Below are 57265 nucleotides of genomic sequence, written 5' to 3'. Positions count from 1 at the left end.
GGCTTCGCGCTCGCCTTTTTCAATACCGCGCTGTTCACCGAGCTGAAGGCATTCAGCCCTGCCCTTCTCGGTGCCCTGCTGTTCAAGCTGCTGTGCGATGGTCATAAGTGCGTCTCCGTGTTGCGGCACACGCTGTGCCAGTTCGCGTACAAAGGCTTCGGCGTCGGATGTTTCGCCTGCCTGCATTATATAGTGTACCAGCGATACCACATCACTAAGCAGACAGACGATAAAAGGATACCGATCACCACAACATTAAACAGAGCACTTTTCAGTCTGTTGCACTAATGTGAGATTTCTTCTTTCACTTTCCTGTCTGCCTGGTTAATTAACCAGCGTGAATATGCCTCATTGTATTTTCTGTCTGCTATTCGTCTTCCCTGTTTTTGTTCCGGGGTTACCAATTTTCTGCGTCAGCTGCCGGGATGTTCCTGAGTCGCGTGCTTCAGGACGCTGGTCTGAGCATACGGAAGTCGCAGACAACCTACAGTTCTGCTGGCAGATGCAACTGCATAAGATCCCGTACGGCATCCAGGCCGCTCCTGGTAAAACCTTCCCAGCTGATGAATACGCCGCGAGCCCATGAGATTTTCTGATCCAGCTTGCCATGAAATGCATAGAGATCGGCATTTCCTGTTTTCGTGCTATGCCACTTTGCTTCGACAAGATAGGTGTCATTATTCAGCAGAAAACTGCCGTCTAACTGTTCACCCTTCAACCTGAATGCGCCCTTAGCTGACTTATCGGGGGAGAATGCTGACGCTATATTCAGCGTTACGGGCTGATTTTTTTGCTTTGCTTCCCTGGGAGCGGGTAGTCATACGTCGTTATCAATGTGCGTTTGGCTGATAAGTTTCACTGTTTCGCGGTAAATGGAAATTTTATTCTGTTGATTTTTTAAGTAACATGACGCTGAGCGTAACCATTCTCTGAAAAAAACCTTCTCATCATACGGTTAAGTTTTCCATTAACAAAAGCCTGCTTTTTTTTGCGCCATAATTTTTTAGCGGAATGTCCTTTCCTGTCGTTTATCCCTTGTCCTTACTGCTTTTTAGCTCTTCTGGCAGCGTTCACTCGCTTTAAAGATTATTCTTTTATCTTTCTCATTTTTAATAGAAATAATAATGGTTTCGCATCGTGACTAGCGCGAAATATTCAAACCTTGCTCACACTTTTGGAAATATTAATCCAATTTATTCGATTTAGAAAATATATTTCATGTGTGCTTTCTCTGAAGCCGTTAAACCCGATGACAATAACGACTCCTCTTTCTGAACTGGATACGTTCAGGCAGTAGAGATCAGGAGCTTGAAAGATGGATACCAGGCAAAAACGCTACAACATGAAATATGTCATGCTCTGTTGTACGGTCGCTGCATTTGGCGGTCTGCTAATGGGCTATGACTCGTCAATTATCTCTGGCGCGATCGAGCCACTGAGTGAGTATTTTCAGTTAACACCGGCAGAAACCGGCTGGGCCGTATCAAACATTCTGCTCGGCAGTCTGGTCGGCTGCTTTATTGCGCCAAAACTCAGCGATAAGTATGGCCGCAAAAAGTCGCTTGCTATCACCGCGCTGTTGTTTACCGTCTCGGTGGTGGGAACCGCCATCGCACATAATTTCATTACTTTTGTTGCTTTCCGTATTCTTGGCGGATTGGCGATAGGCCTGGCATCGGTTATTTCACCCATTTACCTTGCTGAATTATCACCTTCAAAGTTTCGCGGTCGAACCAGTGCGCTCTATGCGGTGTGCTGCGTCGGTGGGCAATCAGTGGTGCTGCTGACGAACTACTTTATCAATAAGTCGATGTTGCCAGAGGCAATGATTGATATTGGCTGGCGCTATATTCTGGCGACGGCCCTGGTTCCCTGCGCGCTATTTATCTTTTTCATTGCTTTCATTCCCGAATCTCCTCGCTGGAATGTCCTGAAAGGCAGAGATAAAGAAGCGCTGGATACCTTGAGTAAGATCTCCAATTCCACCCATGCGGCAAGCGTTTTTCAGGAGATCAAAAATTCGTTTTCCAGAGAAGTGGCTAAGAAGCACAAAGTGCATTTTCGGCTGAATAAAACCACAGTGCCGTTGTTGATCGTGGGTATAGGTCTGGCGGTAGGTAATCAAATCAGTGGTATTAATATCATTCAGTATTTCGGTCCCACGCTGCTGAAAAACGTCGCGGGCAGTACGGATTCTGCGCTGCTGCAAACTTTCTGGTTATCGGTTTGTCAGTTTACCGGGGTACTGATCGGCATGGCAGTGACGGATAAACTTGGACGCCGCAATCTGCTGCTAATGGGCGCGATTACTTCCGCTATCTTTCTGGCCTACACCTTTGTTGCGTTTTATTATCGTTTTTCGGGGCTGCTGGCGGTGGTGGGCTTATTCGCTTACATGGTGTTCTTCAGTATGACCTGGGGACAGATTGTCTGGACAGTGTTGGGGGAACTTTTTCCCACTGAAGTTCGCTCGATCTGCGTAGGCATCTCGATTTGTGCCATGTCGATGGCAAACTTTGTCATCAGTACGACTTTCCCTGTGCTTAACAGCAACGCTTATTTAGTTGACGTGTTCCATGGCGGCTTCCCGCTGCTGCTGTTCGCTATCTTTTCGCTGGGAATGTATTTCTTCACCTTCCGCTATTTACCGGAAACCGGAGGCGTATCACTGGAGAAGGTGCATGCGCGTGTGCTGGAGAAATTCAATATTGAAACCGGGGAAGAGGTGCTGGTCAGTGAACCGACCAACCCATCGCGTTGATAGGTTAAAAGGGCAGCGAAAGCTGCCCTTATTCTAGCTGATGCGCTGTTCGAATTGCTCAATGACCGCCAACGCCAGACCATTTGCCGGATTAAGCCGGACGGACAGAAAATGCAGCTGGGTATGCTGATAAGTAAAGGTCAGCGTGTCGGACTCAGTCACGCTGCGTACTGCCTCGCAAAATCCTGCATGTGCACTCCACGGGCAATCAATGACGATGCTGGCCGGATTGAGCAATAACATAATTTGGCTGAGCACCTTGCCGAGAAAATTTCCTGCCTGCACCATCACTTCATTTACAATACGTGGCGCACTGTCGCGGTTCTGCCAGCTTAATCCCGGCTGGCGTTGAGCCAGTTGTTGTTTGATTGCCGGCTGGCTAACCAGCGCCTCAAGGCAGCCTTGTCTGCCACAACTACAGCGTGGCCCGTTTGGTTGCACGGTTAAATGCCCCGCTTCTCCCGCCGTCCAGCTGTTGCCGATAAGAACCTCGCCATGCCTGACTAAGGCACCTTCAATGCTCTCGGAAATACGCAGATAAAAGTGGCTGCTTTCAGCTACCAGTCTCAATTGCTGTACGGAAAGTAACGCTGCTGCGTTGATATTATTCATCACCCGGATCGGTAAACGCACATGTTTGCGTAGCGAGGTGAGCAGATCAACCTCCTGCCAGCCAAGACGGCAGGAGAGATGCCTCCAGCCGCGTTGCGGATCGATAATGCCTGGAAATCCCAGCCCGATACCTAATAAATCGGGATATTTATTGTTGATCTCGCGGCAAACCATAGCCAGCTCGGCCAGTAGTGGCGTGGGATGATGGGTATCGGTGTGCAGCGTTTCTTCCGCAATCACCTGCGAGAAATAATCACAAACGCGCCAGTGAATTCTGTTCCGCTCCACCACGACGCCAGCGCTTTTTAACTTTTCCGGACGCAGGGTGATCTCAATTTTAGGTCGGCCTGCCGTCGCTGCGCTAACCGGACCCAGTTCTTCAATAAAATCGTGTTCCAGCAGGTCATCAATAATCAGCGAAACGGTGTTCTTACTCAGCGACAGCCTTTGCGCAATATCCTGACGTGACGTTACCCGCAGCTTGCGGAGTTGCGCCATCACTCGCTTCTGGTTATTTAGCCGCAATAATGCAGGTCCTTTGCCAATGGCTTTCATAACGCTTTACCCCACGAAAAGAGAAGTAATTCAGTGTATTAGCGTCTGTATTTTCGTCATCCCAGACTTTTGCACTCTGTATCACACAACGCTGCAATATCAGGTTGTGTAAGCGTTTTGGAGGGTATTCGCTGTGAAAGGTAATGCAGGCAGCAGGCTGTTGCTTCATATTACGACAGAGGCAAAAACGGCCCGACGATGCGGGCTGAAATTTAGTATTCGTCGCCGCGAACCCGGCTGCGATAGCTTTCCCAGTCAAAGCGCACCCAAAGGCTGTTGCCGAGGCGCATCCGGTCCATCACCCTTTCGCCCAGCAAGGTATTCATGCCCGCGTGATCGAGATTTGACAGCATACCGGTTGGGCGTTTGGATGAGGAGCGACGGTCAACAATCTGATTGATGATCACTTTTTCGTAGCGTGATTCGCTCTGCATTCCGATCTCATCGATTACCAACAAATCTACGCTGCTGAGATCCTGGATCAGGCGCTCTTCAGTGATGTTGCTGGAGTCGCTGAAGGTGCCTTTCATGCTCGACATCAGATCGGCGACCGTCACGATTAACACGCTTCGGCCACGCAAAATCAGGTCATTACCGATTGCTGCCGCCAGGTGATTTTTGCCGGTGCCGGGACGTCCTGAAAACACAAAGCTGGCAATGCTGCCATCGAATTCTGCGCAATACTGTCGTGCCTGTTCGAGCGCTTTGCGCTGTCCTTCGTTTTCGACGCGATAGTTATCAAATGAACAGTTGATATGCAGCTCGCGAATGCCGGAGCGGCCCATGATGCGCTGCATCTTCATCGCACGGTTTTCACGGACGATAGACTCGGAACGTAAACGGCCTTGCTCCTGATTCCACGCCAGCAGATCTTCACCTTTGGTGAATTTAGGCTGGGTGCCGGCGGGCATCATTTTTTTCAGGCGGCTAAAGAGATCGGTCGGCGTTTTCATTACTCACCTCGGAAACCATCGGGAATGGTACGATCAGGATTCGGCAGCTGCGTGATGTCACGCTTCGGCTGCCCGCCGCTGGCGGCACGATTCATCTGGATACTCCGCGCCAGCTTCTGCTGCCACTGAACATGATGAAACAGGCGGCCTTCCGCTTGCCAGTAAGCGACAAATGCGGCCAGCTCGGTTGCGGTGATGGGTTCGCTCAACGCTACACCCCAGATTGCGGCCTGGCGTGTGAAATCAGCATCTGGCTGCCAGCCATCGTACATGGCGAATTTGCCAGCCGGTGTATGAATGGCGGCGGGTTCATTGTCGAATAAGCTGTCATCCAGTGCCACATCGTTAGGTTGCTGTGCGGCGGCTTCCAGCGCTAACAGTTGCGCCAGGCGCGCCGGTGTAATGGCATACATGACCGGTGCGTAGTCCTGTAACACTGCCAGCGTACCGTTATCAGCCTGCTGCAAGGCATTGAGCGGGTCCTGACGAAAGGCATCCAGGCCTATAAGCGTTGAAGTTAAGATTTTGACTGACATGAAGAGACCTGACGTTAGCGAACACTTTGCACCGGACAGGGTAAACATCCGGTGCAGACGTGTCTATTGTACCTTTTTTAGCGCTCAGGATCGCTCAAAAGGTCTGAGATGTTTAGTGTGCGCTACTGGGGTTCGATTTGCGTTGGGAAGCAGCAGGTTCGGTTATTGGCTTGCTATGGGTAAATTTAATCAGCCGGGTGTGCCATAAATAACGTATTGACGCCAGCGTACATAAACTGTATCCGAGCAGTTCCGTCCCCTCTTCTGCCATATTTTTCACTACACGATGGTAGTTATTCAGCATCAGATGCTGCCATAGCGTATGGGTACCAAACAGGCGTGAGAACACCAGCACCACCAGAAAACCGCTTGCCATGACCGGCCAGCTACGGTGCTGCAGCAAATTCGCCAGCCCTTGCACGGTCTGTTTAGGTGAGCGCATCGCGACCGCAAAACAACCGGCGGTCATCGCCAGCGCCAACCATACCCAGCTTCCGTGATGAATCATATCAAACAGAAAGTCCAGTTCACGGATCAGCATACACATATAAAAACCGCCCACTAACGTTAAGGCACCGCGCTGATCGGGACGCTGGCGGGCCGCCATAAAGAACAGTATGGCGACAATCGCCAACAAAGCTTCCTGGGTGGCTTCCGTAAAGGACGTTTCATGCAGCGCATCATTCATCCAGGCGACATCGATATAAACCGGAGCCACCATCAGAACAAGAAAAAGTGCCGCAAACAAAAAAACCGCTATTTCGCGGCCAATAATAGTTAGATTATCACGCATAATATTACCACTGTTATGATTAGCTTGCGTATTATATTGTACTCATTTTTGATGCTTTCTCATTTTATGCCGCGCTTTAAAAGCTCGCGCTTACACCAAGGCTATAGATGAACTGTTCGCCGCTATTAAGCGTACCGGTTTGAGAAAAAGAGGCGAAAGCAGCCAGATTATTATTGAGCGGCACATGTGCACCGATGCTGACATCCAATCCGTTATCCTGACGGCTGTCTGATTCCTCCGCAGCGCGATAGTTAAGATTATCCTCTGTAAGCTGGTGGCTGTAACTTAACTGCGCTCAGGGCGTAATCCAGCCTAACTGTGAATCGACGCGCCAGCCCACACTGGCGACCTGATCGTGACTGGGGGGATCGCTGAAATCACATTGTGGGCAAGCCAGCGGGCACTGCCCGACGGTATATTGCGCCACCGGCCCAGTAGTAATGCAATCACTCAGTGGCAGCGCCCAACCCGCTCTAAAGCGAGTGCCTGACGGCTTCGCACCCACCTTGTCCGGCTCGCTACGCAGCACCAGCGATGTCGGGGTTGAGGCATTGAGCGCCGCATCCCATAATCCCTGACGGGTGTCGGTAAACGCCAGCGGGTTACGGGAAATTTTTTCGGCCAGAATGGTGTTGTAATCGGGAGAATCTATCGTCGGAGCCTGAATTACGGGCAGGGCAACATCGCCGCCCCAGGCAAAGACGGGATGCATCATCGATAAAAGCCATACACCACAAAAAAGCCGCACCAGATAGTGCTGGCCTGCACACTGACTTTTTTGCAACATGCAAACTCCAGACAAGGCTGAAGGGATGATCGGGCGTCTTGATGAGTCGAGAGTAAGTGCGCCTGCTGTTTAACTATTAACCGATTAACTCTAATATCAAGTACCCCTGAGAAGATTTTCCCGCAATAAGGAATAAAGCGATGCAACGATGTGGTTGGGTAACGCAGGATCCTGTCTATCTGGCATACCACGATAAAGAGTGGGGAATAGCCCAAACTCACAAGCAAAAGCTATTTGAAATGCTGTGTCTGGAAGGTCAGCAGGCGGGTCTGTCATGGATTACTGTGCTAAAAAAACGTGAAAATTACCGCGAAGCTTTTAGTCAATTCGATCCGCAAATCGTCGCGCTGATGGACGAGCTGGACATTGAAAAGCTATTGCAAAACAGCGGAATTATTCGCCATCGCGGCAAGATTACGGCGATTATTCACAATGCGCGGGCTTATCTGGCGATGGAAGCAAAAGGTGAGGATTTTGCCCGCTTCGTGTGGGAATTTGTCGATAACGCGCCAATTGTCCATCATCATCCTGATTACAGACTGGCTCCTACCACTTCAGAACACGCCATTGCGCTGTCAAAAGCCCTAAAGGCACGCGGTTTTAAATTTATCGGTCCCACAATTTGTTATTCATTTATGCAGGCTTGCGGCCTGATTAACGACCATCAAACCGATTGTTTCTGCCATCCTGATAATCTTTGACGGCAATTCTTTACAAAATAAGACTTTCTCTCACGTCTTTCTTCATCGTTAAGCGGCATAATCGTGCCGCTTTAGGGGTGAGATTTCCCCTGTCAGAAAAACGTAAGAGAACGAAAATGCAGAAAAAATTATTAGCTATTACCTTGTTACTGAGCGGAAGTCTGGTCCTGTCCGGCTGTACGACTAATCCCTATACCAATGAATCTCAGGCGGGAAAATCCGGTATCGGCGCAGGTCTCGGCGCTTTGGTTGGTGCTGGGGTTGGCGTGCTTTCATCATCGAAAAAAGATCGCGGTAAAGGTGCGCTGATTGGTGCTGCGGGCGGTGCAGCATTGGGAGGTGGCGTCGGTTATTACATGGATGTGCAGGAGGCCAAACTACGCGACAAGATGCGCGGAACCGGCGTGAGCGTGACGCGCCAGGGCGATAATATTGTGCTTAATATGCCTAATAACGTCACCTTTGACTCTAACAGCAGCAGCCTGAAACCTGCAGGTGCGAATACCCTGACCGGCGTGGCGCGGGTGCTGAAAGAGTATCCAAAAACGGCAGTAAATGTGGTGGGCTACACCGACAGCACCGGCACGCGTGCACTAAATATGCGTTTATCGCAGCAGCGCGCTGAAAGTGTGGCCAGTGCGTTGATCGTGCAGGGTGTGGCTAATGAACGTCTGCGCATCCAGGGTGCCGGACCGGATAACCCCGTTGCCAGTAACAATACCGAAGCTGGAAAAGCACAAAACCGTCGCGTCGAAATCACCTTGTCGCCGCTCGGTTAATTAAGCCGCCCTCCCTGGCGAGGGCGCAACGTCAATTTCTGGTTTGTTTTTAGTCAATAATACGTAAAAAATCATGTTAAAAGTTCCAGTTTTGTATCCGCATATAGAGCCACTCCACACTTTATGTTAGCGTGACTAAAAATTGATCAATGGGTGTGTAGCATGTCGCTTAAAGCCATTGCCGCAGCGTTGGGCCTGTCAGTGACTACCGTGAGTCGTGCATTGAATGGTTATGAGGATGTGGCGCAGGAAACGCGTCAACGAGTGGTAGAAGAAGCTCAGCGACGTGGCTATCGTCCGAACGCCTCTGCCCGCCGTCTGAAAACCGGCCGCGCCAACGCGGTGGGGTTAGTTTATCCTGTGAGCGCACTGCCAATGAGTAGTGACCAATTCAGTGATATGTTGCTGGCACTTGATCACTCCCTTAGCCGCCACGAAATAGACTTACTGCTTTTCGCCGATAAACCACAAGAGTATCAGCGCACCTTAACGCATATGCTGCGCAGCCGATCGGTCGATGCCGTTATCGTGACGCATACCACCCCGCAAGATCCGCGCTTATTGCTTCTTCAACAAAAAGGCTTCAGCTTTCTGGCGATGGGCCGCAGCGATTTAGCACAAAATTATGCCTGGTTTGATATTGATAACTACGCCGGTTCCCAGCTGGCGGTAAACTATTGCCTGAAAAATAGCCTCCAGCAAATCGCCTGGCTGGGCGGCAATGAAGCCTGCACCTTTGTGCGCGATCGGCGACAGGGCTATTTAGATGCGCTCGGGCAGATTCCGCCATTTGCTATCGCGGCGGTTAAACCTTCGCGCCGTGCTGGCTATCAGCAAACCTGTGCCTGGCTGGCGGAAGGCCGGTTGCCGCAGGCGATGATTACCGATTGCGGTCCGCTGGCGGAAGGTGCGGCGATGGCATTGCAGCAGGCCGGGCGTTTACAGGGCAAAAATGCTGTAACGCTCATTGCCTGGGACGGTCTGCCGCGGGATGCGATACTCGATCAACCGATTATTACGGTCTGTCAGGCGACACAGCACGCCGTTGGTGAAAAAGTGGCTGAGATGATTTTATCAATGTTAGACGGGGCGCCGCTGGCGCAGTTACAGACGCTCTGGCAGCCATGGCTTTCAACACCCGTTGGCACCTAACGGTTTTTTGCGACCAGTTACAGCTGTGCTAGTCTCTGCCAGATTCTTACTTAGCAGGGTATGACATGAAAATCAGGCCGCCTCGCGCCACTATTAGCGATGTTGCTCACGCGGCACGAACCGGTAAAACCAGCGTTTCTCGCTATCTGAACGGTGAACAACATCTTCTTTCTGCCGGTCTTAAGGCACGTATTGAACAGGCAATTGCCGATCTCAATTACAGTCCGAGCCAGATGGCGCGCGGCCTTAAACGGGGGCGAACGCGGCTTATTGGTCTGATCATCGCTGACATCACTAATCCCTATTCGGTGGATGTGATGTGCGGTATCGAAGCGGCCTGTCGTGAGCGCGGCTTCACTTTGCTGATGTGTAACACTAACAACGAAGTGGACCTGGAGCAGCATTACCTGCAATTGCTCAGCAGTTATCAGGTAGAAGGCGTGGTAGTCAATGCGGTTGGGATGCGCGAAGAGGTGCTCAGTCGCTTACAACAATCCTTACTGCCGATGGTCCTGATCGACCGTAAAATTCCTGATTTTGCCTGTGATGTCGTTGGGCTCAATAACGTTGAAGCGGCCAAAACGGCGACACACCATTTGGTGGATAACGGTTACGATGCGCTGCTATTCCTCAGTGAGCCGTTGGGCAGCGTAAACACCCGCCGCGAACGTTTGCAGGCGTTTCGTCAGGTACTCGCTGCCTATCCGCACATCCAGCATGAAAATATCGAAGTGCCGCTACATCAGCCCGCTGCGCTGGACGAGGCGCTTCTCGCCTTTTATCAACGACACGCCGGAAAGCGCAGCGCGGTGATGGCGGCGAACGGTGCGTTAACGCTGCAAGTGGCGCGTACCCTGCAGCGTATCAACCTACACTGGGGTAAAGAGATTGGTTTGCTCGGTTTCGATGAGCTGGAGTGGGCGGCACTGGCGGGCGTTGGGATTACCACGTTGAAACAGCCAACCTGGCAGATTGGTTATGCCGCGCTGGAGCGCCTGATTACCCGCATTGAAAATAATGATATTCCGGTTGCTGAACAGGTTTTCTCTGGCGAACTTGTTATCCGAGGCTCCAGCCAGCGCCTGGCCTGATTTTCAGATTCTTCTCCGTCATGTTGTGCTTACTTCGTGAGCACGATCATAATTCCGTGTTTTGCCTCTTTGTTTTGGAATCGGTTCCATTTAACGTTTTTGTAACCGTTAAGGGAAATTTCCCGCCAGGAGCAAACCATGAAATCAGAAATTATTGTCGTTACCGTTGCCTATGGGAACCAGCGAATCGCCGCACTCGGCGGCCAGATCGCCGTGTTGCCCATTATCCAGCAGGCCGGTGCCGACGGTGTTGAAATTCGTCGCGAGCTGTTTAATGACGCTACGCTTGCGAACTTGCCTGCTCTGGCGCAAGCCGCTAAAGAACATCAGCTGAGCATCAGCTATTCCGTACCGGATACGCTGTTTTGTGACGACGGCGGGTTAAATCCTCGACTGACCAACTACTTTGAAGAAGCGCAGCAGTTGAATGCTCAGCGTCTGAAAATGGCATTGGGTAATTTCACCGGCGCGTTGCCGACCGGGGAGCTGCGCGCACTTATTGCCAGTCGTGATATACCGCTGCTGGTAGAAAACGATCAATCTGAACACGGCAAGCTGGCGCCTTCGCAGCAATTTTTTGCTGCGATTAGCGACGCGGAATTGCCGATCGGCATGACGTTCGACATGGCGAACTGGTGCTGGACGCAGGAAAACGCCGAACAGGCCGCGGCTGAATTGGGTGCGTATGTCGGTTATATCCATGTCAAAGCTGCGGTGCCGCATGGCGACAGCTTCCGCGCCGTTGCGCTGGATGACGCCAGTGACAGCTGGCGTACGCTGCTGAAACAGCTGCCGGATAATATCCCGCGCGGCATTGAGTTTCCGCTGGAAGGCGATGACCTGCTGGCGGTCACGCGCCATTACGTAACGCTGTTGCGTAATGTCTGAGGAGACAATATGACAACGCATCAAAACGGCACGCTCGACGTCGTTACCATCGGTGAAGCGATGGCCATGTTCGTTGCCCGCGAAGCTGGCGATCTGGCCGCCGCAGAAACTTTTATCAAACGGGCCGCTGGCGCAGAGCTCAATGTGGCGATTGGTCTCGCGCGCCTGGGCTTAAAAGTAGGTTGGGTAAGTCGTGTCGGTGATGACACCTTTGGCCGTTTTATCTGCCATCAGCTGGATAAAGAGGGCATCGATCATCGCCAGGTCAGTATCGATAAACGTTATCCAACTGGTTTTCAGCTTAAGTCCAAAGTCGAAGACGGTTCCGACCCGCTGGTAGAGTATTTTCGTAAAGGCTCGGCGGGCAGCCATCTTTCGGTAGACGATTTTGATCATGACTATTTTGGTTCTGCGCGTCATCTGCATTTGAGCGGCGTGGCAGCGGCCGTTTCTGACAGCTCACTGGAATTGCTGAAACACACCGCCAAAGAGATGCGCGCACGCGGCAAATCTATTTCTTTCGATCCCAACCTGCGTCCGGTTTTATGGCGCAGCGAAGATGACATGCGCAAACAGCTTAACCAGCTGGCGGAATATGCCGACTGGGTGCTGCCCGGTGAAAATGAAGGCGTAATTTTAACGGGTCATCGTCAGCCGGAAGCCATAGCTGATTTCTACCTGGACAAAGGCGTAAAGGCGGTAGTGATAAAAACCGGTTGTGACGGCGCATGGTTTAAAACCGCTGAAGGTGAAAAAGGTCAGGTTGAAGCCATTCTGGTTGACAACGTGGTGGATACGGTCGGCGCGGGCGACGGTTTCGCCGTTGGCGTCATTAGTGCGCTGCTGGAAGGTAAAACGTTGCCACAGGCGATTCGCCGCGGTAACAAAATTGGTTCTTTGGCGATTCAGGTGATTGGCGACAGCGAAGGTCTGCCAACGCGACAGCAACTGGGCGATGACTAGTTCGCACCTCAACCGCAATGAATGACAGAGGTATTCCTATGAAAACGCAGACAATTGCGCCAAAACGCTGGTGGTTCATCATGCCCATCGTGTTTATCACCTACAGTCTGGCGTATCTGGATCGGGCGAACTTTAGTTTCGCCTCAGCAGCAGGCATCAACGACGATCTGGGCATAACGAAAGGCATGTCGTCGCTGCTTGGCGCGTTGTTCTTCCTCGGCTATTTCTTCTTTCAGATCCCCGGCGCGATTTATGCCGAACGCCGCAGCGTGAAAAAACTGATTTTTGGATGCCTGATGTTGTGGGGCGGCTGTGCATCGTTAACTGGTATTGTGAGTAATATCCCCATGCTGGCGGCAATCCGCTTTGTCCTTGGCGTAGTGGAAGCAGCGGTAATGCCAGCGATGCTGATTTACATCAGTAACTGGTTTACCAAATCAGAACGCTCTCGTGCTAACACATTCCTGATTCTGGGTAATCCGGTGACGGTGCTGTGGATGTCAGTGGTTTCCGGCTATCTGATTGAGTCATTCGGCTGGCGCGAAATGTTTATTTTCGAAGGCATTCCAGCGGTGATCTGGGCCATTGCCTGGTGGTTCATGGTACAGGACAAACCGGCACAGGCGCGCTGGATGAGCGAGACGGAGAAAGCCGCATTGCAGGCTGAATTGCAGAAAGAGCAAGAGAACATCAAAGCCGTGCGCAACTATGGCGAATATGGCGAAGCCTTTCGTAACCGCAACGTCATCATTCTGTGCCTGCAATATTTCGCCTGGAGTATCGGCGTATACGGCTTTGTACTGTGGTTGCCCTCTATTTTGCGTAACGGTACACAAATGGGCATGGTAGAAGCGGGCTGGCTGTCGGCGGTGCCTTATCTGGCGGCGACCATTGCGATGGGGGTGGTATCGTGGGCCTCGGATAAGACGCAAAACCGTAAGCTGTTTGTCTGGCCGCTGTTGCTGATTGGTGCGCTGGCATTCCTTGGCTCGTATCTGGTTGGGGCAGGTAATTTCTGGGTGTCTTATGCGCTGTTAGTCATTGCCGGTGCCGCGATGTATGCGCCTTATGGCCCGTTCTTCGCCATTATTCCCGAAATGTTGCCGCGCAACGTCTCGGGGGGAGCGATGGCGCTCATCAACAGTATGGGCGCACTGGGTTCATTCCTCGGCTCATGGGTTGTCGGTTATCTTAATGGCGCGACAGGAAGCCCTGCCGCATCCTATATTTTTATGGGCGGTGCCTTGCTGATTTCGGTCTGGCTGACGTTGATCGTCAAACCAGCCGAAAACAAAACATCGTCGTTACATGGCGCGAAACACGCCTGAAAGCGTAAGCGCTAAGCGTATTTTTCCGGGCAACCAGCGTGTTGCCCGTCACTCGTTTACAGGGAGCAATAATGAAACCCTCGGTGATTCTGTACAAAAGCTTGCCCGACGATCTGCGTGCGCGCCTTAACGCACATTGCACGGTGACAGAAATTAAGGATCTTTCGCCAGACAGTCAGCAGCAACATGCGGACGCCTTGCAACAGGCGGAAGGTTTGCTTGGCTCGGGCGGAAAAGTGGATAGCGACTTGCTGGCAAAGATGCCAAAACTGCGTGCCTGCTCCAGCGTTTCGGTGGGTTACGATAATTTTGACGTCGATGCGCTCAATCAGCGTCACGTGGTACTGATGCATACCCCAACCGTACTGACCGAAACAGTTGCCGATACCATGATGGCGCTGGTGTTGAGCAGCGCGCGTCGGGTGACCGAACTGGATGCATGGGTGAAAGCCGGTAAATGGCAGAAAAATATTGGCCCGGAAATGTTCGGCATCGATGTCCATCATAAGACGCTGGGTATTCTTGGTATGGGCCGTATCGGTATGGCGCTGGCGCAGCGTGCGCACTTTGGTTTCGGTATGAAGGTGTTGTACAACGCCCGCCGCGAGCATGAAGAGGCCCAGTCACGTTTTGATGCGCAGCGTTGCGATCTGGAAACACTGCTCAAACAGAGCGACTTTGTCTGTATCAGCCTGCCATTGACCGATGAAACACATCATATGATCGGCGCTGAACAGCTTAAGCTGATGAAGAAAAGCGCAGTGCTGATTAACGCGGGGCGGGGGCCAGTGGTCGATGAGCAGGCGCTGATTGCCGCTTTGCAGAACGGTACTCTCCACGCCGCAGGCTTGGATGTATTTGAGCAGGAGCCGGTGTCACCTGACTCGCCGCTGCTGGCACTCCCCAACGTTGTAACGCTGCCGCACATTGGCTCGGCAACCACGGAAACGCGTTACGGCATGATGCAGGATGCGGTTGAAAATCTGATCGCTGCCCTGAGCGGCAACGTTGAGAAAAACTGCGTTAATCCTCAGGCGCTGAAATAATCCCTTGCGCCTTCCCATTGCGCCCGCCATCGGCGGGCGTTATGGTGGTTCCCCCATTCGTCATTACACATTTTAACCGCTATGGCTTTTTCTCAATTCGGCGATAAATTTACTCAACACTCCGGTATTTCACGTTTGATGGAAGACATGGGCGCAGGCTTGCGTACGCCCGGTACTATCATGCTTGGCGGCGGTAATCCGGCGCAGATCCCGGCCATGAACGACTATTTCCAGCAGCTGCTTCAGCAGATGCACGACGAAGGCAAGCTGAGCGAAGCGCTGTGTAATTATGATGGCCCGCGCGGCAAAGCAGTCTTGCTTGATGCGCTGGCAGAATTGCTGTGCGAAAACCTTGGCTGGCCGATTAGCCCAGAAAATATTGCGTTGACTAATGGCAGCCAAAGCGCCTTTTTCTATTTGTTTAACCTGTTCGCCGGACGTCGCGCCGATGGCAGCAAAAAGCGCGTGTTGTTCCCACTCGCCCCGGAATACCTTGGTTACGCCGATGCCGGGCTGGATGAAGAGCTGTTTATTTCGGCGAAGCCGAATATCGAACTCCTGCCGGAAGGCCAGTTCAAATATCACGTCGATTTTGAACATCTGCCGATGAATGAGGAGGTGGGGCTGATTTGCGTTTCACGTCCGACCAATCCGACCGGCAATGTGATTACCGACGACGAACTGTTGCAGCTGGATGTGTTGGCGCAACAGCATAATGTACCGCTGTTGATCGACAATGCTTATGGCGTACCGTTTCCCGGTATTATCTTCAGCGATGCGCGCCCGCTGTGGAACCCCAACATCATTCTCTGCATGAGTTTATCGAAGCTCGGTCTGCCAGGCGCGCGCTGCGGTATCATCATCGCCGATGAAAAGATCATCAGCGCCGTGGGCAATATGAACGGCATTATCAGCCTGGCGCCCGGCAGCATTGGTCCAGCCATCGCCTGTGAAATGATTTGTCGCGGTGACCTGCTGCGCTTATCAGAAGATGTGATTAAACCGTTCTATCAGGATAAAGTTTCACAGACGATTACCCTTATCCGCCGCTATTTATCAGAAGAACGCTGCCTGATCCATAAACCGGAAGGCGCGATTTTTCTCTGGTTGTGGTTCCGCGATTTGCCAGTCAGTACTGAAGTGCTCTACCAGCGGCTGAAAGCGCGCGGCGTGTTGATGGTGCCTGGTCACTTCTTCTTCCCCGGCCTGGAGCATGAATGGCCACATACACATCAATGTATGCGCATGAATTATGTACCGGACGCCGACAGCATTGAGCGGGCAGTACAGATTCTGGCGGAAGAAGTGGAAAACGCCTGGCGCGATTAATCCTGCGTTTCGACCAGTGATTGCTGGCATCCCGGTGCCAGGCAAATTGCCCGCTCAGCTTCGGTATTCCAGCCGAAACCGGCGTTCAACCGAAAGCCGCGATCGTAGCGATGATCGATCGCTACGATATGTCCCGGCGCAATGCCCGTTCCGGCATTGCCGCTTTCAGAACGCGCGATCGCACGTTAACCGGCATCTCCTCCCGCAATTCGTAGCCGCCTTCTGGCTCAGACACCCGCGTTCCTTTTGGGGATTCCGGCGCCTGGCGCATCTGACAGCCGCTATGATCGCAATATTTATGGGTTCATTATGTCAGGGATCGGCGTGATTCGCGGCAGCGCATTAAGTCAGGCAGCAAAAGCGATGGCGCTGGACGTCACGCGAGATTGCAACAGCCATTTCAAAAGCGCGGCGCACGCCAGGAGTGGTAAGAGGTTGAGCTTTGCCGCGCCGGGAATGTACGGAGCCTTATCCAATGTGTCATGGGCGCAGTTCCGCCATTGAATTTTGATGACCAGCTGGCGCTGCGGGTTGATAAACAGCGGTATGAAGTGGAAACGCTGCGGTTTAACGCGAGGCACTGGATAAGTCGCTCGTAAGGATGGTAGAAGATTATTTTCGCGTTGTGGGTGAAGGCTGTTGTGCAGGCATCGCCACACCGCGGGTGAGCACCGCCTGACGGCGGCATAAGGAGCAGGTGATGTCGGTAAAAGATATGCTGTTAGCGCTTTGCGTCGTGGTGGCATGGGGCGTGAACTTTGTGGTGATAAAACTTGGCCTGCAGGGAATGCCACCCTTTTTGCTGGCAGGACTGCGTTTCGCTTTAGTCGCGTTTCCGGCGATATTTTTTGTTCGTCGCCCGGCGATCCCGCTGCGCTGGCTAGTGGTTTATGGCATCACCATCAGCTTTGGGCAATTTGCCTTTCTGTTTTTAGCAATCAAACTTGGCATGCCTGCTGGTCTGGCGTCGCTGGTATTACAGGCGCAAGCCTTTTTCACCATTCTGCTCGGCGCGCTGCTGCTGGCCGAGAAGCTGCGCTGGAACCACATCGTCGGAATTATCATCGCCGCGCTGGGTATGTTTATCCTGGCGACAGCGGGCATGGAAGGGCAAACCACCGCGGGTGTTACTTTAACCACCATGATGCTGACGCTGGCCGCTGCGTTGTCATGGGGAATGGGTAATATCACCAATAAAATCATCATGCGTAACCGTAAAGTACCGATCATGTCGCTGGTGGTATGGAGCGCGCTGATACCGGTTGGACCGTTTTTCGCCTGTGCATTTCTGTTTGAAGGCGCTGACGCTATCGCTTTCAGCCTGCTGCATATTACGTTGCAAACTGTGCTGGCGCTGATTTATTTGGCGTTTGTTGCCACCATCGTTGGGTATGCGATTTGGGGGAATTTACTGAGTCGCTATGAAACCTGGCGTGTAGCGCCACTTTCCCTGTTGGTGCCCGTTGACGGCATTTTGAGCGCAGGACTTTTTTTAGGTGAAACGTTGTCTGCACAGCAGTTGCTGGGCGCTGTGGTTGTCATTTTCGGTCTGTTGGTGAATGTTTTTGGCGGGGTCGTAGGTCAGCAGGTTCTGTTACGTAGCCGGTCGTAAGCCATAAAAAACGCCGCATTTCTGCGGCGTTTAGTTCCTGCGTATTATTTTAGTATTTCAATACGACGCGGTTTCGCCTCTTCAGGGACGATGCGCTCAAGATCAATACTTAACAGACCATTTTCGAGACGGGCATCGCGCACGACGATGTGGTCAGCCAGCTGGAATTTACGCTCAAAATTACGTTCAGCGATACCCTGATAGAGATACTTACGCTCAACCTGCTCTTCAGGATGTGCGCCACGCACAATCAGCATGTTGTCATGAGAAGTAATATCCAGTTCGCTTTGCGCAAAGCCAGCGACTGCAATGGTGATGCGATAATGGTTTTCATCCACCAGTTCAACGTTATAGGGAGGATAACCACCGTTGCTCTGATTTTGATTGGATTCGAGCAGGTTAAACAGGCGATCAAAACCAATAGATGTGCGATAAAGCGGAGAGAGATCAAAATTACGCATTATAAGACTCCTGAAATTCAGCAAGTTTTGGCAACCTTCCACAACTGGACAGGTTGTTCGGTCCGGGGTGACCCTTTCGGCGACAGCCAGCGCGACCGTGATACAAAAATGGGTGCTGCGGCCCAGGTTTCAAGGGGCAAAAAGCAATTTTTTTCGCCAATTTGATGAAATGGCATAAACTCAGGGATACCTTTGTCTGACCGGAGCGGACTTCACCGTAGAGTGATGACGTAGTCAGGCGAGCCAACTCAGCCAGGCCGATGCCACAGCTGAAGGGATGATGGAAATGAAAAAAATGAAAGTTTTACCACTGGCAGGTGTTGTCTGCTGTGCTGTCGTGACAACGGGTTGCTCCAGCGTTATGTCTCACACGGGTGCGAGCCAGGGTTATTATCCCGGCACGCGCGCCAGTGCAGATGTGTTAGTAGACGACAACGCCAGCTGGGCATTAAAGCCGCTGGCGTTGATAGATCTGCCGTTCTCGGCCGTGATGGATACGCTGCTGCTGCCCTGGGATTATTACCGCAGCGATAATGATAAAGCGCTTGATTCACCGCGTGCTCGTGTTTTGCAGAGCGAAAAGCTGGCGCGCACCCAGGAAAACCTGGCGCAGGCTCAGCCGATGCCCACTATACAGCCGCAACCATAAACAGTTGCCGCCAACCGTTAACCTCACGCATATAGGCGATCTGTTTTCCGTCTGGCGACCATACCACTGCGTCGCCGGAGGGCGCTTCATTACTGCGATCGGTTAAACGCCGACAATCGCCGCTTGCCATTTCGCAACGCATCACGCTGTTATCACAAACAAACGTCATGGCTTTGCCGTCAGGATGCCAGCTAAAAGCTGACTGTATGCTGCTTGTCAGATGCGTGATCTGGCGTGGTTCGCCTCCGTTGGGCGAAACGGTCCACAGCTGAACCACCTGCTGATCATCAGCCTGCAAAAAGGCAATGGCGCTACCGTCTGGTGATGCGCGTAACCAATGACGCGGCTGCTGCGCCAGCCCATTGCTAAACGTCAGGCGGCGCTGCTTAACGCCAGCCGGTGGCGCTGGCAGGCAATCGCTGCGGCCTTCCAGTGGCGAATCGCCGACGCGGGCATACGCTTCCAGCGCATCGGGCAAATCGACGATAAACACTTCCGGCTGCTTATTGCCTTGCGGCGAAAGCGTGTCGCCAGTAAAGGCAATGGCCCAGCGCTGCCAACTGCCGTCGGGTTTTTGATAGCCCTGATTGCCAATCCAACACTCCTCATAGGCACGATTAATTTCATCACTGCCCGGTTCTGGATTTACCGTGGTCACACTGATTAACAGGCAAAAATGGCTGCCGCTGTATTCTCGCGGATGCTGCATAGGCGGTGTTACCGCGTGCAACGGCACGGCAATACCCACATTGCGCAAATCCTGACTTCTGTCACGATCATGCATCACATGATCGTTATAGGTAAAACTGAGGCGCGAACCATCAGGGCTGAAAACGTGCACGTGAGTTCCGCCACGCAGCGCGCCAGGCGTAAACGGCGGCGTAATATCGCAGGCATCCAGATTCTGTGCTGTGCCGTTTTGCACGATAACACCGCGACGATGGTGGAAGTCGTAATGCCAGTTTTCGTCAGGAAATTCTGGTCCGTGAATGCAAACATAGCGGGGTGGTAAATCCGGGCTGACGGTAACCACGCCGACATGAGCGCCATCCTTCGCCTGGTACAACACGTCAGTCTCGCCGTTTTCAACATTGACGCGTTCAATAGTTTCACCCGTAAAGGTCGCGCCCGACGGACGGACGTCAAATGCCAGCCACTGGCTGTCGGCGGTCCAGACGTTAATGTTGGTGAGTTGATGATGACGTTCAGCAAAGGTGAGTTGTTTTTCGCGCATGGGGGCAACCTAATCAAAAAGTTGCCCCACACGCTACGCCAAATGCGTTAAAGATGCAGCTTCGATTTCATTTCTCTGAGCGGCGTTTCGCGCCCTTCAATGGCTTTTTTTCTTCCCAGCACTAAACCCAACAGGCCACCCAGAATCAGCGCACCCGCCACAATCAGCAAACCATCGCTGTAGCTGTTGGTGGCATCTTTGATGCGTCCCATAACAGGTGGAAAGCCCAGGCCCGCAATGTTTGCGACAGCATTAATTAAGGCGATAGAAGCGGCGCCCGCTACGCCAGAAATCGTTTCCGTGGTGACGGCCCAAAATACTGGTGTGATCGCCCAGTTAAGGCCGACCATTAGCACAAGTAAGCCGTATGCCATCCACTGTTGCGACACCGCCATAGCGGCTAACAACAGCAGGCCGGACGCGATTAACGGCAACCCTAAATGCCGGGCTCGCTCGCCGGTGCGATCAGAATGACGACCGTTAAAATACATAAAGATACAGGCAAACAGGAACGGCACCGCCGACAGCAAGCTCACCATTAAATTGCTGCGATCTTCTGCCACGCCTTTAACTATCAGTGGCAAAAACAGCGTGACGCCGATGGTGCCAAACGCCTGCAATAGCCACAGCAAACTCAGCGCCCAGACGCGCCCGCTTTTCAGCGCCACGCGCCAGTTGTGATGGTGAATTGCCGAATGTTGCTCATCGGCAGCAATCGTTTGTTGCAGCCAGTTTCGCTGCCCGGTCGTTAGCCAGCGCGCTTTCGCCGGAGAATCGTCGAGATAAAACCAGGTCACGATACCGAGGAAAAACGCGGGAATACCTTCCAGCAGGAACAGCCAGCGCCAGCCTTCTACGCCCAGTATGCCATGCATATTCAGCAGACTGCCTGAAAGTGGCAGGCCAATCACCGAGGCCAGCGCAGCGCCAATATAGAACATCGACATGGCCTGGGCGCGATCGCTACGCGGATACCAGCAGGAGAGATAAAAAATAATGCCGGGAGTAAAACCGGCTTCCGCTGCGCCGAGCAGAAAGCGCATCACGTAAAGCTGGGTTGGGGTCTGCACCAGGCTTATACCGGCGGCAATAATCCCCCAGCTCACCATGATGCGGGCAATCCAGCGCCGGGCGCCAACGCGCGTCAACAACACGTTGCCTGGCACTTCGAAGATAATGTAGGTGACATAAAAAATCCCGGCGGCAATACCAAACATTTCGGCTGACATTGCTAAATCGGCATTCATCTGTAGCGCTGCCACCGAGATATTAGCGCGATCAATGTAGGCAACAAGGTAGAGCAGCATGATGAACGGCATGATGCGCAAATTCATTTTTTTAACGGTACTGAGGTGCAGATGTTCTGTCATCGGAATGTCCTCACGTAGGGTAAAACGGGTTCGGATCCCGCAATATTGCGGAATCAGAAAAGTATTTTTTTATAGGATTTCCTCAATAAATCTGCGTTGCAGAAAGCAGGCCTGAGCGCGCGCTGAAAGCTTATGCTGATAAATATCCAGCACGAACACACCTCTTTCCGGGCTACAAAACAGCGGCCTCTATGGTGCGCGATCCAGACGAAGGCTAAATAATGCCGCCACCGCGTCTGCAACGTGAAGTATGACGAAACTTACCATTCGGCGACCGAGCCGTCGGCGTGTCGCCACAATGGGTTGCGCCAGTCCGGTGCATTACGGCTGCGCTCGATCACCAGCGCTTCGTTGATGTCGACGCCTAAGCCTGGTTTCATCAGCGGTGAGAAAGCTCCGCCGTTCATGGCGAAGTCATCTTTATTCAGCACGTAATCCAGCAGTTCAGCGCCCTGATTATAGTGAATGCCCATGCTCTGTTCCAGGAACATCGCATTATGTGAAATAAAATCGACGTGCAGACAAGCGGCCAGCGCCAGCGGGCCAAGCGGGCAGTGGGGGGCAAGGCCAACGTCATAGGCTTCTGCCATCGCGGCAATTTTTACGCATTCGGTTATGCCGCCTGCATGCGATAAATCAGGTTGTAGGATAGCCAGCCCGCCCGCTTCAAGAACGCGTTTAAACTCGAAGCGTGAGTACATGCGTTCGCCGGCCGCGATGGGAATATAAGTTTGCGCTGCCAGGCGAGGGTAATATTCCGCCTGCTCAGCCAGCACCGGTTCCTCAATAAATAGCGGACGATAAGGCTCCAGTTCATGGATCAGTAGCTTTGCCATCGGTGCGCTGACGCGTCCATGAAAATCCAGGCCAAATTCAATCTGATTGCCAAAGACTTCGCGGATCTGCGCTACGGTATTCACTGCGGCATCAACTTTGCTGCTGCTGTCGATCAGGCTCATCTCTTCACAGCCATTGAGCTTGAAAGTATCAATCCCCATAGCACGCAGCTTTTCGATACCGGCTATCACATCGGCGGGACGATCGCCGCCCACCCAGCTGTAGGCTTTGATCTTGTCGCGAACCAGGCCGCCAAGTAACTGCCATACCGGCACGCCAAGCGTTTTACCTTTAATATCCCATAATGCCTGGTCGATGCCGGCGATGGCGCTCATTAAAATCGGTCCACCGCGATAGAAGCCGCCGCGGTACATCACCTGCCACAAATCGTTGATACGCGCCGGGTCCTGACCGATCAAGGCTTCGCCCAGTTCATGTACCGCCGCTTCAACGCTGCGGGTGCGGCCCTCAATAACCGGCTCTCCCCAGCCGCATACGCCTTCATCGGTTTCAATTTTCAGGAACATCCAGCGTGGCGGCAAACGGTAAGTGGTGAATTGAGTTATTTTCATCGGATTGCCTCCTGATAAGCCTGTACAAAGGCGTGTGCTTTCTCAATCGTGCGCGCCAGCGGCTGGCCGGCCCGATACAGATCGCTACCTAATCCGGCTCCCACGCAGCCGACCGCCAGATATTCCGCTAGGTTCTGCGGCGTAACACCACCCACAGCAAAAACCGGCACATCTGACGGCAACACGGCTTTTATCGCTTTGATATAGGCGGGACCAAATGCAGAGGCCGGGAAGATTTTCAGCGCCTGAGCGCCAGCATTTAAGGCGGTGAAGGCCTCTGTCGCAGTGGCGCAACCGGCGGCCACCCACATGTTGTGCTTCACCGCCCGCTGAATCACCGCTGCATCGGGATTGGGGGGCACCATTAAACGACTGCCGCCAGCCGCCAGCTCATCAACCTGTGCCGTTTTTAGCACTGTTCCCGCACCAATCAATGCGCGATCGCCAAACAGTTTGACCATCTGCGGAATGGTCTGCTGCCAGTCAGGGGAGTTGAGGGGGATCTCAATAGCATCAAAACCGCATTCAATCAACGCACCGATATGCGCTTCGGCTTCTTCTGCTTTAATGCCGCGTAAGATGGCTATCAGCGGTAATTTAATGGGTAAGTGCATCGGCAATTCTCCTTATTCCTTGCTGGAAGGCACGATCGCCATCCAGCCATTGCGTCGGGGTGTCAATCATGGTGAAGGCTTGTTGATAGCGCTGGGTCAGTTGAGGACTGGCAACCAGCGTCACCGGTCCGGCCAGCGCTAACTGACGCTGCTGGCTGGAAACTTCATGTCCAATGAGCAGCCCAGAAAGGAAATCACTGACAGATTCACGTGATAGCGCGCCCAGCAGATGCTGCGCACGAACTTCAAACAGCCGTGGCAGAATTGACGTGTCGTTGATGCCGGTTTCCAGCCCGCGCTGAAAGGCCTGCGCGTCCTGATGCTGTTCGGGCAAACCGTTGCCAATAAGCGATTGCTTAAGTAATAAGTGATGCAGCTCGCCGGTCATAACGGTACGAAAATCAACAATATAATCGTCTTCGCTGACGACCCATTTAGCATGGGTTCCGGGCATGACGGTAACCGCTGCGGGGGCTAATGTTTGGGCGCCCAGCAGCTGAGTTTCCTCGCCGCGTATTACGTTGTGGTTGTCGCTGCGATTAATACTTAACCCCGGCACAATCCAGCGTTTTTCACCAACATGGGTGAGTTGCGTAGCGATAGATTCAAGCATCAGCGGGCAGGAAAGGTAGGGCGCGGGTATCCAACCGGCATTGCTGCCGACCATGCCTGCCATCACCACCGGTAATTCGCCAACGGGCCAGCCTTGTGTAATGTCGTCAAAAATCTGTTGATGGCTGCGCCCGTTTAATCGCGTGACGCCTGCTTCTGAGCGGCGCGTTTGCTGGCATTCTCCGTCGCGGTAAAACCACGCACGCAGGTTGGTGGAACCCCAGTCGATAGCGATATAGCTGCTCACGATATCTCCTTCAAACGTTGGGTCGAGCTGGCAATCATGGTTCGGGCCGCCGCTTCGGCTGCATCCGCATCCTGATGGCGAATAGCCTCAAACAGCGTCTGATGTTCGCGCAGCGTTTGCGGCATGTCGCCACGATCGAGTCGATAAGTGCGTTCAAAAACCGCTTTCTGTAGCTGAACGATAGCGGTGCTAAGCTGCTGTAAGACCGGATTATGAACCGAGCTTAATAACGCCTCGTGGTAGCGCATATCCGCATCGTTAAAGGCCTGCCGATCATGATGATGCGCGATCATATCGTTAAGAGCGTTCTCGATATTGGCTAAATCTTGCGAGGTTGCGCGTTCCGCCGACCAGCGAGCCAGTTGCGGTTCCACCAGTACGCGCACGTCATTCATCGCTGCAATTAATTGCGGATCGTGGTTATGTTTTAACGACCATTGCAGTATGTCGCTGTCGAGAAAATTCCACTGTTGATGAGGCGTAACGAACGCGCCGCGATAGCGTTTAATCTCAATTAACCGTTTAGCGGTTAACGAGCGATACACCTCGCGGATAATGTTGCGGGAAGTGGTAAAGCGTTCGCATAGCTCGCTTTCAGCAGGCAAGGCCTGGCCAGGCGCAAACTGGCCAGAGACAATTTCTTCGCCTAGCGTGAAAAGAATGCGATCGGTTTTGCTTACGTCCAGCTGTTCCATGTTCGTCTGTCCTTTGCCCGGCAAATGCGCAGGAAAATTGTAGTACTACCAAACGGCGTTGTACTACAATCCTGATCACAAAACAGACAACCGACAGCTTGCGACGCGTTTAAGAAGAGTGAGAGCGGCGGCGAGCCGCCGAAAAGTTAAAGCACTAATTCTTCAATAGCGTGGGCCACGCCATCTTCCATATTTGTTTTCGTCACGAACTGCGCGATGTTTTTAACCGACTCAATGGCGTTACCCATTGCCACGCCAGTGCTCGCATATTCGATCATGGCCAGATCATTTTCCTGATCGCCAATTGCCATCACTTCGTCCGGCCTCAGGCCAAGTTTTTCCGCCAGCATTTTTACGCCCTGGCCTTTATTAACGCGGCGATCGAGAATTTTGAGATAGTACGGTGCGCTTTTCAGGACGGTATAGGTCTCTTTCGCGTAGGCGGGTAAGCGTTTTACAGCAGCATTCAGTAGATCTGCTTTATCAACCATCATCAACTTAGGAAAACGCATTTCGCGATCCATTTCTTCCACCGAGCGATAACGCACCGGAATGCCGGTCAGGCTGGCTTCATGGATGGTATATTCGCTGATATTTTTATTTGGCGTGTAGAGATGCGATTTATCGAACGCCTGGAAATGCACGCCCAGCTTGCGTGCCAGCTGCTCAATGTAGAGATAATCCTCAAAGGCTAACGTCACTTCTGCCACGCATTCGCCATCTTCTGCACGCTGCACGAGCGCACCGTTATTGCTGATGCAATATTGACCCGCCTGAAGATCCAGCTCCATCAAATAACGCTGCACGCCAACAAAGGGTCGACCGGTTGCGAGCACAATCGACACGCCTTTTTGACGCGCACGATCAATCGCAGATTTTACGCCCGGTGTAATCAAATGCTGCGGGTTGAGCAGCGTGCCATCCATATCAATCGCTATCAGTTTAATTGCCATAACGTCCTCGCAGGGCTCAGGGTTGGTTCCATTTGTTCCAATGCTAGCGCGATTCAGCTCACATTGACCAGTTTATCGACACCTTTATCAATCGGTTTTCAGATCAGACAAGGCTCAGCCTCATTGCTGTCTGACCTGAAAAAGCCGTTATAGCTATCCCAGCCTGTTGGGCGTTAACGGTTATGGCGGACATAAAAAAACCCTTCTGATGAAAGAAGGGTTTTGTGATTTCACTGAATATCAGCGATTAAATATCAATGTTCGCCGCTTTCAGCGCGTTCTCTTCAATGAAGGCGCGGCGTGGTTCAACCGCATCGCCCATCAACGTCGTGAACAGCTGATCGGCAGCAATCGCATCCTTGATGGTCACGCGCAGCATACGGCGGCTGTCTGGATCCATGGTGGTTTCCCACAGCTGTTCTGGGTTCATTTCGCCCAGACCTTTATAGCGCTGCACGGATAAGCCGCGACGCGACTCTTTCACCAGCCACTCAATCGCCTGTTCGAAGCTGGCAACCGGTTGACGACGTTCGCCACGTTCAATAAACGCATCTTCTTCCAGCAACCCACGCAATTTATCGCCCAGGTTGCAGATTTTATGGTATTCTGGCCCCTGAATGAATTCAGCATCCAGCGGATAATCAGTATCAACGCCGTGAGTACGGACGCGTAAAATCGGCTCAAACAGGTTAAGCTCACGGTTTTCGCGAACCTTCGCAAAGTACGTGCTCCCGTGCGCTTCACGTTCGGTCAGATAAGAAACCAGACTATTCAACCAGTCTGTGACGTCAGCTTCGTTATTCAAATCGCTCAGCGTTGGGTGATAAATCAGCGCACGCAAGAGCGCGATCGGATAACGGCGCTCCATACGTTTGATCATCTTCTGCGTGCTGTTGAAATCAGCCACCAGCGTTTCCAGCTGTTCGCCGCCTAATGCCGGCGCGCTGGCATTGGTGTGCAGCGTTGCGCCATCAAGAGCAATCGCAATTTGATATTGATCCATTGCTTCGTCATCTTTGATGTATTGCTCTTGCTTGCCTTTTTTCACTTTGTACAAAGGCGGCTGCGCAATATAGACGTGACCCCGTTCGACAATTTCCGGCATCTGACGATAGAAGAAGGTCAACAGCAGGGTACGGATGTGTGAGCCGTCCACGTCAGCATCGGTCATGATGATAATGCTGTGATAGCGCAGTTTATCCGGGTTGTATTCATCACGACCAATGCCGCAACCCAGCGCGGTGATCAGCGTTGCGACTTCCTGTGAGGAGAGCATTTTATCAAAGCGCGCTTTCTCAACATTAAGGATTTTTCCCTTCAGCGGCAGGATGGCCTGGTTTTTACGATTACGACCCTGTTTAGCCGAGCCGCCTGCGGAGTCCCCCTCCACCAGGTAAATTTCTGATAACGCCGGGTCGCGCTCCTGACAATCTGCCAGTTTGCCTGGCAGACCCGCCAGATCCAGCGCGTCTTTACGGCGGGTCATCTCACGCGCACGGCGCGCTGCTTCGCGAGCCCGTGCGGCATCAATGATTTTGCCTACCACAATTTTCGCGTCGCCTGGGTTTTCCAGCAGGTATTCCGCCAGCAGTTCGTTCATCTGCTGCTCAACGGCTGATTTCACTTCGGACGAAACCAGTTTGTCTTTGGTCTGCGAGGAGAACTTTGGATCCGGTACTTTAACCGAAACTACAGCAATCAGGCCTTCACGCGCATCATCACCAGTAGCGCTGACTTTGGCTTTTTTGCTGTAGCCCTCTTTATCCATATAGGCATTCAGAGTACGTGTCATTGCTGCACGGAAGCCCGCCAGGTGCGTACCGCCGTCACGCTGTGGAATGTTGTTAGTAAAGCAGTAAATGTTTTCCTGGAAACCATCGTTCCACTGCAACGCCACTTCAACACCGATACCGTCTTTTTCGGTGGAGAAGTAGAACACCGTAGGGTGAATCGGAGTTTTGTTTTTATTCAGGTATTCAACAAACGCCTTGATGCCACCTTCATAGTGGAAATGGTCGCTTTTCGCATCGCGTTTGTCTTCCAGACGAATCGACACCCCTGAGTTGAGGAATGACAGTTCACGCAGGCGCTTCGCCAGAATCTCGTATTCAAAATCGGTGACGTTCGTAAAGGTTTGATGGCTTGGCCAGAAGCGCACGCGCGTACCGGTTGCTTCAGTATCACCGGTAACCGTCAGCGGAGCCTGCGGCACGCCATGCTGATAAATCTGCTGATGCACTTTGCCTTCGCGGCGAATGGTCAGCTCCAGCTTTTCTGACAGGGCGTTAACGACGGAAACGCCCACGCCATGCAGGCCGCCAGAAACTTTATAAGAGTTATCGTCGAACTTACCGCCCGCATGCAGCACCGTCATGATAACTTCAGCGGCAGAGACACCTTCTTCTTCGTGAATGCCGGTTGGAATACCGCGTCCATCATCTTGTACGGATACGGAATTATCCGCGTGAATGGTCACGATAATGTCACTACAGTGACCGGCGAGCGCTTCGTCGATTGCGTTATCCACGACCTCGAATACCATGTGATGCAGACCGGTGCCGTCATCCGTATCGCCGATATACATACCCGGGCGCTTGCGTACCGCATCAAGCCCTTTCAGGACTTTAATACTTGAGGAGTCATAAGAATTCGACATCAACGTTTCTCGCTCATTTAATCTTCAGGTTGAACCGCTATTTTACCTTGTTCCACGCGGAACATCTTGCCCTTTTCGTCAGTCATGTCGATTACATGATCGGCAGAAATGGCGCTGACAAATACTTGCGCCTGTGTGGCTTTTAACCGCTCCGCTAACAGGCGGCGGCGGCTGTCATCCAGCTCAGAAGCAAAGTCGTCAATCAGGTAAAGACAGCGGCGTCCGCTCTGGCGTGTCAGGAACTCGCCCTGCGCCAGACGTAATGCACACATCAGCAGTTTTAACTGGCCGCGTGAGAGTAAATCTTCTACCGGCGTCCCTTCAGCACGAATGCGAAAATCTGCTTTGTGCGGGCCGCTGGCGGTGTAAGTTAAGGCGCGATCGCGCTCGAAATTGCGTTCCAGCAGCTCGCCGTAATTGCTCTCTTTGTCCCAGCCGCGCTGGAATGAAAAGGCTAATTCAAATTCCGGTAAAAACTGACCGCAGGTGGCGGTAATCTCAGCGGAAATCGCCGCGCTGTAATCTGCTCGCCACTGGCTGATTTGTTCGGCCAGTGGCACCAGCTCCTGGTCCCAGGGTCGGATCTGGCTGTAACGCGATACCTGACGCAATGCGGCATTGCGCTGCTTTAACAATCGCCGCAGATTACTCCAGGCAGTAAAAAAGCCGGGTGTGTTATGGAAGCAGCCCCAGTCAATGTAGGCTCTACGGTATTTGGGGCCGCCGTTGAGTAAAGTAAAGCCCTCGGGCGTAATAAGTTGCATCGGCAACAGCTGTGCGAGTTCAGCGACTTTATGCCCGTCGCTGCCATCAATGCGCACCTTACTTTCCCCGGCGCGGTTTTTGGTCAATCCCACCGATAACTCTCGCTCTTTACCTTCCAGGCGACCATGCAGAATAAACGCAGCCTGATCGTGGCGAATGACGCGCCCGGCTTGCAGACTGCGAAAGGCGCGGCCATGTCCGAGGGTATAAATCGCTTCCAGCACGCTGGTTTTCCCGCTGCCGTTGGCACCGACCAGAAAGTTAAATCCCGGCGCGAGCGCTAAATCAACCTGTTCAATGTTGCGAAAATCTTTAATCAGGAGGCGGGTTAAAGCCATATTGAATCCAGCTTGAAGGGGATTTTACCTAACATTTGCAATCCAGGCCCGGCGGCGTAGCCAGTCTGGTTACGGCCAGCGCACAGAACCTGGGAGCATACTGAAGTATGTGACCAGGGACGAGCACTGCCCGGGACCAGACTGGCAAGTAAGCCAGGCCGATATTTTCTACAACCGCATTGGCATCACGACATAGGCCGCTGACGGACTGGCGACGTCTTCGATCTGCACGCTGGATACGGAATCAGTCAGCAGCAAACGGACATTTTCGCACTTCAGCGCGTTGAGCACATCCAGCACATAACTGACGTTAAAACCAATTTCCAGTTCGCTACCATTGTAGGAGACGTCCAGCATCTCTTCGGCTTCTTCCTGTTCAGGATTATTCGCCGTAATTTTCAACTGGTTTTCAGTGATATACAGACGCACACCGCGGAACTTCTCATTAGAGAGAATGGCCGCACGGGCAAAGGCTTGCTTTAACACGTCACAACCCGCTTCCAGTATTTTGTCGGGGTTCTTTGGCAATACGCGGCGATAATCAGGGAAACGACCATCAACCAGTTTTGAGGTGAAAATAAATTCACCAACGTGGGCGCGAATATTGCTGCTCCCAATCTGCACCTGGAGCGGCGTTTCTCCCCCATCCAGCAGACGGAGCAATTCAATAACGCCTTTACGTGGCACAATCACCGAATGGCTCGGTAAAGCTTGTCCAACAGGCATAGAGCAAACGGCTAAACGGTGACCATCAGTTGCAACGGTGCGCAGCTCTTCACCTTCGGTTTCAAACATCATGCCGTTGAGGTAATAACGCACATCCTGATGCGCCATTGAGAACTGCGTCGCTTCGATCAGGCGTTTCAGCGTGGCCTGTGGCAGCGTAAACTCCACTTCGCTTTGCCAGTCATCCAGATTCGGGAAATCGCTGGCTGGCAGAGTCGATAGCGAAAAGCGGCTACGTCCCGAACGCACTAACATGCGATCGCCTTCCAGCGTGACGTTAATTTCCGCGCCTTCCGGTAAACCACGACAGATGTCGAGGAATTTCCGCGCTGGAACGGTGGTGGCACCCGGCTCATGCGCTTGCGTTAATGCTACGCGCGCCACCATCTCCATTTCTAAATCGGTGCCGGTCAGCAATAACGATCCTTCATTAACCTGCATCAGCAGATTTCCAAGGATCGGCAGCGTCGGGCGACCTCCTAGCGGGCCGCTGACTTGTTGCAGCGGCTTTAGTAAATGCTCACGTTCAACAATAAATTTCATAGCGTCAGGAAGATAATGTTCTGATGAGATTAGAGAAATCTTCTTTAATATCGTGGCTCTCTTCACGCAGTTGCTCAATCTTGCGGCAGGCATGAAGCACCGTGGTATGGTCGCGACCACCAAACGCATCGCCGATTTCCGGTAAGCTGTGGTTAGTCAGCTCTTTCGCCATCGCCATTGCCATCTGGCGTGGGCGCGCGACTGAGCGTGACCGGCGTTTAGACAGCAGGTCCGCAACCTTGATTTTGTAGTACTCAGCAACCGTCTTTTGAATATTATCGATGGTGACCAGCTTTTCCTGCAACGCCAGCAAATCACGCAAAGCTTCGCGCACGAAATCGATAGTAATGGCGCGGCCGGTAAAATTGGCGTTGGCAATGACCCGATTCAGCGCGCCCTCCAGCTCACGGACGTTTGAGCGCAAACGTTTAGCGATAAAAAAGGCCACTTCACCCGGCAGGCGAATATCGTTTTCGTCGGCTTTTTTCATCAGGATCGCCACCCGCGTTTCCAGCTCCGGTGGCTCGATCGCGACCGTTAATCCCCAGCCAAAGCGCGATTTCAGGCGATCCTCAACCCCATTGATCTCTTTAGGATAACGATCTGACGTCAGGATGATCTGCTGATTGCCTTCTAATAATGCATTAAAGGTATGGAAAAACTCTTCCTGGGAACGTTCTTTATTGGCAAAGAACTGGATGTCATCAATAAGCAATGCGTCAACCGATCGGTAGTAGCGCTTAAACTCTTCAATGGCGTTGTTTTGCAACGCTTTTACCATGTCCTGCACAAAACGTTCTGAATGCATGTAAACCACTTTCGCATTTGGCTTACGCGCGATGATGCCGTTGCCGACAGCATGCAGCAGGTGCGTTTTACCTAAACCGGTCCCGCCATAAAGGAATAAGGGGTTATAGGCCCCGCCTGGGTTATCTGCCACCTGGCGTGCCGCCGCGCGCGCCAGCTGGTTAGATTTACCTTCGACAAAGTTGTCGAAGTTATGGCGGTTATTCACATTAGACCGATAAGTAACGTCGGCAGGAGCAGGGACGTTATCCCAGCTTGGACGCAGAATTTGTGTCGGTGCCGGACGACTCTGCACAGGCGCAGCAGGTGTGCTCACGCTGGCCATAACAGGCTGGCTGATGGCTGCGGGGTGTTGAACCGGACGTGTGCCCACTTCAAAACGCAGTAAAGGCACATCTGGCCCACAAAATTCGTTTAGTAAAGCATTGATGCTGTTAAGGTATTTATCCCGAACCCAGTCGAGTACGAAGCGATTTGGAGCATACAAGGCAAGCGTATTGTCGTTTAACTCAGCCTGCAGCGGACGAATCCACATGCTGAATTCGGTGGCGGGAAGCTCATCCTGCAAACGGGCAAGACACTGTTGCCAAAGCGTAAGTGACACGGCGGACTCCACTCGTACAAATTCGATAAGAATAGTAGGCGCTAGACTAAGAAACGTTCATATTTGACACAGACGAAAGAAAGCGTCTGCGACCGCTATCAGCGGTTTTCCATCCTGCAATCCCGGGAGGATCGTCAGAGGAAGGGCGGATCATAGCGCAAAGCGCGCCAGAGATCTCCCCTTTCTACACAGTTTTGATCCTTTTTATCCACAGGCGAAGGGCGCGAAGTGAAGTTTACCCGAGCTGTGGAAAAAACCAGCAGGGATCAGGCTGAATGATGCGATTTTTCTGGCAGCTTCTCGTTTTGCCCGCAAGATCCTGCAATCTGATCGCAATAAGATCCTGGGCGATCCTTGCGCTTTGGTGCGGAGCCCGTATAATTCGTCACCCGGCTTTGTCGCGCTATGCCCAATGCCCGGACTCAGCGGGCTGTATCCGGGCTTCCAGGTACCGTGAATAGCGAAGTAAATTGACTCTGGACTGTACAATTATTACAATCCCGCCTCTTTATTAAAGACACATTGAGGCGTTGGTCGAAATACTGGCCCAATAACGCGTCACCCAGTGAAATTTTCAAGTTTAGGTAGAAATCGCCATGAAACGCACTTTTCAACCGTCCGTACTGAAGCGCAACCGTTCACACGGCTTCCGTGCTCGTATGGCAAATAAAAATGGTCGTCAGGTTTTGGCACGTCGTCGTGCTAAAGGCCGTGCTCGTCTGACCGTTTCTAAGTAATAAAGCTAACCCTGATGGGTAAGCTCGCATTTCCCAGGGAGTTACGCTTGTTAACTCCCACTCATTTCACTTTCGTCTTCCAGCAGCCACAACGGGCTGGCACGCCGCAAATTACTATTCTCGGCCGCCTTAACGCGCTGGGGCATCCCCGCATCGGTCTGACCGTCGCTAAAAAACATGTTAAACGCGCTCACGAACGCAACCGGATCAAGCGATTGACCCGCGAAAGCTTTCGCCTGCGACAGCATGAATTACCCGCGATGGATTTTGTCGTGGTAGCGAAAAAAGGGATTGCCGATCTCGATAACCGTACGTTGGCGGAAGCGTTGGAGAAATTATGGCGTCGTCACTGTCGCCTGGCGCGCGGCTCCTGATCGTCCTGATACGCGTCTATCAACGCGTTATTAGCCCATTACTGGGACCACACTGTCGGTTCCATCCGACCTGCTCTCAATACGGAATTGAGGCATTACGCAGGTTTGGGATGTTAAAAGGCAGTTGGTTGACATTAAAACGCGTATTAAAATGCCACCCTTTGAACCCGGGTGGTGACGATCCTGTGCCGCCAAAAACCTTTGATACCAGAGAACATTAACGATGGATTCGCAACGCAATCTCTTCCTCATCGCTTTTCTGTTCGTGTCTTTCATGATCTGGCAAGCCTGGCAGACGGACCACGCTCCGCAGCCGCAGCAGACCCAGACCACGCAAAATACGAACAGCACAACGGGTGATGCCGCCAGTCAGGGTGTGCCGGCCAGCGGTCAGGGCAAAACGATCACCGTTAAGACCGATGTCCTGTCATTAAATATCAACACTCGCGGTGGTGATGTTGAGCAAGCTCAGCTGCTGACGTACTCGGACAAACTGGGTTCTGATCAGCCATTCCAGCTGCTTGAAACCACGCCAGGCTTTGTTTACCAGGCGCAGAGCGGGTTAACCGGTCGTAACGGCCCGGATAATCCGAACAACGGTGCGCGACCGTTGTTCACCACAACGCAGGATCATTTCGAACTGGCCGACGGTCAGACCGAGCTGCGCGTACCAATGACCTACACCGCCGAAAATGGTGTGGTCTATACCAAGACCTTCGTGTTCAAGCGTGGCGATTTTGCGGTGAACGTGGATTATCACATTAACAACACCACTCAACAGCCGCTGGAAGTGTCGCTGTTTGGTCAGTTAAAGCAAACCATCGACCTGCCTAAGCATCGCGATACTGGCAGCAATAACTTTGCTCTACACACCTTCCGTGGTGCGGCTTACTCGACCAGCGATGAGAAATACGAAAAGTATAAATTCGATACCATCGCGGATAACGAGAACCTGAACATCACCACCAACCATGGTTGGGTGGCAATGTTGCAGCAGTATTTTGCGACTGCATGGGTGCCGCGTACCGAAGGCAGCAATTCGCTTTATACCAGCAATCTGGGTAACGGTATTGCCGCGGTGGGTTACAAATCAGCCCCCGTGACGATTGCCGCCGGTTCGCAGCAGGACCTGGGCGCTACGCTGTGGGTTGGACCGGAAATTCAGGACAAGATGGCTGCCATTGCGCCGCATCTGGATCTGACTGTAGATTACGGCTGGTTGTGGTTCATCTCTCAGCCACTGTTTAAACTGCTGAAATTCCTGCACAGCTTTATCGGTAACTGGGGCTTCTCCATTATCGTAATCACCTTCATCGTGCGCGGCATTATGTACCCGCTGACCAAAGCGCAGTACACCTCGATGGCGAAAATGCGCATGCTGCAGCCGAAAATCCAGGCCATGCGTGAGCGTTTAGATGAAGATAAGCAGAAGATGAGCCAGGAAATGATGGCGCTGTACAAAACGGAGAAGGTGAACCCACTGGGTGGCTGCCTGCCGTTAGTTATTCAGATGCCTATCTTCCTTGCGCTGTATTATATGCTGATGGGATCGATAGAATTGCGCCATGCGCCATTCGCACTGTGGATTCATGACTTGTCGGCACAGGACCCGTATTACATCCTGCCGATCCTGATGGGGGTGACGATGTTCTTCATTCAGAAGATGTCACCGACCACCGTGACCGATCCGATGCAGCAGAAAATCATGACGTTTATGCCGGTTATCTTTACCGTGTTCTTCCTGTGGTTCCCTTCAGGTCTGGTGCTGTACTACATCGTCAGTAACCTGGTAACCATCATCCAGCAGCAGCTGATCTATCGCGGCCTGGAAAAACGTGGCCTGCACAGCCGCGACAAGAAGAAAGCATAAGACAGTTAGGCGGGAGACATCCCGCATTGAAACGGTCTATTCTGAGGCGGTCAAAGTGACCGCCTTTTGTTTTTTGTAGTGAGAGAGAATTTATGAGCCACAGCGAGACTATCGTTGCCCAGGCAACGCCTCCCGGACGCGGCGGTGTAGGTATTCTGCGTATTTCTGGCACGCGTGCTGCTGAAGTCGCGCAGCAGGTGCTGGGCAAGCTGCCTAAACCGCGCTATGCCGACTATTTACCGTTCAACGACGCCGATGGCCGCATACTGGATCAGGGTATCGCGCTGTGGTTTCCCGGTCCGAACTCTTTTACCGGTGAAGATGTGCTGGAACTGCAAGGCCATGGCGGCCCGGTGATCCTCGATTTGTTGCTGAAACGCATCGTCGCGCTGCCGGGCGTGCGCATTGCGCAACCGGGCGAATTTTCTGAGCGCGCCTTTTTGAACGACAAGCTGGATTTAGCTCAGGCCGAAGCGATTGCGGATCTGATCGATGCCAGCTCCGAGCAGGCGGCCCGTTCTGCGGTTAACTCATTACAGGGGGCGTTTTCTACCCGCATTAACCAACTTGTGGAAGCGCTTACTCACCTGCGAATCTATGTGGAAGCTGCGATTGATTTCCCGGATGAGGAAATAGACTTCCTGTCTGACGGCAAAATTGAAGCGCAGCTAAATACGGTAATCGGCGATCTCGACAGCGTACGTGCCGAAGCGCGTCAAGGCAGCCTGCTGCGTGAAGGGATGAAAGTGGTGATTGCTGGTCGCCCTAACGCGGGTAAATCCAGCCTGTTAAATGCGCTGGCAGGACGAGAAGCTGCCATTGTCACCGACATTGCCGGTACTACACGTGATGTCTTGCGTGAGCATATCCATATCGACGGTATGCCGCTGCATGTCATTGATACGGCGGGCTTACGTGAAGCCAGCGATGAAGTTGAACGTATCGGGATTGAACGTGCCTGGCATGAAATTGAGCAGGCCGATCGCGTGTTGTTTATGGTGGATGGCACCACGACCGATGCAACGGAAGCTGCGGCGATATGGCCCGATTTTGTGTCCCGCTTACCGGCTGAGTTGCCGATTACCGTGGTGCGAAATAAGGCCGATATGACAGGAGAAACGCTGGGGTTAACCGAAGTAAATGGTCACTCACTTATTCGCTTATCGGCACGTACCGGTGCAGGTATCGATGCGCTGCGTAATCATCTGAAGCACACCATGGGTTTTGCTGGCAATGTGGAAGGTGGATTCCTGGCACGCCGTCGTCATCTGCAAGCTCTGGAGTTAGCGGCTACTCACTTACTTCAGGGCAAAGAACAGCTGCTGGGTGCCTGGGCGGGAGAGCTACTGGCTGAAGAGTTGCGCCTCGCACAGCAGGCATTGAGTGAAATCACCGGCGAGTTTACTTCAGACGATCTGCTGGGGCGCATTTTCTCCAGCTTCTGCATCGGGAAGTAATATTCCCTGCACTGTGTGGTGATGGCATAAAGACATAAACTCTGCCCGACAGCGAACGGAGCGTTAACAGGCCGCTATTAAAGGCGGTTTTGCCATATTGAAAAAGTGAAATGAGGCAACAATGCTGTTTGACTGCGTCGATACATTGCAGTATAACGGTTATTGCCTTGGCCTGACGATTCTCTTACCGCTATGGGTAGTGTCTAGTCTGTTCAGTGCGCTGATAGCGTAGGTTTACCCGGTAAAAGCAAACGCGTACCGGCTGGCCCCGGCGAATCTGTTATTGGTGATAAACATTAACCTTTATTTTGCTTTTAATAAGGAATGGAGAATGAGTAATCCGCTCGATACCGCCGCATTAGACAGGTTGTTTAACGACGCTCGCACTCACAGCTACTGGCAGGATAAACCGATTGACGCAGCCGTGTTGGAACAGCTCTACGCGCTAACCGCACTTGGCCCGACTTCGGCTAACTGTTCGCCGGGACGCTTTGTATTTGTCACCTCCGCTGAAGGCAAAGAGAAATTAAAACCGGCGCTTTCTTCCGGCAACCTGGAAAAAACCATGGCCGCGCCCGCGACGGTGATTATTGCCTGGGACAGCGAATTTTATGAGCATTTGCCTGCGCTGTTTCCACATGGCGATGCGCGTAGCTGGTTTACCAGCAGCCCGAATCTGGCAAAAGAGACGGCATTTCGTAACAGTAGTTTGCAGGCCGGTTATCTGATTCTTGCGGCACGTTCGTTGGGGTTGGATGCGGGCCCGATGTCCGGTTTCGATCCGAAGAAGGTGAATGACGCTTTCTTCTCTGACAGCAAATGGCAGGTCAACCTGCTTATTAATCTGGGCTATGGTAACGGCAGTAAATTGCATTCACGTTTACCGCGCCTTAGTTTTGATCAGGCTTGTAAATTCGCTTAATAAGATTTGCGCCGCGATATTATTCGCGGCGCAAATCTGTGGAAATTAATGCAAATTGCAGTGTTTCCTTTTCTCTCCCGCTTTCAATTCGCGATATATCCGTACTAATTTATTCACTGGCTCATCAGTTATCATTTTGCGGATCTGTAAACATGCCGGTATCCATATGAAAAACATATGTCTGGCAATTAATTGATACTGAAAAAAATAGATTTCCGTCGTTTCACCTTAAGCCAAATTTCAATTAGCTAGAAAAACTTCGTACTGACAGCTAATTAGCTTCGTGATTATACTAGCGGGCAAATAACTCTTTATTTATCTGACGTTGCCAGTTTAATGTGCCAGCGCTTAGCGGCTTGCCTCTTTATTCATTATCAGAGGGCTGAATAGCCATGACCAATCCTCGCGAAATAGTCGAATTAAGTTATGCCATTCGTAAAATGGCGGAAGCTAAAATTGATGATATTAATGACATCAACCGTGAAACCACAATTTTGGCACTCAATGCTTTAATTGAAGCCGCGCGTGCCGGTGAGGCCGGACGCGGTTTTGCCGTGGTAGCGAACCAGGTCAAACAGGTTTCCACCACCATCGGTGATATTACGCAGAGCCTCAACCGTGAGCTAGCGGGATCGTTGTCGCACCTGACGGCGTTAGGTGACGTGATGATTAATCAGATCCAGGCGCACGACAGCCATCGCTGCACCGATTTAGCCCTCAATATGATCGATATTATCGATCGTAATCTGTATGAACGCTCTTGTGACGTACGCTGGTGGGCGACCGATGCGGCAGTTGTCAACTGCACTAGCGAAGCCAGTAACGAGGCACGTGAATATGCGGCGCAGCGTCTGGGAGTGATTCTCGACAGCTATACCGTGTATCTCGACATCTGGATCACGGATACGCAAGGCAACGTGCTGGCTAACGGACGTAGCGATCGCTATTCGCTACGTCAGCAAAATATCAGTCACCTTTCGGTATTTCGTGATGCTATAAAGTTACGCAGCGGAGCAGATTACGTGGCAGCCGATATTACTACTTTGCCCCAGTTGCGTGATGCTGCTGTGGCGACCTACGCCACGGCAATTCGTGAACACGGCGAGAACAACGGGCGCGTGACAGGCGCTCTGCTGATTTTCTTTGACTGGGCTCCTCAGGCGCAAGCAGTGGTCAACAGCGTGCGTCTCAGTAAAGAAGAGTGGAGCCGCTCACGCTGCATGATTCTCGACTCACAGTATCGGGTGATCGCCAGCTCCGATCCGCTGGCTAAGATTGGCGATCGCTATCCATTGAATACCGGCGGCAAGCTCTCGGGCAGCTGGCAACCCGAGCCAGGCCGCAACGTTTCCTTTGCGCTGACGCCCGGTTATGAAAGCTATAAAGGATTGGGTTGGTATGGTGTGATTGAGCAGCGACAGGGGTAATTACGTCGCCTGTGGCTTGCTCCCAAATAATGGTCATCTTTTCCGAATAGTCTCATTCTGCACTGTGCTGGATGCAATAAGTTCAGGAAATTCTTACAATGCAGCTGATGATTATCTGACCATTTTCACGGAGCGACAGATGGCTGGGCATTTTGTACGTTGGACGAGCGATTCCGGTTTTCCAGTCGGGAACCTGCGTATGCCTCAAAATGTCATCGACGCCGCGCAAGGCTTTGCCGATCGGCGTCGCGGCGAACGCTTTCTTGCGGCGCGTGCGTTGCTGGCACAATTGATGCTACGCGTATATGGCATTAACTCTCTTCCCCCCTTGATCACGCATTGCAATGGCCGGCCAGCCTTTGCCGATAACGATCTGCCGGATTTTAGCATCGCTTATGCGGGAAATATGGTCGGCGTATTGTTGGCAGAAGAGGGTGAACGTGCCGGACTGGACGTGGAGATTGTGCGTGCTCATAGCCGCCAGAAGCAGGAGCAGCTAATGCAGGGATTAACATCCGGGGAGATCGCCTGGATTAATGCCCAGCAGGATTTTATGGAAGCGGTGACGCAAATCTGGACGCTGCGTCAGAGCATCCTGAAATTAACCGGTGAAGGTGAGAACGGGCTGGATTCGTTGCGTTTGCTGCCTGGTGCGGGCCGTTTACGCTCGACGCTTTATCCAGATATTCAGGTGGTATGCGATGCCGAGCCGACACTGGTTTGGGCCTGCGCCTTGTCGTCTGCGACGCAGCGTTTGCACTTATGGGAAATGGACAGCGCACATCAATGGCGCGCGCTACGTGAAGTAGAAGTGAACAAACCCAATATTGGTCCGTGCGCTCTGCGCCTGACCAGCCTGCCTGAAGAAAGGCGTTTTCATCCTGCGATATAAACCGGCGGCTCTCAGGATAAACATGGCCGCAACGTTATCGGTTGCGGCCATGTTTAATGCTTTACGCTGAGTCTTATCGCGCCATTAATGCGCGTCGATAAAGACAATTTTCAGGACAAACAGCAGTGCGACGATCACCACGCACGGGCTGATTTCACGCCAGCGACCGGTGCCCAGCTTCATCACGCAGTAAGCGATAAAGCCCAGCGCAATACCTTCGGTGATTGAGAAGCTGAACGGCATCATTGCCGTCGTGACAAAGGCCGGTACTGCTTCGGTCAGATCATCCCAGCGCACGCGTGACAGGCTGGCGGTCATTAACACGCCCACGTAAATTAACGCACCCGCTGCAGCATAGGTTGGCACCATCGCCGCCAGCGGCGACAGAAACATCACCAGCAGGAACAGGATGCCAGTGACAATGGCCATCAAACCCGTGCGCCCGCCGATAGCCACACCCGACGTACTTTCGATATAAGCGGTAACGGAAGATGTCCCCACCAGGGCGCCGCTTACTGAGCTGATGCTGTCAACATACAGCGCCTGCTTCATGCGCGGAAACGTGCCTTTTTCGTCAGTCAATCCAGCTTTATCAGTGACGCCAATCAGCGTGCCAGAGGAGTCAAACAGGTTCACCAGCATGAAGGAGAAAATCACGCCCGCCATGCCAACATTGAACGCGCCTTTAATATCTGCCTGACCGATCACCGAAGTGATTGATGGCGGAGCCGAAAAGAGGCCAACGAATTTGACATCGCCCAGCAACCAGCCAATCGCGGTGGTGATCACCATAGAAATCAATACCGCAGCATGAATATTACGTGACGCCAGGATGGCAATAATAAAGAAGCCAAGCGCACCGAGCAGCACGCTGTGTGAGGTCAGATTACCTACAGCAACCAGCGTGTCGGGATTAGGAACGATAATGCCAGCATTTTTCAGCCCCATCATGGCAATAAACAGGCCGATACCGGCGGTTTTACCCACGCGCAGGCTAAGCGGGATATTAGCGATCATCCAGTAACGCACGCGCAGCAGCGTCAGGATCAGCAGGCCCAACGCACCCCAGAAAATAGCGCCCATACCCATTTGCCAGGAATATCCCATTGCGCCAACGACGACAAAGGCGAAGAAAGCATTCAGGCCCATGGCGGGAGCCAGCGCAACCGGTAGGTTAGCGATCACCCCCATCAGGATGCTGCCAAAGGCAGCGATCAGGCAGGTGGTGACAAACACGGCCTGCGTATCCATGCCCGCGACGCCTAAAATTTGCGGGTTGACGAATACGATGTAAACCATCGTCAAAAAGGTGGTGATACCGGCAATAACTTCGGTACGCACCGTGGTGCCGTGTTCCTGCAACTTAAAGATGCGCTGCAAAAAGCCTTGATTATTCATTTCATCTGTCCAGAAGAAAAACTGTCGGCGCGTATCCTGGCGATTTTACCGGCGCAATACAATGATTTTCCGCAACCGATTGCTGGGGTCGCAATCTACGCTGAGTACGGTAGAGTGTGAAGATACTCATAAATCAAAGGATAGAGTCAGATGACTGTAGAATGCGTATTTTTTGACTGCGATGGCACGCTGGTAGACAGCGAATTGCTGTGTACCCAGGCCTACGTACACACTTTTGCCCGCTATGGCATTGAGCTTTCGCTACAGGAGATGTTTGAAAAATATAAAGGCGTCAAACTTTACGACATCATTCGCGACGTCGGCGAAGCGCATCAGGTTACGTTACCGCTGGAAGAAGTAGAAACCGCTTATCGTGCGGAAGTGGCGCGGTTGTTTGATAAGGAACTAAAGCCGATTGCCGGGGCAAAGGCGCTGGTAGAAAAGATGAAAGTGCCGATGTGTGTGGTATCGAACGGGACGGTGAAGAAAATGCAACACTCGCTGGGTTTAACCGACATGCTCGGGCATTTTGCGGAACGTTTATATAGCGGCTATGACATTTTGCACTGGAAGCCAGACCCGGAGCTGATGTATCACGCTGCCGGGCAAATGCAGGTGCCGGTTGAGCATTGCATTCTGGTTGATGATTCTGAAGCCGGTGCACGCGCAGGGATCGCAGCGGGCATTCCGGTGTTTTATTACTGCGCTGATGCACACAATCCTGAGCTTGATCATCCGCTGGTAACGCGATTCGAGAATATGGCTGAACTGCCTGCTTTATGGCGTGCGCGTGGCTGGGATTTAGTGTAATCATCTTTATCCCGTAACCCAGGGACGCCAGTGCTGACCGCAAACCGCGCTAGTACGCCTGCCGTGCAGGCTGACAGTAGGCGACAGCATTTTTCCCGGTGACGCCGCTGGGACGCTCAGCTCACCAGATGATGTTTATCTAACCGTTTTAGCGCGATGGCCAGCAGCAGGCTACCGCCTAATGTCACGCCAAAGACCCACGGTAGGTCCAGCAGCGGGCGGGACATATCATCGTAATGATGAGTACGTAAAAAATGGATAAATAACGCGTGAAATCCGTAAATTGGCAGCGAATAGCGCGCAATGATCGCCAGTCCTGGCAGGGTGCGTCGGTGAAACGCGTTTTTGCACAGCACCAGCAAACAGATGGCGGCGATAAACACCAGCGGACCGCAGTACAGATACCAGGTATCGTTAAACGCGCCGTTGATTTCCAGCGCCTGTCGGGTGCCCAGGGTGATGCCAGTGACGCAGAGAATGAATCCGCTCGCCGCCAGCCATGTCATACCCCGTTTTTCGGTGTCCATGGTGCCGATAGCGCGGCCCAGCAACGCATATAACAGGTAGTAAATACTGTCGCCACTGACGTACAAATTTACCGGTAGCCAATGAAACGATCCCAGCGACTGGTTAACAGTATTGGGATTGGCCAGCACCGCCAGCACCGCGACCAATAGCGCGACATAACGTGTCTTAACAGCTTTAACCTGAATCAGCGGTGACAGTAAATAAATACCAATCAGCGCAAAGAAAAACCACAGATGATAGAACACCGGTTTTTGCAGCATTTTCAGCAGCGATCGTCCTTCGCTGATTGGCGTTAACCAGGTGATATAAGCCAGTGATACTGCGCTGTAGAACAACAAACACAGCACCAGCCGTAACATATGACGCGGTTGGGCGCTGCGCTCGCCAAAGAACAGATAGCCTGAAATCATGAAAAACAGCGGCACGCAGACGCGCGACGCAGCGTTCAGCAGGTTGGCAATGTCCCAGCGTAGCCCGGTAACTGCCATGGGCCCGGTGATATACCAGGTGGTGGTATGAATAACGATCACCATCAGGCAGGCGATAGCCCGTAAATTGTCAATCCAGTAAATCTTTTGCGGCATGGCTTCCTCTGGCGCAGAACTCCGTGCGAAGAAGGTTAGCCAGTCAATCGCACGCCAACAACCTTCGACGTCAGGATTCAGAGCCATCCGTGATGGCTGGGGCTGAAACGCCGGTATGTCGGCATTTTTTCATTTATCGCTTCATTTTGGCTCACGGCTTAAAACCGGCTGATTCGGCAATCTACGGCCTCTCGCAAACGGTCAACGGCAGGTATACCGGGGAAAGCCATCGTAATTTTTATGAGCGGGCGGCACAAAACGGTTTCATTGCGATGGCGTAGACGATTTCCTTAACGTGTCGCTTTTGTCGCATAAACCCCGTTCAAACCACCCAGGATTTCCGGCTGCACATCGCGCGGTCAAAGGGTATACTGTCGCACTCTTTTTTCATCTGGCCGAAACGCGTGCGAATTCAACATGCAAAAGTTTGATACCAAGACCTTTCAGGGCCTGATCCTGACCTTGCAGGATTACTGGGCACGTCAGGGCTGCACCATTGTTCAACCGCTGGACATGGAAGTGGGCGCTGGCACATCTCATCCAATGACTTGCCTGCGCGCTATTGGCCCAGAGCCGATTGCCACTGCTTACGTGCAGCCGTCCCGCCGTCCAACCGACGGTCGCTACGGTGAAAACCCGAACCGCTTACAGCACTATTATCAGTTCCAGGTGATGATCAAGCCATCGCCGGACAATTTGCAGGAGCTGTATCTCGGATCGCTGAAAGCGTTGGGCCTTGATCCAACGGTGCACGATATTCGCTTCGTTGAGGACAACTGGGAAAACCCAACGCTGGGCGCGTGGGGACTCGGTTGGGAAGTGTGGCTCAACGGCATGGAAGTCACACAGTTTACCTATTTCCAGCAGGTGGGCGGGCTGGAATGTAAACCGGTCACTGGCGAGATCACCTACGGTCTTGAGCGTCTGGCGATGTACATCCAAAGCGTTGACAGCGTATACGACCTGGTGTGGAGCGACGGACCGCTGGGCAAAACTACTTACGGCGACGTGTTCCATCAGAACGAAGTGGAGCAATCTACCTATAACTTTGAATACGCCGACGTTGATTTCCTGTTCACCTGTTTCGAGCAGTACGAAAAAGAAGCCCAGCAACTGCTGGCGCTGGAAAAACCGCTGCCGCTGCCCGCTTACGAACGCATTCTCAAAGCCGCACACAGCTTTAACCTGCTGGATGCGCGCAAGGCGATCTCGGTAACCGAGCGTCAACGCTATATTCTGCGTATCCGCACCCTGACCAAAGCCGTGGCTGAAGCTTACTATGCCTCACGCGAGGCGATGGGCTTCCCGATGTGCAAAGACAAAAAGTAAGAGGCAGCCATGACAGAAAAGACCTTCCTGGTGGAAATTGGCACCGAAGAGCTGCCACCGAAAGCCTTGCGCAGCCTGGCAGAAGCCTTTGCTGCCCTGGTCACCGCTGAACTGGACGCAGCGAATCTGGCCCACGGCGAAGTGAGCTGGTTTGCCGCGCCGCGCCGTCTGGCGTTGAAAGTCGCCAGCTTAAGCGCCGCACAGCCAGATCGTGAAGTTGAAAAACGTGGACCAGCCATTGCTGCCGCATTTGATGCAGCAGGTAATGCAACCAAAGCCGCTGAAGGCTGGGCGCGTGGCAACGGTATTACCGTCGATCAGGCAGAGCGACTGCGCACTGACAAAGGCGAATGGCTGGTCCATCGCGCCCAGGTAAAAGGCGAAGCGGCGCAAGCGCTGCTGCCAGCCATGATTGCGAACGCGCTCGGCAAGTTGCCGGTGCCGAAACTGATGCGCTGGGGCGCAAGTGATGTGCAGTTCGTGCGTCCGGTGCACACCGTGACGATGCTATTGGGCGATGAACTGATCCCCGGCACCCTGTTGGGGATTGAATCTGCCCGGATCATCCGCGGCCACCGTTTTATGGGCGAAAGCGAAATCACGCTGGATAACGCCGATCAGTATCCAGAAGTTCTGGAAAAACGCGGTAAAGTCATCGCTAATTATCAGACGCGTAAAGCGATGATCAAAGCTGATGTTGAAGCGGCGGCACGTCAACTGGGCGGCAACGCTGATTTGAGCGATGACCTGCTGGAAGAAGTTACCTCACTGGTGGAATGGCCAGTGGTGCTGACCGCAACCTTTGAAGAGAAATTCCTTAAAGTGCCGGCTGAAGCGCTGGTCTATACCATGAAGGGCGATCAAAAATATTTCCCGGTGTACGGCCATGACGGCAAATTGCTGCCGCATTTCATTTTTGTTACCAATATCGAATCCAGCGATCCGCAGCAAATTATTTCCGGTAATGAAAAAGTGGTTCGCCCACGTCTGGCGGATGCGGAATTCTTCTTCGATAACGACCGTAAAAAGCGGCTGGAAGATAATTTACCGCGCCTCGAAACCGTGCTGTTCCAGAAAGAACTGGGCACGCTGCGTGACAAAACCGATCGCATCCAGGCTCTGGCAGGCTGGGTTGCTGCGCAAATTGGTGCTGACGTTAACCACGCCATGCGTGCCGGTTTGTTGTCGAAGTGTGACCTGATGACCAATATGGTCTTTGAGTTCACTGACACCCAGGGCGTGATGGGTATGCATTATGCGCGCCATGACGGCGAAGCCGAAGATGTCGCGGTTGCGCTGAATGAGCAATATCAGCCGCGCTTTGCCGGTGACGATTTACCGTCCAGCCCGGTGGCGTGTGCACTTGCGATTGCCGACAAGATGGACACCCTGGCCGGTATCTTCGGCATTGGACAGCATCCGAAAGGCGATAAAGATCCGTTCGCGCTGCGCCGTGCGGCGCTGGGAGTGTTGCGTATCATCGTCGAGAAGAATCTGCCGCTCGATCTGCAAACCCTGACGGAAGAAGCGGTGCGTTTGTATGGCAGCAAGCTGAGCAACGCCAATACCGTTGATGACGTTATCGACTTTATGCTGGGCCGTTTCCGCAGCTGGTATCAGGAAGAAGGCCACAGTATTGATACGCTGCAAGCGGTGCTGGCGCGTCGTCCGACTCGTCCGGCTGACTTTGATGCACGCATGAAAGCGGTATCGCACTTCCGCACGCTGGAGGAGGCAGCGGCGCTGGCGGCGGCCAACAAGCGAGTTTCTAATATCCTGACGAAGTCGTCAGAAACGCTGAACGACAGTGTGCAGGCTTCGCTGCTGAAAGAGAACGAAGAGATCCAACTGGCGACCTTCGTGACCGCATTGAGCAGCAAGCTGCAGCCTTATTTTGCAGAAGGCCGCTATCAGGAGGCGCTGATTGAACTGGCGCAGCTGCGTGAAGCGGTAGATAACTTCTTCGACAAAGTCATGGTCAATGCAGACGATCCTGCGGTGCGCGTTAACCGTTTGACGCTATTAGCGAAACTTCGCGGGCTGTTCCTGCAGGTCGCGGATATATCGCTGTTGCAGTAAAGCACATAGCAACAAGGGGCGAACCCGTTTCGCCCCTTGTTTATGCCGTGCCTGCTTTACGGCCCACGACTTCATTTCCTTAACATTTCCCTAAAATGTATTCATTAGCCGGTTTGCTTTACCTGTCTTTTGTGGGCAACGCCTTTCCGTGGCTCGGTGGTGCCGTCTCTCTTCATCTGAGACAGGCGTTAACCAACAGAGCGTTGCGCATGAGTACGCGTTAAGCGGAGGGTGGCGTAGTGCGGGCAAAACTTTCGCGCTGAAACAGCGTTTCAGCAAGTTTGACCAGTGCCGGGCGTTCGACACACCAGTTTGGCACCACGCGACGGAAATTGAGATAGCCAATCATGCAGCCGATCGCAATATCCGCCAGGTTAATTTGCTGAGTATTAATCCATTTTCCTGCGACAGCGGCTTTCTCCAGCATATCCAGACCGCGCTGAATTTTTTCACGATTACGCAACAGGACTTTTTCGGACTGCTGATCGCCTGCCCGCATTTGCTCGCGCACAATCACCAGCGCGGAATCACTGATTCCATCCGCCAGTTTTTCCAGCTGGCGAACGTTTAACGCTTCAAGCCGATCGCTGGGCAGCAAAGCGGGGGCTTCGCCACGTAGTTCGAGAAATTCAGCGATAATGGCGGAGTCGAACCAGGTTTGTTGATCGTCAGCTACCAACGCAGGGACCTTGCCGAGGGGATTATAGTGAGGAACATGGCTGTCCTCGCTGTAAGGCGACAGGTTAACAAACTCAATGATAATGCCTTTTTCCAGCATCATAACGGAAATCTTGCGCACAAACGGGCTGGTATAGCTGCCAATCAGTTTCATTGAGGGCCTCCAAAAAACGTTTAACTACGATTCGTCTGGAAACAAAAACGGGTTGAGGCTACTGCGGGCAAAGCCTTCCTGCTCCATGCGTGCGTCCAGCACCAGTGAAGCGAGATCGTCTGCCACGGGTTCAACCGCAGGGTCCTTTTCCTGAGTCAGGATTTTGAGATAAGTGCCGCAATCGCCGCAGCTTTCTGCTTTTACAGCGGATTGTTCGCTGTCCAGCGACCAGAAATGCAGGTCGCGCGTTTGATCACAACAGGTACACCGGTTGCCTGCCACATACCATTCGCTTTCGCACAGGTTACAGTGAAGATAGCGCGAGCCGTCGTGATTGCCCATATGTACCACGCCGGCAACCGGTATGCTGGCGCAAACCGGACAAAACTGGTGCTGTTCGCCATATTCGGCACGTGCTTTACCGGGTATTAAGGCTGCCATTTGTGCCCAGTAAATTGATAACGCCGCCCAGATAAAAGGCGATTTGTCGCTGCTGACGTGGGCAAAATCCTGGGCGAATAGCGCACTGGCTAAGGCTTCAAGTTCAGTAGCCGACGCTTTTTCCAGATTCTCCAGCACGGCCAGTGCCTGACCGCTCATTTCCGGCTTGAGTTCGGCTATCAGTGAATGCAGCAAACGATGCCAGTGCATATCACGCGGCAGGGTATGAATATCGAGAGGGGGTTTGCCTTCATGGGCGCTTTGCACCAGCCGATCACGCAGATCCATGTGCAGCGGATGATCGTACAGCACGATTTCTTGCGCCCCGGCGATAACCGCTGCAAAACGCAGATAATCGCCAAGCGGATTTTTCGCCGCCAGGTCACGCAGACGCGCAGCACGACGGCTGTAAAAATTTTTTAGCCGTGGGAAAAATAACAGCGGAAGCATCTCCACCGTGGTTTTATCGCTCTTCTCCAGCTGATCGAGCGGGATGATGCGAATACTCATCAGGGGCGTTTTCCTGTTGTGATGGCCGTTTGCGCTATTCACGATAGCAGTGAGGATGATATTTTTTTCGCTCAGCCTTCAACCACTGTGGTACGTGTGCCTGTGAATCAGCGGCAAGGATGTCAGATAACATTACCGTTGGAGCAGCAGAACTAAGCTGATGATAGCAGCCCAGAATACACACTTCTGACCAAAATGATATTTACCGGGCTTCAAATGACACTGGAAAAAGCAGCGTGATTGGCTTAACGATGCCAGCGCAAAGCAAAACAGCCTGTCATGCTGGCTTGTCGCAGCGGCAGCGCCGGTTCAAAATGTATCCGGGCCTGGAAAATAATACCTTCATGATGCGGTTTTAGTTCGGACGAAGACAAAGTGAAACTAAAAAAAGCGGAAAGTAACGTGAATGCGCTCGAAATCGCAGGCCTGTGTGAAACACAGGTCTGGCAGCGTAACGATTTGCAGCAGTCGCAGGCCGACTGGCTCGCCGAAGAGGTGCCGGTTGCGCTGGTGTATAACGGTATTTCGCATGTGGTGATGATGGCGACACCCAAAGATCTTGAGGCATTTGCGCTGGGTTTTTCGCTGTCAGAAGGGATTATCGACGCGCCAGGCGAGATTTTCGGCATGGAAATAATACCCGGCTGCAATGGCATTGAGGTACAGATTGACCTGTCAAGCCGGCGCTTTATGGCGCTTAAAGAGCAACGGCGGGCGCTGGCAGGCCGGACCGGTTGCGGTGTCTGTGGCGTTGAACAGTTAGATCAGATTGGTAAACCGGTCGCGCCGTTGCCTTTCACCCAGACATTTGCACTGTGTAATCTGGATCGCGCATTAACACAACTGAAAGATTACCAGCCGGTAGGCCAAAGAACCGGTTGTACGCATGCTGCGGCGTGGGTGATGCCAAACGGCGATCTGGCGGGCGGGAGTGAAGACGTAGGGCGTCACGTAGCGCTGGATAAGCTGCTGGGTTATCGCAGTCAGACGCACTGGGCGCAGGGCGCGGTACTGGTTTCCAGCCGGGCCAGCTATGAAATGGTGCAAAAGTCTGCGATGTGCGGCGTTGAAATCGTATTTGCCGTGTCTGCCGCCACGCGCCTCGCGGTTGACGTGGCCGAGCGCTGTAATTTAACGCTGGTCGGCTTTAGCAAGCCGGGACGTGCCACCATCTATACCCATCCTCGGCGGCTGATTTAAACTCCCCCACACCTGCGGCACACTTTTCTGTAACGTATTTAACGCCGTAGCGCACCCGTCGGGGAAAACCCCGTATTTAGTAGGGCATTGATTACCCTTTTATGGATCATGAATTTAACTATAATGATTCGACTGCTTACGCGGCACGCTCACACGCAAGTGCTGCTCAAACACTAAATGGAGAGGAAGAACATGAGTTATTCACTGCCATCCCTGCCTTACGCATACGACGCACTGGAACCGCATTTCGACAAGCAGACGATGGAAATCCATCACACTAAACACCACCAGACCTACGTTAACAACGCCAACGCGGCGCTGGAAGGCACAGAATTTGCTGATCTGCCGGTTGATGAGCTGATCACTAAACTTGATCAGCTGCCAGCAGACAAAAAAGGCCCACTGCGTAACAACGCGGGCGGTCACGCTAACCATAGCCTGTTCTGGAAGGGCCTGAAAACCGGTACTACATTACAGGGCGATCTGAAAGCGGCAATCGAAAAAGATTTCGGTAGCGTTGAAAAATTCCAGGAAGAGTTCGAGAAAGCCGCCGCAACCCGTTTCGGCTCTGGCTGGGCGTGGCTGGTTAAAAAAGGTGACAAACTGGCTGTGGTTTCTACCGCAAACCAGGATAACCCACTGATGGGCGAAGCAGTTGCTGGCGTCTCTGGCTTCCCAATCCTTGGTCTGGATGTGTGGGAACATGCTTACTATCTGAAATATCAGAACAAGCGTCCTGACTACATCAAGGCATTCTGGAATGTGGTTAACTGGGACGAAGCAGCCGCACGTTTCGCTTCAGCTAAATAATTTAACATTACGTTAAATTCACCATAATAAACCGATGGAAGCCATTTCATCGGTTTTTTATTACAGGTTTAACGGCAGTTTACTTTCTATCGTCGCTTATTAAACCAAAAATAAACAATTAATCGTTTTTGACTCTGTAAGCTCTCATTTATGGTGGCATTAACGCGCCGTTGATAATTCTCACCGTACGCTAAGCGTCATTATCACTTCAGGGTGTGACGCTATCATGTCGATGATTACTGCTTATGAGACGAATATTGATTCGCCCGCTTCGCTGTTTTTCCCGTTAGTTAGCGGAAAACAGGTTCCGGATAAACTATGGCTGAGTAAACGCTTCCGCATGAAGTTTGTGTTAAGGACGCTAATAGCGCCGGTCACGACGCTGCGCTACTTACATCGGCTTTCCCGGCTACCGCAAATTGCGCAGTTAATGAACCAGCAAGGGCTGTTGCCTGCCAAGCTGCACCGTCCCTATCTGCGTGCCGGAATCAGCGTGGCGGCGCGAGCGCAGGCGATTATCGACCATTATCAGTTTATGCAGCAGCTGGAAAACCCGATGTTGCGCCAGCTACTGCAAAGTCCGGGTGATAATGTGATTGCGGCTTTTCAGGGCAAAAATAATGAAAGCTTTTTAATTAGCTGTAGCCCAGGATATTACGACCGTGAAGGGGAAGTCACATTAGTACTGCGTTATCAACAGCAGATTATTGCTTCCCTCTCTTTTTCAGTTATTAATGAAAAGCAACAACGCACCTTATTAATTGGTGGGTTACAAGGGCCAAGGAAAAATATTAACCATGAGGTTATTCGCGAGGCTACTAAAGCTGCACACGGCGTATTTCCCAAACGGCTGTTAATGGATGTCGTGTTTATTTTCGCGGAACTGTGTGGCGTGCAAAAAATTGCCGCCGTGGGCGACGATACGCATGTTTTTCGCAGCCTGCGTTATCGTCACAGTAAAAGCGAACATTTTTTTGCCAGTTACAGTGAGTTCTGGCTGTCGCTAAACGGAGAGGAACGCGCAGACGGGATATTTACGCTGCCTTTAAGCCTGCCGCGTAAATCTCTGGAAGAGATTGCCAGCAAAAAACGCGCCGAATATCGCCGACGTTATGAACTGCTGGATGGCCTGGCGGAGCAGGTTTATGCCGCCGCCGGACAGCGTAAGGTCGATCAGGCCACAGCCTGATCGTCACTCAAAAGGCGTTTTTAGCGAAACCGGTCATGACCTGCAGACCCATTTCGCGTCCCAGCGCGGTCATTGGATGCACCACAACCAGGCCGCGCACGCTTTTCTTCAGCGCGCCTAAGTTCGCTTGCTCTTTTTTGGTAATTTCGCGATGAAAGGGCAATTTTTGTAGTTTCTGCGCTTCTACACTCAGCTTCTCGACGCGCTGATTACGCAGGCGTTCAATCTCGGTAACCAGCGTTTCTTTCTCTTTTAACAGCGTGCCTAACTTCTCTGAATCACCCGACTCCAGCAGCTGCAGCTCTTTGCGGTTCAGGGCGTCCAGCTGATCGCTAAGACGTTTGATTTCGTTCTTTTCTGGCTCTTTCATAAAACAACTCAAACTCATTGAGGAAAACAGGCAAAGGATACACCAAAATCGGGGCATATTCTCGATGTGGTTAGGACGATAACAGGCGCTAATGCGCCCGTTAAGCTTTAACTGGCAGGTTTCTTAAACGCTTGCTTCAGGCTGATGCGGGAAATCAGCTCCGTGAGCGACAGTACCATAGTGGAGCGCACCATCTGTAAATAGCGTAACTGCTGCATAGCACGCAGATCGACATCATCGGGATGGAATTCCGGCACCGGCGGCCATGCCGTTACGCAATGCAGCTCGCCAAATGGACCGAGAATTTCATCATCAGTAAAGCGATAATCGCCCGCATCATGATTTAATTCTTCGCGCAGCGCGAGCAGCAATTCACAATCTTCATACTCGTGGCGATTAATCACGCCCAGACCATAAATCAGCTTGAGCCGCACCGGCAATTCACCAAGCGGACCATCACCGAGCAGCAGTGGTTCAACGGCGTATTTCACAGCGTAATCGTCTTTACGAAATACCTGTAATACCAGCAGATTGACCGCTTCGGCTAACAGTTCAACGGCGGCGATCAGAAAGCTTCTCACCGAGCGACCGGCGTTCAGGCGCTCAAGCACCCGGTTCTCAAAAGCTTGCTTCTCTTCCATTATTGCCTGCATGGGTTTAATACTGCCGTCGGGCGCAGGCGAACTGCGCCCGGCTTGCATCGCTAACACGCGCGCATTATGCCATAGCGTTATATGCGCTCACTACCGAAGTCACCACCTCGCTGTCGGCCTCAAGGCCAGAAACCTGAGCTAGCGTGGCTTGTGGACCTTTTTCCTGTAATAACGTGGCGAGTTTTTGCGCTTGTGGATCCTGATCGCTGCGGTAATGCATAGCGGCAGCAATGCCCTGCACCAGATTAGCGTGCGGTAACTGGTATTCCAGCGTGCCCAGCGTTGGCTTGATCAGGCGATCCCCGGCGCTCAGCTTACGCAGCGGCTGGCGGCCTACGCGCTCAACGTCATCTTTCAGGTATGGATTTTCAAAACGACCCAAGATTTTCTGAATGTAAGCCGCATGTTTGTCGGCTTCAAAGCCGTAGCGTTTGATCAGCACCGCGCCACTTTCTTCCATTGCGCCTTTCACTACCGCACGGATTTTATCGTCCAGAATAGCATCACGAATGGTTTGATGACCGGCTAACTGACCGAGGTAGGCGGTAATCGCATGGCCGGTATTCAATGTGAAAAGCTTGCGCTCAACAAACGCCATCAGATTGTCGGTCAGCTCCATACCAGCAATCTCTGGCAGCGCGCCTTTGAACTGGGTTTTATCGACAATCCACTCGCTGAAGGTTTCAACGGTGACTTCCAGCGGATCGCTGCTGCCCGCTTCTGAAGGAGGCACGATACGGTCAACCGCAGAATCAACAAAACCGACATGCTGTTCCAGCCACGCGTGGTACTTCTCCGGCAGCGCTTTCAACACATGCTGTTTTAGCTGGCTGGTACCGCGCACCATATTTTCACAGGCAATGATATTTAACGGACGGCTATTCCCGCTGTCGCTACGTTTGGCCAGGCCTTTTGCCACGCTACCAGCGATGCGCTCAAGGATCTGCGGACCCACAGCCGTGGTAACCATATCAACCCCGGCAACCAGCGAAATAATATCCTCGCTGGCGCTGTTTACGGCGCTTACGTTTTTAACAATTTCGATTTTCGCCTGCTCGCCGACCACATGAACGGGATACTCATGACGCGCGTTTAGTGCATCCAGCACGACCTGATTGACGTCTGCAAATACCAGTTCGATGCCCGCATCGGCTAACAGTTTGCCAATGAAACCACGGCCGATGTTGCCTGCTCCAAAATGTAACGCTTTCATAAACTTGACCCATATCAAAAGACGAAAGGGCGAGCATGCCCGCCCCAGGGAAAATAAACTGACTGAATTACGCGATAGCCGGACTGCCTGACAGCAGATCCAACACTTCCTGCACGCTGGCGGTATTGGCCAGCTTCTCAATGACCCGATCGTCGTCCAGCGCGTTGGTCAGGCTGGTAATCACCTGAATATGCTCGTTATTACGCGCAGCAATACCAATGACCAGACGGGCAATATCCTCTGCTTCCTCACCAAACTGCACACCAGCCGGATACTGGCAGAACACCACACCGGTTTTCAGTACGCGGTCCTTAGCTTCGACTGTTCCGTGAGGCACAGCAATGGATTCACCGAGATAAGTTGGCGTCAGTTTCTCACGTTCCAGCATCGCTTCGACATATTCTGGCTCAACGTAGCCGCCTTTCACTAACTGTTCGCCTGCAAAACGAATCGCCTGCTCTTTATTCGTTGCGCTCTGACCGAGAAAAACATTGTCGGCGCCCAGTTTGAACAGCTGCGCATTGCCTTCATCGTGGCTGTCGCTCACCGTTTGTGGTGTCGTTGCAGGCTTAGCTTCGCCACGATTGGCTGTGGCTAAACGCTCGGTCAGGGTGCTATACAGCGCGCTGTCGAGGAAGTTATTCAGCGAAATGTGCTGAGCATGAGGAGCCTGGCGAATCGCGCGTTCAGTTAAGTCGCGGTGAGTGATTACCAGATCCACATCACCCGGCAGGGCATTGATGGCGGTATTCGTTACTGACACATTGCTCAGACCGGCGTCCTGCACTTTCTTACGCAGCACGCCCGCACCCATTGCGCTGGAGCCCATGCCAGCATCACAGGCGACGATAATTTTACGCACATGATCCAGATCGACACTCATCGCATCGCTTGCCACTGCAGCACCACCCGCAACGCTCTGTCCTTTAGACTGGGCTTTCATGTCCTGCATACGGCGGGTTGCCGCTTCAATATCGTCCTCTTCTTTCACTTTGCTGGGTTTCAGCAGGATCGCTGATACAACAAAAGAAACCACGAAGGCCGCGATAATCGCTGCGATATTGGCAAAATAGGTACCTTTTGGCGTCATTGCCAATACCGCCAGGATAGAACCTGGTGAGGCGGGAGAAACCAGACCGCCTTTCAGCAGGGTCAGGGTAAACACGCCAGTCATACCGCCGAGGATAACTGCCAGCAGCAGGCGAGGCGCCATCAGCACGTAAGGGAAGTAAATTTCGTGGATACCGCCAAGGAAGTGGATAATCGCCGCACCGCCCGCAGACTGTTTTGCACTACCACGACCAAAGAACATGTACGCCACCAGCACACCCATACCGGGGCCTGGGTTAGCTTCAATCAGGAAGAAAATAGATTTTCCGGCTTCGCTGGCCTGCTGGATGCCCAGCGGCGAGAAGATACCGTGGTTGATTGCGTTGTTAAGGAAAAGAATTTTTGCGGGTTCAACAAAGATGGACGTCAGCGGCAGTAAATTGTTCTGCACCATCAGGTTTACCCCGGCGGCGAGAATGTGCGACAGGCCTTCAACCAGCGGACCAATTGCCAGAAATGCCAGTAACGCCAACAACATACCGATAATACCGGCAGAGAAGTTGTTAACCAGCATTTCGAAACCGCTTTTGATCTTGCCATCAATGGCACGGTCAAATGATTTAATCGCCCAGCCACCCAGTGGACCCGCAATCATGGAGCCGAGGAACATCGGCATATCTGCGCCAACAATCACGCCCATGGTGGTGATCGCACCAACCACACCACCGCGATCGCCACCAACCAGACGCCCACCGGTGTAACCGATCAATAGCGGCAGCAGGTAGGTAATCATCGGCCCAACCAGTTTGGCCAGCGTTTCGTTTGGCATCCAGCCGGTTGGAATAAACAGCGCTGTGATGATACCCCAGGCGATAAACGCTCCGATGTTTGGCATCACCATATTACTCAGAAAACGACCAAAGCTTTGTACTCTGACCTTCACTGATGAGGACATAAACTCACCCCTTATTGAGACGCGCTGCAATAGGAGAGCGCGTTTGTTTTTGTTTAGCGACCATGGCGGGGAGCCGTTGGTATTACTGTATGCACGCGGACTCTACCACGCGAATATGACGCTGCGTAGCACCCAACCTAAATGTGATTAAGATCACGCACTTACGGGGTTACTGAGGGTTATTTAAGTGATATGGATCACAAAAAAAGGGTGTAGGGAAGCCATATTGGCGGCAATTTGAACGTATTCCGGGAAGGTGTGTGATTTAGATCACAATTAACAGAGGACGGTTTGTTTCATTTATGTGATTTAGATCACAAATATTTTTTTGGTCAAAAATGCGCCAGATCACACTTTAGTCACGCAAGCTACGGGCTGGATAAAATCTGAAAGAAAGTGATGCGATAAAGAGCAGGGTAAGCGCGGCGGCTTACCCTGAATTTCAACTATTGAGAGCTAGCCTGCACGGCATTTTGTGCCTGCGTCAGCGCTTGTGCATTCGCTGATAGATTGCTCATCAGCGTATTATATTGCGTTGCCTGATCCTGGGTCGGAAATTGCACACCGCCATCGTTAAAACTCACGCGCGTGCCCTGCGTTTGCAGAAAGTCACCGGTTTGCACCGCGCCCTGGCTCAACGCCTGTAATTTAGGCAGCAGCGGAATCAGCAAGTTAGCGGGTTGTGTTACTATTTTGTCATACACGCTGTCGTAAACCTTTTTAAGATCGTCCGGCTGTTTTAATGCGGCCTTGCTGCTGTCGGCCTGCATTTTGGCGCTCTCGATCTGTTGCGTAACCATGACTAACGCGCCGTTGGCCTGACGCAATGAATCACGGCGAGTGAGATAATCTTGCGGAACGCGAATCGCTGACAGCTCATCAACTACCGGGCGCATTCCTTGATCAACGGCTTTATTAGCCTGCAGCGAAAAACCATAATGTCGCTACCGATGTAAAACTGGCCCACCTGCCGATGTAAATCTGACCCACCTAGGGTAAAAATGGCAGTTTTAAGGCACTGCCAATGATGACATTGGAGACCAGAGTGGAGATTAGTGTTTTACAC

54 protein-coding genes and 4 pseudogenes (1 of these 58 cut by a window edge) are annotated in these 57265 nt (G+C 52.4%); 26 read left to right on the top strand and 32 right to left on the bottom strand.

Going from position 1 to position 57265, the window contains the following annotated elements; all coding sequences use genetic code 11:
• A pseudogene (locus tag H2P46_RS20730) lies at positions 1-216 on the bottom strand (Rpn family recombination-promoting nuclease/putative transposase) (its annotated part extends 105 nt beyond the left edge of the window); the annotation flags it as partial.
• A 268-nt stretch (positions 217-484) separates the two neighbouring features.
• Positions 485-718 (bottom strand): restriction endonuclease, encoded by a 234-nt coding sequence (locus H2P46_RS20725; RefSeq protein ID WP_238939056.1) that lies wholly within the window; start codon positions 716-718, stop codon positions 485-487.
• Positions 719-1315: 597 nt separating this feature from the next.
• Between H2P46_RS20725 and H2P46_RS20720 the strand changes: the two genes are divergently transcribed.
• On the top strand, positions 1316-2761 hold the full coding sequence (locus tag H2P46_RS20720; RefSeq protein ID WP_193406705.1) for a sugar porter family MFS transporter: 1446 nt from the start codon (positions 1316-1318) through the stop codon (positions 2759-2761).
• Between the two features lie 33 nt (positions 2762-2794).
• Here the strand turns inward: H2P46_RS20720 and H2P46_RS20715 are convergent, their stop codons facing one another.
• From H2P46_RS20715 to H2P46_RS20690, 6 genes are all read right to left on the bottom strand, one after another.
• Positions 2795-3928, bottom strand: a complete 1134-nt coding sequence (locus H2P46_RS20715) for an ROK family protein (protein ID WP_193406704.1) — start codon at positions 3926-3928, stop codon at positions 2795-2797.
• Positions 3885-4097 carry a hypothetical protein gene (locus H2P46_RS20710; RefSeq protein ID WP_193406711.1) on the bottom strand — a complete coding sequence of 71 codons (213 nt, stop codon included), beginning with the start codon at positions 4095-4097 and terminating at the stop codon, positions 3885-3887. Before H2P46_RS20710 ends, H2P46_RS20715 begins: the two co-directional genes overlap by 44 nt.
• Before the next feature lie 43 nt (positions 4098-4140).
• Complete coding sequence (dnaC, locus tag H2P46_RS20705; RefSeq protein ID WP_193406703.1) at positions 4141-4881, bottom strand: replicative helicase loader DnaC; 741 nt, start codon at positions 4879-4881, stop codon at positions 4141-4143.
• On the bottom strand, positions 4881-5417 hold the full coding sequence (gene dnaT / locus H2P46_RS20700) for a primosomal protein DnaT (RefSeq protein WP_193406702.1): 537 nt from the start codon (positions 5415-5417) through the stop codon (positions 4881-4883). Before dnaT ends, dnaC begins: the two co-directional genes overlap by 1 nt.
• Before the next feature lie 112 nt (positions 5418-5529).
• The gene (locus tag H2P46_RS20695) at positions 5530-6210 is read right to left on the bottom strand and encodes a hypothetical protein (protein WP_193406701.1); all 681 of its coding nucleotides are present in this window, start codon (positions 6208-6210) and stop codon (positions 5530-5532) included.
• Between the two features lie 295 nt (positions 6211-6505).
• Positions 6506-6997, bottom strand: a complete 492-nt coding sequence (locus H2P46_RS20690; RefSeq protein ID WP_238939055.1) for a hypothetical protein — start codon at positions 6995-6997, stop codon at positions 6506-6508.
• A 140-nt stretch (positions 6998-7137) separates the two neighbouring features.
• Here H2P46_RS20690 and H2P46_RS20685 point away from each other — a divergent pair, with 140 nt between their 5' ends.
• The 9 genes from H2P46_RS20685 to H2P46_RS20645 all read left to right on the top strand — a co-directional run bounded on the left by H2P46_RS20685 (position 7138) and on the right by H2P46_RS20645 (position 16274).
• Positions 7138-7698 (top strand): DNA-3-methyladenine glycosylase I, encoded by a 561-nt coding sequence (locus tag H2P46_RS20685; protein ID WP_193406700.1) that lies wholly within the window; start codon positions 7138-7140, stop codon positions 7696-7698.
• A gap of 116 nt (positions 7699-7814) precedes the next feature.
• Positions 7815-8477 carry an OmpA family lipoprotein gene (locus H2P46_RS20680; protein WP_193406699.1) on the top strand — a complete coding sequence of 221 codons (663 nt, stop codon included), beginning with the start codon at positions 7815-7817 and terminating at the stop codon, positions 8475-8477.
• Between the two features lie 162 nt (positions 8478-8639).
• Positions 8640-9629: a LacI family DNA-binding transcriptional regulator gene (locus tag H2P46_RS20675; RefSeq protein WP_193406698.1), complete on the top strand. Its 990-nt coding sequence runs from the start codon at positions 8640-8642 to the stop codon at positions 9627-9629.
• A gap of 65 nt (positions 9630-9694) precedes the next feature.
• Complete coding sequence (locus H2P46_RS20670; RefSeq protein ID WP_193406697.1) at positions 9695-10720, top strand: LacI family DNA-binding transcriptional regulator; 1026 nt, start codon at positions 9695-9697, stop codon at positions 10718-10720.
• Positions 10721-10858: 138 nt separating this feature from the next.
• On the top strand, positions 10859-11608 hold the full coding sequence (locus tag H2P46_RS20665; protein ID WP_193406696.1) for a sugar phosphate isomerase/epimerase family protein: 750 nt from the start codon (positions 10859-10861) through the stop codon (positions 11606-11608).
• A gap of 9 nt (positions 11609-11617) precedes the next feature.
• A complete protein-coding gene (locus H2P46_RS20660) occupies positions 11618-12571 on the top strand; it encodes a sugar kinase (protein ID WP_193406695.1) in 954 nt (317 codons plus the stop codon).
• A 38-nt stretch (positions 12572-12609) separates the two neighbouring features.
• Positions 12610-13899, top strand: a complete 1290-nt coding sequence (locus tag H2P46_RS20655; protein ID WP_193406694.1) for an MFS transporter — start codon at positions 12610-12612, stop codon at positions 13897-13899.
• Positions 13900-13970: 71 nt separating this feature from the next.
• A complete protein-coding gene (gene ghrB / locus H2P46_RS20650) occupies positions 13971-14945 on the top strand; it encodes a glyoxylate/hydroxypyruvate reductase GhrB (protein ID WP_193406693.1) in 975 nt (324 codons plus the stop codon).
• A gap of 81 nt (positions 14946-15026) precedes the next feature.
• Positions 15027-16274 carry a valine--pyruvate transaminase gene (locus H2P46_RS20645; RefSeq protein WP_193406692.1) on the top strand — a complete coding sequence of 416 codons (1248 nt, stop codon included), beginning with the start codon at positions 15027-15029 and terminating at the stop codon, positions 16272-16274.
• Here H2P46_RS20645 and H2P46_RS23145 read toward each other — a convergent pair.
• Together H2P46_RS23145 and H2P46_RS23140 are read right to left on the bottom strand one after the other, a co-directional pair.
• Positions 16271-16524 (bottom strand): annotated as a pseudogene (locus H2P46_RS23145) (aminotransferase-like domain-containing protein); the annotation flags it as partial. The gene H2P46_RS20645 and the pseudogene H2P46_RS23145 overlap by 4 nt on opposite strands.
• 97 nt (positions 16525-16621) lie before the next feature.
• Positions 16622-16855 carry a hypothetical protein gene (locus H2P46_RS23140; RefSeq protein WP_238939054.1) on the bottom strand — a complete coding sequence of 78 codons (234 nt, stop codon included), beginning with the start codon at positions 16853-16855 and terminating at the stop codon, positions 16622-16624.
• Positions 16856-16974: 119 nt separating this feature from the next.
• Here H2P46_RS23140 and H2P46_RS20630 point away from each other — a divergent pair, with 119 nt between their 5' ends.
• On the top strand, positions 16975-17886 hold the full coding sequence (locus H2P46_RS20630) for an EamA family transporter (RefSeq protein ID WP_193406689.1): 912 nt from the start codon (positions 16975-16977) through the stop codon (positions 17884-17886).
• A 44-nt stretch (positions 17887-17930) separates the two neighbouring features.
• On the opposite strand, the gene ibpA is transcribed toward H2P46_RS20630, so the two are convergent.
• On the bottom strand, positions 17931-18347 hold the full coding sequence (ibpA, locus tag H2P46_RS20625) for a small heat shock chaperone IbpA (protein ID WP_193406688.1): 417 nt from the start codon (positions 18345-18347) through the stop codon (positions 17931-17933).
• Positions 18348-18633: 286 nt separating this feature from the next.
• Here ibpA and H2P46_RS20620 point away from each other — a divergent pair, with 286 nt between their 5' ends.
• Entirely contained in the window at positions 18634-18996 is a 363-nt protein-coding gene (locus H2P46_RS20620) for a YceK/YidQ family lipoprotein (RefSeq protein ID WP_193406687.1), read from the top strand.
• On the opposite strand, the gene H2P46_RS20615 is transcribed toward H2P46_RS20620, so the two are convergent.
• The 11 genes from H2P46_RS20615 to dnaA form a co-directional block, all read right to left on the bottom strand.
• A complete protein-coding gene (locus tag H2P46_RS20615) occupies positions 18977-20230 on the bottom strand; it encodes a YidR family protein (RefSeq protein ID WP_193406686.1) in 1254 nt (417 codons plus the stop codon). The two genes, H2P46_RS20620 and H2P46_RS20615, sit on opposite strands and share 20 nt — an antisense overlap.
• 47 nt (positions 20231-20277) lie before the next feature.
• Positions 20278-21600 (bottom strand): MFS transporter, encoded by a 1323-nt coding sequence (locus tag H2P46_RS20610; RefSeq protein WP_193406685.1) that lies wholly within the window; start codon positions 21598-21600, stop codon positions 20278-20280.
• A gap of 260 nt (positions 21601-21860) precedes the next feature.
• Positions 21861-23009 (bottom strand): galactonate dehydratase, encoded by a 1149-nt coding sequence (gene dgoD / locus H2P46_RS20605; RefSeq protein WP_193406684.1) that lies wholly within the window; start codon positions 23007-23009, stop codon positions 21861-21863.
• Positions 23006-23623: a 2-dehydro-3-deoxy-6-phosphogalactonate aldolase gene (locus H2P46_RS20600; RefSeq protein WP_193406683.1), complete on the bottom strand. Its 618-nt coding sequence runs from the start codon at positions 23621-23623 to the stop codon at positions 23006-23008. Before H2P46_RS20600 ends, dgoD begins: the two co-directional genes overlap by 4 nt.
• Positions 23607-24485, bottom strand: coding sequence for a 2-dehydro-3-deoxygalactonokinase (locus H2P46_RS20595; RefSeq protein ID WP_193406710.1), 879 nt, complete (start codon positions 24483-24485; stop codon positions 23607-23609). The genes H2P46_RS20600 and H2P46_RS20595 overlap by 17 nt, the downstream gene beginning before the upstream one ends.
• Positions 24479-25168, bottom strand: coding sequence for a FadR/GntR family transcriptional regulator (locus H2P46_RS20590; protein ID WP_193406709.1), 690 nt, complete (start codon positions 25166-25168; stop codon positions 24479-24481). Before H2P46_RS20590 ends, H2P46_RS20595 begins: the two co-directional genes overlap by 7 nt.
• 155 nt (positions 25169-25323) lie before the next feature.
• Positions 25324-26130 (bottom strand): sugar-phosphatase, encoded by an 807-nt coding sequence (gene yidA, locus H2P46_RS20585; protein WP_193406682.1) that lies wholly within the window; start codon positions 26128-26130, stop codon positions 25324-25326.
• A gap of 247 nt (positions 26131-26377) precedes the next feature.
• Positions 26378-28786 (bottom strand): DNA topoisomerase (ATP-hydrolyzing) subunit B, encoded by a 2409-nt coding sequence (gene gyrB, locus H2P46_RS20580; RefSeq protein WP_193406681.1) that lies wholly within the window; start codon positions 28784-28786, stop codon positions 26378-26380.
• A gap of 17 nt (positions 28787-28803) precedes the next feature.
• Positions 28804-29889, bottom strand: a complete 1086-nt coding sequence (recF, locus tag H2P46_RS20575) for a DNA replication/repair protein RecF (protein ID WP_193406680.1) — start codon at positions 29887-29889, stop codon at positions 28804-28806.
• 168 nt (positions 29890-30057) lie between these two features.
• Positions 30058-31158 carry a DNA polymerase III subunit beta gene (gene dnaN, locus H2P46_RS20570; protein ID WP_193406679.1) on the bottom strand — a complete coding sequence of 367 codons (1101 nt, stop codon included), beginning with the start codon at positions 31156-31158 and terminating at the stop codon, positions 30058-30060.
• Positions 31159-31162: 4 nt separating this feature from the next.
• Entirely contained in the window at positions 31163-32569 is a 1407-nt protein-coding gene (gene dnaA / locus H2P46_RS20565; protein WP_193406678.1) for a chromosomal replication initiator protein DnaA, read from the bottom strand.
• A 596-nt stretch (positions 32570-33165) separates the two neighbouring features.
• Between dnaA and rpmH the strand changes: the two genes are divergently transcribed.
• From rpmH to H2P46_RS20525, 8 genes are all read left to right on the top strand, one after another.
• A complete protein-coding gene (gene rpmH / locus H2P46_RS20560; protein WP_015369029.1) occupies positions 33166-33306 on the top strand; it encodes a 50S ribosomal protein L34 in 141 nt (46 codons plus the stop codon).
• Between the two features lie 14 nt (positions 33307-33320).
• Positions 33321-33680: a ribonuclease P protein component gene (gene rnpA, locus H2P46_RS20555; RefSeq protein WP_193406677.1), complete on the top strand. Its 360-nt coding sequence runs from the start codon at positions 33321-33323 to the stop codon at positions 33678-33680.
• The gene (yidD, locus tag H2P46_RS20550) at positions 33644-33901 is read left to right on the top strand and encodes a membrane protein insertion efficiency factor YidD (protein WP_193406676.1); all 258 of its coding nucleotides are present in this window, start codon (positions 33644-33646) and stop codon (positions 33899-33901) included. Before rnpA ends, yidD begins: the two co-directional genes overlap by 37 nt.
• Positions 33902-33903: 2 nt before the next feature.
• On the top strand, positions 33904-35550 hold the full coding sequence (gene yidC, locus H2P46_RS20545) for a membrane protein insertase YidC (RefSeq protein WP_193406675.1): 1647 nt from the start codon (positions 33904-33906) through the stop codon (positions 35548-35550).
• 92 nt (positions 35551-35642) lie between these two features.
• Positions 35643-37007, top strand: a complete 1365-nt coding sequence (gene mnmE, locus H2P46_RS20540; protein ID WP_193406674.1) for a tRNA uridine-5-carboxymethylaminomethyl(34) synthesis GTPase MnmE — start codon at positions 35643-35645, stop codon at positions 37005-37007.
• 331 nt (positions 37008-37338) lie between these two features.
• Positions 37339-37929 (top strand): malonic semialdehyde reductase, encoded by a 591-nt coding sequence (locus H2P46_RS20535; protein ID WP_193406673.1) that lies wholly within the window; start codon positions 37339-37341, stop codon positions 37927-37929.
• Positions 37930-38321: 392 nt separating this feature from the next.
• Entirely contained in the window at positions 38322-39356 is a 1035-nt protein-coding gene (locus tag H2P46_RS23290; RefSeq protein WP_193406672.1) for a methyl-accepting chemotaxis protein, read from the top strand.
• Positions 39357-39495: 139 nt separating this feature from the next.
• Entirely contained in the window at positions 39496-40248 is a 753-nt protein-coding gene (locus tag H2P46_RS20525) for a 4'-phosphopantetheinyl transferase family protein (protein WP_193406671.1), read from the top strand.
• 84 nt (positions 40249-40332) lie between these two features.
• Here H2P46_RS20525 and H2P46_RS20520 read toward each other — a convergent pair whose 3' ends face one another.
• Positions 40333-41646: an NCS2 family permease gene (locus H2P46_RS20520; protein ID WP_193406670.1), complete on the bottom strand. Its 1314-nt coding sequence runs from the start codon at positions 41644-41646 to the stop codon at positions 40333-40335.
• A gap of 150 nt (positions 41647-41796) precedes the next feature.
• Here H2P46_RS20520 and yieH point away from each other — a divergent pair, with 150 nt between their 5' ends.
• The gene (gene yieH / locus H2P46_RS20515) at positions 41797-42456 is read left to right on the top strand and encodes a 6-phosphogluconate phosphatase (protein WP_193406669.1); all 660 of its coding nucleotides are present in this window, start codon (positions 41797-41799) and stop codon (positions 42454-42456) included.
• 116 nt (positions 42457-42572) lie between these two features.
• On the opposite strand, the gene H2P46_RS20510 is transcribed toward yieH, so the two are convergent.
• The gene (locus H2P46_RS20510) at positions 42573-43568 is read right to left on the bottom strand and encodes an acyltransferase (protein ID WP_193406708.1); all 996 of its coding nucleotides are present in this window, start codon (positions 43566-43568) and stop codon (positions 42573-42575) included.
• Positions 43569-43985: 417 nt separating this feature from the next.
• Between H2P46_RS20510 and glyQ the strand changes: the two genes are divergently transcribed.
• Together glyQ and glyS are read left to right on the top strand one after the other, a co-directional pair.
• Positions 43986-44897, top strand: a complete 912-nt coding sequence (glyQ, locus tag H2P46_RS20505) for a glycine--tRNA ligase subunit alpha (RefSeq protein WP_193406668.1) — start codon at positions 43986-43988, stop codon at positions 44895-44897.
• 9 nt (positions 44898-44906) lie between these two features.
• Positions 44907-46976 (top strand): glycine--tRNA ligase subunit beta, encoded by a 2070-nt coding sequence (glyS, locus tag H2P46_RS20500; protein ID WP_193406667.1) that lies wholly within the window; start codon positions 44907-44909, stop codon positions 46974-46976.
• A gap of 220 nt (positions 46977-47196) precedes the next feature.
• Here glyS and H2P46_RS20495 read toward each other — a convergent pair whose 3' ends face one another.
• From H2P46_RS20495 to H2P46_RS20485, 3 genes and pseudogenes are all read right to left on the bottom strand, one after another.
• On the bottom strand, positions 47197-47808 hold the full coding sequence (locus tag H2P46_RS20495) for a glutathione S-transferase (RefSeq protein WP_193406666.1): 612 nt from the start codon (positions 47806-47808) through the stop codon (positions 47197-47199).
• A 24-nt stretch (positions 47809-47832) separates the two neighbouring features.
• Entirely contained in the window at positions 47833-48759 is a 927-nt protein-coding gene (fdhE, locus tag H2P46_RS20490; protein WP_193406665.1) for a formate dehydrogenase accessory protein FdhE, read from the bottom strand.
• 141 nt (positions 48760-48900) lie between these two features.
• Positions 48901-48966, bottom strand: a pseudogene (locus H2P46_RS20485) (formate dehydrogenase cytochrome b556 subunit); the annotation flags it as partial.
• 210 nt (positions 48967-49176) lie between these two features.
• On the opposite strand from H2P46_RS20485, the gene fdhD reads away from it, so the two are divergent.
• The 3 genes from fdhD (at position 49177) to H2P46_RS20470 (ending at position 51958) form a co-directional block, all read left to right on the top strand.
• The gene (gene fdhD / locus H2P46_RS20480) at positions 49177-49959 is read left to right on the top strand and encodes a formate dehydrogenase accessory sulfurtransferase FdhD (protein WP_289775961.1); all 783 of its coding nucleotides are present in this window, start codon (positions 49177-49179) and stop codon (positions 49957-49959) included.
• Positions 49960-50151: 192 nt separating this feature from the next.
• Positions 50152-50769 carry a superoxide dismutase [Mn] gene (sodA, locus tag H2P46_RS20475; RefSeq protein ID WP_193406663.1) on the top strand — a complete coding sequence of 206 codons (618 nt, stop codon included), beginning with the start codon at positions 50152-50154 and terminating at the stop codon, positions 50767-50769.
• Positions 50770-50995: 226 nt separating this feature from the next.
• Complete coding sequence (locus tag H2P46_RS20470; RefSeq protein WP_193406662.1) at positions 50996-51958, top strand: VirK/YbjX family protein; 963 nt, start codon at positions 50996-50998, stop codon at positions 51956-51958.
• A 7-nt stretch (positions 51959-51965) separates the two neighbouring features.
• On the opposite strand, the gene H2P46_RS20465 is transcribed toward H2P46_RS20470, so the two are convergent.
• The 5 genes and pseudogenes from H2P46_RS20465 to H2P46_RS20445 all read right to left on the bottom strand — a co-directional run.
• Complete coding sequence (locus H2P46_RS20465) at positions 51966-52328, bottom strand: YibL family ribosome-associated protein (RefSeq protein WP_193406661.1); 363 nt, start codon at positions 52326-52328, stop codon at positions 51966-51968.
• 107 nt (positions 52329-52435) lie between these two features.
• Positions 52436-53029, bottom strand: coding sequence for a mannitol operon repressor MtlR (mtlR, locus tag H2P46_RS20460; RefSeq protein WP_193406707.1), 594 nt, complete (start codon positions 53027-53029; stop codon positions 52436-52438).
• 16 nt (positions 53030-53045) lie between these two features.
• Positions 53046-54194 carry a mannitol-1-phosphate 5-dehydrogenase gene (gene mtlD, locus H2P46_RS20455; RefSeq protein ID WP_193406660.1) on the bottom strand — a complete coding sequence of 383 codons (1149 nt, stop codon included), beginning with the start codon at positions 54192-54194 and terminating at the stop codon, positions 53046-53048.
• A gap of 67 nt (positions 54195-54261) precedes the next feature.
• Positions 54262-56199, bottom strand: a complete 1938-nt coding sequence (locus H2P46_RS20450) for a PTS mannitol transporter subunit IICBA (protein WP_193406659.1) — start codon at positions 56197-56199, stop codon at positions 54262-54264.
• Between the two features lie 446 nt (positions 56200-56645).
• A pseudogene (locus tag H2P46_RS20445) lies at positions 56646-57137 on the bottom strand (DUF3053 family protein); the annotation flags it as partial.
• Positions 57138-57265 lie beyond the last annotated feature (128 nt).

The organism is Mixta mediterraneensis, from assembly GCF_014946725.1.
GTDB lineage: Bacteria > Pseudomonadota > Gammaproteobacteria > Enterobacterales > Enterobacteriaceae > Pantoea > Pantoea mediterraneensis.
Note: the sequence above shows the minus strand (reverse complement) of the source record. Positions and strands in the feature narration are given on the sequence as shown.

Bases quoted from the DNA above. Each gene is read 5' to 3' on its own strand.
- ibpA (WP_193406688.1), bottom strand. From the start codon at position 18,347: ATGCGTAATTTTGATCTCTCTCCGCTTTATCGCACATCTATTGGTTTT.
- H2P46_RS20695 (WP_193406701.1), bottom strand. From the start codon at position 6,210: ATGCGTGATAATCTAACTATTATTGGCCGCGAAATAGCGGTTTTTTTG.
- H2P46_RS20645 (WP_193406692.1), top strand. From the start codon at position 15,027: ATGGCTTTTTCTCAATTCGGCGATAAATTTACTCAACACTCCGGTATT.
- dgoD (WP_193406684.1), bottom strand. From the start codon at position 23,009: ATGAAAATAACTCAATTCACCACTTACCGTTTGCCGCCACGCTGGATG.
- H2P46_RS20685 (WP_193406700.1), top strand. From the start codon at position 7,138: ATGCAACGATGTGGTTGGGTAACGCAGGATCCTGTCTATCTGGCATAC.
- dnaN (WP_193406679.1), bottom strand. From the start codon at position 31,158: ATGAAATTTATTGTTGAACGTGAGCATTTACTAAAGCCGCTGCAACAA.
- rpmH (WP_015369029.1), top strand. From the start codon at position 33,166: ATGAAACGCACTTTTCAACCGTCCGTACTGAAGCGCAACCGTTCACAC.
- H2P46_RS20470 (WP_193406662.1), top strand. From the start codon at position 50,996: ATGTCGATGATTACTGCTTATGAGACGAATATTGATTCGCCCGCTTCG.
- H2P46_RS23290 (WP_193406672.1), top strand. From the start codon at position 38,322: ATGACCAATCCTCGCGAAATAGTCGAATTAAGTTATGCCATTCGTAAA.
- yidA (WP_193406682.1), bottom strand. From the start codon at position 26,130: ATGGCAATTAAACTGATAGCGATTGATATGGATGGCACGCTGCTCAAC.
- mtlD (WP_193406660.1), bottom strand. From the start codon at position 54,194: ATGAAAGCGTTACATTTTGGAGCAGGCAACATCGGCCGTGGTTTCATT.
- H2P46_RS20450 (WP_193406659.1), bottom strand. From the start codon at position 56,199: ATGTCCTCATCAGTGAAGGTCAGAGTACAAAGCTTTGGTCGTTTTCTG.
- H2P46_RS20720 (WP_193406705.1), top strand. From the start codon at position 1,316: ATGGATACCAGGCAAAAACGCTACAACATGAAATATGTCATGCTCTGT.
- yidD (WP_193406676.1), top strand. From the start codon at position 33,644: ATGGCGTCGTCACTGTCGCCTGGCGCGCGGCTCCTGATCGTCCTGATA.
- rnpA (WP_193406677.1), top strand. From the start codon at position 33,321: ATGGGTAAGCTCGCATTTCCCAGGGAGTTACGCTTGTTAACTCCCACT.
- H2P46_RS20665 (WP_193406696.1), top strand. From the start codon at position 10,859: ATGAAATCAGAAATTATTGTCGTTACCGTTGCCTATGGGAACCAGCGA.
- ghrB (WP_193406693.1), top strand. From the start codon at position 13,971: ATGAAACCCTCGGTGATTCTGTACAAAAGCTTGCCCGACGATCTGCGT.
- H2P46_RS20510 (WP_193406708.1), bottom strand. From the start codon at position 43,568: ATGCCGCAAAAGATTTACTGGATTGACAATTTACGGGCTATCGCCTGC.
- H2P46_RS20525 (WP_193406671.1), top strand. From the start codon at position 39,496: ATGGCTGGGCATTTTGTACGTTGGACGAGCGATTCCGGTTTTCCAGTC.
- H2P46_RS20660 (WP_193406695.1), top strand. From the start codon at position 11,618: ATGACAACGCATCAAAACGGCACGCTCGACGTCGTTACCATCGGTGAA.
- sodA (WP_193406663.1), top strand. From the start codon at position 50,152: ATGAGTTATTCACTGCCATCCCTGCCTTACGCATACGACGCACTGGAA.
- mtlR (WP_193406707.1), bottom strand. From the start codon at position 53,029: ATGCAAGCCGGGCGCAGTTCGCCTGCGCCCGACGGCAGTATTAAACCC.
- fdhE (WP_193406665.1), bottom strand. From the start codon at position 48,759: ATGAGTATTCGCATCATCCCGCTCGATCAGCTGGAGAAGAGCGATAAA.
- H2P46_RS20630 (WP_193406689.1), top strand. From the start codon at position 16,975: ATGTCGGTAAAAGATATGCTGTTAGCGCTTTGCGTCGTGGTGGCATGG.
- gyrB (WP_193406681.1), bottom strand. From the start codon at position 28,786: ATGTCGAATTCTTATGACTCCTCAAGTATTAAAGTCCTGAAAGGGCTT.
- recF (WP_193406680.1), bottom strand. From the start codon at position 29,889: ATGGCTTTAACCCGCCTCCTGATTAAAGATTTTCGCAACATTGAACAG.
- mnmE (WP_193406674.1), top strand. From the start codon at position 35,643: ATGAGCCACAGCGAGACTATCGTTGCCCAGGCAACGCCTCCCGGACGC.
- dnaT (WP_193406702.1), bottom strand. From the start codon at position 5,417: ATGTCAGTCAAAATCTTAACTTCAACGCTTATAGGCCTGGATGCCTTT.
- yieH (WP_193406669.1), top strand. From the start codon at position 41,797: ATGACTGTAGAATGCGTATTTTTTGACTGCGATGGCACGCTGGTAGAC.
- dnaC (WP_193406703.1), bottom strand. From the start codon at position 4,881: ATGAAAACGCCGACCGATCTCTTTAGCCGCCTGAAAAAAATGATGCCC.
- H2P46_RS20620 (WP_193406687.1), top strand. From the start codon at position 18,634: ATGAAAAAAATGAAAGTTTTACCACTGGCAGGTGTTGTCTGCTGTGCT.
- H2P46_RS20680 (WP_193406699.1), top strand. From the start codon at position 7,815: ATGCAGAAAAAATTATTAGCTATTACCTTGTTACTGAGCGGAAGTCTG.
- H2P46_RS20610 (WP_193406685.1), bottom strand. From the start codon at position 21,600: ATGACAGAACATCTGCACCTCAGTACCGTTAAAAAAATGAATTTGCGC.
- H2P46_RS20690 (WP_238939055.1), bottom strand. From the start codon at position 6,997: ATGTTGCAAAAAAGTCAGTGTGCAGGCCAGCACTATCTGGTGCGGCTT.
- H2P46_RS20615 (WP_193406686.1), bottom strand. From the start codon at position 20,230: ATGCGCGAAAAACAACTCACCTTTGCTGAACGTCATCATCAACTCACC.
- H2P46_RS20520 (WP_193406670.1), bottom strand. From the start codon at position 41,646: ATGAATAATCAAGGCTTTTTGCAGCGCATCTTTAAGTTGCAGGAACAC.
- H2P46_RS20670 (WP_193406697.1), top strand. From the start codon at position 9,695: ATGAAAATCAGGCCGCCTCGCGCCACTATTAGCGATGTTGCTCACGCG.
- H2P46_RS20495 (WP_193406666.1), bottom strand. From the start codon at position 47,808: ATGAAACTGATTGGCAGCTATACCAGCCCGTTTGTGCGCAAGATTTCC.
- H2P46_RS20535 (WP_193406673.1), top strand. From the start codon at position 37,339: ATGAGTAATCCGCTCGATACCGCCGCATTAGACAGGTTGTTTAACGAC.
- yidC (WP_193406675.1), top strand. From the start codon at position 33,904: ATGGATTCGCAACGCAATCTCTTCCTCATCGCTTTTCTGTTCGTGTCT.
- H2P46_RS20710 (WP_193406711.1), bottom strand. From the start codon at position 4,097: ATGAAGCAACAGCCTGCTGCCTGCATTACCTTTCACAGCGAATACCCT.
- H2P46_RS20465 (WP_193406661.1), bottom strand. From the start codon at position 52,328: ATGAAAGAGCCAGAAAAGAACGAAATCAAACGTCTTAGCGATCAGCTG.
- glyS (WP_193406667.1), top strand. From the start codon at position 44,907: ATGACAGAAAAGACCTTCCTGGTGGAAATTGGCACCGAAGAGCTGCCA.
- H2P46_RS20675 (WP_193406698.1), top strand. From the start codon at position 8,640: ATGTCGCTTAAAGCCATTGCCGCAGCGTTGGGCCTGTCAGTGACTACC.
- H2P46_RS20655 (WP_193406694.1), top strand. From the start codon at position 12,610: ATGAAAACGCAGACAATTGCGCCAAAACGCTGGTGGTTCATCATGCCC.
- glyQ (WP_193406668.1), top strand. From the start codon at position 43,986: ATGCAAAAGTTTGATACCAAGACCTTTCAGGGCCTGATCCTGACCTTG.
- H2P46_RS20600 (WP_193406683.1), bottom strand. From the start codon at position 23,623: ATGCACTTACCCATTAAATTACCGCTGATAGCCATCTTACGCGGCATT.
- H2P46_RS20715 (WP_193406704.1), bottom strand. From the start codon at position 3,928: ATGAAAGCCATTGGCAAAGGACCTGCATTATTGCGGCTAAATAACCAG.